Below are 57,671 nucleotides of genomic sequence, written 5' to 3'. Positions count from 1 at the left end.
TAGCTCAAATTTTTACGCCTATGGCACTGACAGTTACCTTTTCGCTTTTAGCCTCTTTATTTGTTGCTCTAACTTTTATCCCAATGCTTTCTTCTAAAGCACTAAAGGTTAGTCAAAATGAATCAGATGAGAGTGTGAAAAATAAACGTTATATAAGATTTTATCAAAATATATTAAATAAATCTCTGCAGCACAGATATAAAATAATTTCTGTCTTTATTATTTTCTTTGTTCTGTTTGGAGTAGGAATAGCAGTTGACATTATTCCTTTAGAAACTGAATATATGCCTTCCTCTGATCAGGGTACAATTAGAGTTTTTGCAAGTATGACAGGTAATTCTACAATTGATTTAAATAATGACCTGGCCCAAAATCTTTATAATAGAGTAGAGGATATTCCGGAAATTGATATTTTAACCTCTCGGGTAAATAGCGGCAGGGTTAATTTAACTGTAGAATTGCTTCCACTTTCAGAAAGAGAAAGGGATGTTTCTCAGGTTGCTGAGGAAATTAGGAACAGGACAAAAAATATTCCTGGAGCTTCAGTAAATGTTTCTGCTATGACATCTATGATGGGCGGTAGAGGTGGTAGTGGAGGTACTGCTGTTGAAGCTCAAATTAAAGGTCCAGATTTAGACACCCTATTAAACTTGGGAGAAAAGGCAGAATCTTTGTTAGAAAAAATCGAAGGAATTAGAAATACTGATCTCAGTCTCGAAAAAGGGAATGAAGAGATTCATGTAAAAATAAATAAAACTCAGGCTCAAAACTATGGTTTTACAGATAGTGATATAATATCATATGTAAATATGGCTCTCAGTGGCAGTACAATAAGTCAGCTAACTGAGTCAGGAGAAGAAATTGATATTGTACTTAAACTTCAAGATTCGGAAAGCACCTCCCTCCGAAATCTTTCTGATATTAAACTATTTAGTACAAACGGAATAGGAGTTCCTTTATCACAACTTGCCTCAATTGATGAGGGTAGTGGCTATTCTTCTATCGCCAGAGAGAATCAGCAGCGCTATATTTCAGTAAGTGCTGATATATTTGAACGGCCTTTAGGTGAGGTTCAGACAGAGGTAGAAAATGTTATGACAGAAAAATTACAGCTTCCATCAGGATATACAATAACATATGGTGGAGAAGCAGAAGATATGGCAAGTTCATTTTCTCAATTATTTACTGCTGCAGTACTTGCTATAATTCTAGTTTATATGGTAATGGCTTCTCAGTTTGAATCATTGATCTATCCATTTGTAATTATGTTTACTGTACCCTTATCTATAGTTGGTGCTGTGCTGGGACTTATAATAACAGGAACACCTCTAAGTGTTAATGGATTAATCGGAGCAATAATGCTGGTAGGAATTGTGGTTAATAATGCAATAGTAATGATTGATTATATCAATAATCGCAAAGCATATATGAACAGAAAAGAAGCTATTTTAGAAGCTGCTCCAATTAGGCTGCGTCCAATTTTAATGACAACATTGACTACAACTCTGGCGCTGGTTCCTCTTGCCCTGGGAATTGGAACAGGTGCCGAAACCCAGCAGCCTATGGCAATAGTTGTAATTAGCGGACTTTTATTTTCCACCATCTTGACCCTGATTATTATTCCAGTTGTTTATGATATTGTTGATGAAATCAGAAAGAGATTTGTTAACTGGTTAAGAAAAATAGTTCATAAAGAAGAGGCAGAAGAGTAAAAGTTAAATAATAAATTCACAAATAAAACAAAAAGGATTTAGCCAATAAATCTTGAATATTAATTAAAGAGGTAAAAAAAGTTATTAAATTGAATTTAATTAATTGGGGGTAAAAAAATGCAGTACAGAAAGATGGGTAAACTTGATGTAGAAGTTTCTGCTCTTGGTTTTGGGGCAATGAGGATGCCGATCATTGGAGATGATTCTTCCAATATTGATGAAGAAGAAGCAATTAAAATGATTCGTTATGCAATTGATAATGGTGTTAATTATGTTGATACAGCCTGGCCCTATCACCAGGGAGAAAGTGAGATTGTTGTCGGAAAAGCTTTAAAAGACGGTTATAGAGAAAAAACTTATCTGGCAACAAAATTGCCAATCTGGGAAGTTGAGGAGAAAGCTGATCTGGATAAATATTTAGATAAGCAGCTGGAAAAACTTCAGGTAGAAAAGATTGATTTCTATCTCTTACATGCCTTAAATGCAGAACGCTGGCAGAAAATTAAAGACCTGGATATTATTGAATGGGGTAAGAGAAAAAAAGAAGAAGGTAAGATTGAATATCTTGGATTTTCTTTCCATGATAACCATGATGTCTTCGATGAAATTATAGAAGGTCATGACTGGGATTTCTGTCAGATTCAATATAATTATCTGGATACAGAATATCAGGCAGGAATGGCTGGACTCAAAAAGGCTTATGACCAGGGCACAGCAGTAGTGATTATGGAACCAATTCGCGGCGGTTGGCTGGCTCAGGAACCACCGGTAGCTGCAAAAGATTTATTTGAATCAGAAAATAAAGAAAGAACTCCTGTGGAATGGGCTCTACACTGGATATGGAGCCAAAAAGAACCGGGAGTTGTTCTGAGTGGAATGAGTAATATGCAGCAGTTAAAAGAAAATCTAGCAACAGCTTCTGAATCAGAAGTAGGTTTATTGAGTGATTCTGAATTTAAAATGATGGAAAAAGCAGCTGAAGAAATGAGAGGACCAATTACCTGTACCCGCTGTGAATACTGTCTTCCCTGTCCGGAAGAAGTTAATATTCCAGAAAACTTCTTTAAATTTAATCAGGCTAAATTAATGGATAAGGGAGAAAAAATGGCTGAAGAATACTTTAAAATGGATGAAACAGCCAGAGCGAGTAATTGTGTTGAATGTGGACAGTGTGAACCCCAGTGTCCTCAGAATCTTGATATAATTGATTTATTAAAAGAAGTTGACAGTTATTTTGCGGAGATTGCTTAAATGAATAAAAAATAAATTAGATATAATCTAAGTTAGCTTTAATCAAATTATAAAGCTAAATTGTTATTAACCCGGTAGAATAATATTCTATCGGGTTTCTTTTATCTAATAAAAGAGTTATAATTAAAGAAAGAGAATTGTGACTAATAAGGAGGGTAAATTATGAGAAATTTTTTACTTTTTTAGTGTTATTTTTAGTTCTCAGTATTATTCTGCAGCCAGCAACATATGCAGAGGATTCAGGGGAATCAAGAGGCTATAGCAATTCTGCTGAAATTGAATAAGAATTTTCTGCTCCGGGGAGATTTTATTTTTCTCGGAATTTTTTTGTCTAAAAAATTACAAAAAATCACTTGACAAATCAATTTAATAAGATTATACTATGAGTGTACCAGTTAACTAGTGCACTATCAAATTCGACTGAAAGGAGGTAAGAGATGGATATTAATTTCGATGCAGCCTATCCGATTTACGAACAGGTTATAGAGGAAATAAAAAAAGAGCTGGTTAGAGGAGAACTAAGACCGGGAGAAAAATTACCCTCACAGCGGAAATTGGCCAAAAAAATTGAAGTTAATCCCAACACTGTCCAGAGAGCATATAGGGAAATGGAACAGCGGGGACTTGTTGAAACTAAAAGGGGAAGAGGTACTTTTATAAAGGATGATGATCAGGTAATGATAGAAATCAAAAAAGATATGGCAGACACAGCTGTTAAAGAATTTATAGATGAGATGATTTCGCTTGGATTTAAAAAAGATGATATTCTGGAAAAAATAAATAGAAATTTAAAGAGGAGGGATCAAGATGAGTGAAAATATAATAGAAATTAGTGGAGTAAAAAAGAAGTTTCCCGGAGTTGAAGCTCTTAAAGGAATTGATTTAAATATTCCAGCTGGAATGATCACTGGAATTGTAGGTCCCAATGGAAGTGGGAAATCAACTCTGCTTAAAATAATCTCTGGTTTAATTGTTAAAGACAGTGGTCAGATAAAAATTAATAGAAAAAATAAATATCAGCATTTGATGCAGGATATTGCTTTTTTACCGGAGATTAATCATCTTTATAAGTGGATGACAATTTCTGAAATGATTAGATTTCACGAAGAACAGTACAGCGATTTTTCTCCTAAGAAGGCTGAAGAACTGCTAAATTTTATGAATTTAAAACTTGATCAGAAGATAAATAATCTTTCTAAAGGGATGGTTGCTAGATTAAAGCTTGTTTTAGTTTTAAGCCGCAGTGCAGCAGTCATTATTTTAGATGAACCTCTGGCCGGAATTGATCCAGCTTCCAGGGAGAGAATTTTAGAAACTTTAATTGGAGAATTTGATAGCGATAATCAGTCAATAATACTTGCCACTCATGAAATAATAGAGGCAGAAAGGTATCTGGATCATGTAATTTTTATTGAAAATGGAAAACTACTGCTGTCAGCTAATGCTGATGATTTAAGAGCAGAAAAAGGTAAATCTATCAGAGAATTAATCGGGGAGGTATTTGAATGAAAAGCCTAATTTCCTTAATTAAAAAAGAGTTTAGACAGTTGAATATATTAATTATTGTTTCTACTTTGATTATAACAGTCTGGGAATGGTTTTTAATTAGTAGAAGTGAAAACTGGCCTCATGGTTTGAGTTTTGGACTTGGCTTTATTCCATTATTTTTCTTACCAATGATAATGCTTTTTTTGGCCTATAACTCTTATCGAAGTGAGTGGGGGAATAATACAATTTATTTATTGAAAATTTTGCCCCGTAAAGGATACGAAATTAATTTTGCCAAGTTTTTCCTGCTTTTAGTTATTATTTAATTTTGAGTGGGGCTCTGATTTTGGTCAATATTTATTTTCATCAGGGATTTTTAGCAGGAGTATTTCGTCAAATTCCGGAAACACTGGGAAGAGAAGTTTTTAAAGAATTTCTTGTTTTAGCTTATATAACCTATCTAATAAGTGGGATTCAGATTTATTTAATAACTCAGTTTTCCTATCTGGTGGCTACATTTTTTAATCGTTTCAGGCTTTTAATTAGTATTCTGGTTTTTATTTTAAGTCATTATCTCATTTTAAGAATTGGGGGATTTTTAAACTATCTCTTTAACTGGTTGCCTGATCTACCTATAACAATTTTTACAGAAAGTCCTGCTGGAGTCAGTGAATCTACAATATATATTGGTTCAGCACCATTTATAGTAATTGTTTTGATGATGGTGGGCCTCTTTTTCTTAAATTCACGTTTGCTTGCTTCTGATGTCGATGTTTAAAAGGAGGAAAAAATGAGCAGAAAAAAATTTGTAACTTATCTTTTAATAATTTTAACGCTGGTGATGATTGCTGATATTAAATATGTAAGATCTGACAATCATTTATTTCAGGGTTTTATTACTGAATCAATAGAAGATTTAATTAAAACGGAAGGGACTTTTTTCCAGAATAGCTTTGATAGTGATAGTATAAAGGCAGAAAAAGATGGCAGTCTGGTTCTTGATTACAACTTTTTGAATGAAAATAAAGAAGTTAGAACTTTTTATTTAAAAAACGATTTTGGTAGTATTGATTTAACGGGAACTCAAAATCAAGAAATAAATATTGATTATACACTCAAGGTTCATGCTGAAGATAAAGAAGCTGCAGAGGAGTTTATCAAAGATTTAGAAGTAATTTATAATCTTCGGGGAGATAAACTGGAGATAGCCCTTAATAAGAGTCAGACTTCTACTCCTGACTTGATTAATGTGGTAGAAATTGATTATAGAATTAGTATTCCAGAAAATTTAATGACAGATTTAAGAAATAAGTATGGGGCCCTAGATGTTTCAAGTTTAGATGCTGCATTAGAAGCCAGTAATCGTTATGGAAGTACAAATATTGATAATATTTCCGGTAGAGTGGAAGTTGATTTAGACTATGGTGAGGCCAGAATTACTAATCTTGCTTCAAGTTTAAATTTAGAATCAGCCTATACAGAAAATACAGTTAGAAATATAGAAGGAGAGTTTAAACTAGAAAGTGCTTATGGTTTTAATAGAATTCAGAATTTAGCTTCTGATCTAATAATAAATAGTCGTTATGGAGGAGCCGAAATAAGTGAAGCTAAAAATATCGACATTAACAGCCGTTATACTGGCTTTAGCTTTGAAAATATCAGTGGTAAAATAACTGCAGATATTGAATATGGAGATTTAAGATTAAAAAATATCTCTGATCTAGATTTTGAATTACAGTATGCTGACTGTACAATTGAAAGGCTTAAAGATTACGAATTATATAATTATGATCTCAAAGTTGAATATGGTAATATAGCAGCTGATCTGGGAGGAGTAAATTATGAAAATAAGAAGGAATTGGTTTACCGAGGAAGCAGAGCGGAACACAATATATCTATTAGTTCCGAATATGGAGATATATTAATTAAATAGCTTTTGTTCTTAGCAGGCAGTTTATGATATAATTAAATTGCCTGATAGGAGTTGATTGAAGTGCTAAATAAAAAAGTGAAATTAATTTATAACCCAGCAGCAGGAGATAGAACTTTTAATTCTTATTTAGATCAGTTTTTAAAGCTGTTTCAGGCTGCTGGATTTAGAGTAGATATTTATAGAAGTATGGAACCAGGAGATTTTAAAAAAGGTCTGGAAAATATTGATCAGAGTTATGAAGCTATAATTGTTGCAGGTGGAGATGGATCTGCCAGCGAAATGGTTGATTTAATGCAGAAAGAGCAGATTGATCTTCCGTTGGGAATTATTCCGGCAGGGACTGCCAATGACTTTGCTTCTTTTCTGGGAATGACCCAGAATATTGAAAACAGTATTAAAAGAATTCTGGACTGGAAAATTAAAGAAATTGATGTTGGTCGGGTTAATAAAAGATATTTTTTAAATGTTTGTGTGGGAGGTATTATTTCTCAGATTGCTCACGGCACAGAAACTGAAATGAAAAATAGACTGGGAAAAGTTGCCTATTATTTGCAGGGGTTAAAAGAGCTTCCTAATATCAAGTCAATGCAGCTTGAAATTGAAACTTCAAGGGAAAAAATTGAGGGAGAATTTCTGGGTTTTTTTATTTTTAACAGCAAAGATGCTGGGGGCTTTAAAAATATAGCCAAACTGGCTTCGATAGATGATGGTTTATTTGATCTCTTAGCAGTCAAAACTGGCAATATTTTAAAATTGAGTACAGCAGCAGCTGATTTATTTAATGGTAAAGAGATTAAAAATAAGAATTTAATTTATCTTCAGGATAATTATTTTAAAATTACACTAAAAAACAGCAGTAGAGATGAGCACTGTGATATTGATGGAGAGAAAGGTCCTGCTTTTCCCTTAGAAATTGAACTGATTCCAGCTGCTCAAAAAGTTTTCACAGCTTAAGCAATTATAATGCAGGAAAAGTGATTTAAATCGCTAATTATATATTAAGCTAATAAATTTGCCCTGCTGCCAGGTAAGAGCCTCTCTCGTTATATAGAGAGGTTTTTGCCATTTAAGCTAATTATGAGCAGCTAAAATATTTAAGTCAAAGGAGATTGAAGATGATAAAAAAGATTTTACTTTCTATATTATTAATAACTTTCTTTTTTTCAGCAGCAACTGCAGCAGCAGAAAAAGAAATCGAATTCTGGACAATTAATCTAAGCCCCAAATTTGATGACTATTTTGTAACCAAAATAAAAGAATTTGAAACCCAAAACCCGGGACTTAAAATTAAATGGGAGGACGTTAATTTTTCCACTATTAATCAGAAATTACGCCACCAACTGGCAGCAGGAGAAGTTCCTGATCTGGTTAATCTCTCACCACAGCTAATGGCTTCTCTGCTTGAGGATAATCTTTTGTTCCCGGTATCAAGTTTAAAGCAAGATTACAGCCAGTATTATTATCCCCGACTCTGGGAAAATGGTTATTATCAGGGAGCTTACTATGCTTTTCCCTGGTATCTTAGTTCAAAATTGATGGTATTTAATCAGGAAATTTTTAAAATTGCAGGTCTTAATCCTAACCAGTTAATTGAAGATCAAAATCAGTTATTTCAACTTGCAGAAACTATAACTAAGAAAACAGGGGTTTATGGTCTGATGCCCCAGATCAAAATTGAGCAGGAATTTATTGAGGCCGGAATTGAGTTGTTTAAGGAAGATAATGGACAGCTTAAGGCTGCTTTTAATAATCAAAAAGCAGAAAAAATAATTTTAAAATATCAACAGCTCAGAAAAAAAGGAGTAATTCCCGCTGATACACTAAGTTCGGGTTTTAATATTGCTCTCGAACGTTATAAGAATAATGAACTGGCAATTTTATTTACAGCACCTCAATTTTTAAAAGAAATAGCAAATGACTCTAAATACCTAAATGATGTAACAAAACCGGCAGTAATTCCCCCGGCTGGTGAGGGGGTAATCAATGCTGCTTTAATGAATCTGGTTATTCCTAAGGCTTCTGAAAATAAAATTGAAGCAGCTAAATTTGCTCAGTTTATTACTTCTCTCAAATCACAGTTAAAATTTTCGACCCAGGCTTCAGTATTACCATCTGCTGTTATTCCAGAAGAAGATCTGGAACTACTTCAGGAAAAAATAAGAGATAAAGCAGGGGATATATCTTTAGAAAATGAAGCTCAAATAATTTTACGAAAGCAGTTATTTAGGAATCAGGATTTAACCCTTATGCATCCTGATGCAGCTGAACTACTTAAAGTAATGAATGAACAATTTGCCCGGGCTTTTGCCGGTAAAATTTCTGCCAGAGAGGCTCTTAATATTATGGAAACTAAATGGAATCAGATTTTAACAGAGGAGAATTTAAATGATTAAAAAATTGAATTTTATTTTTTTGGTATTGATAATTATACTTGTTTATTCTCTTAATTCAGCAGCTTATTTTAAACCAGAAGTTTATCGCAGTTCTCTGTTGAAAATTCGAGCTGCAGAAAGATCTTTAAATAACCTGGATAAAAAAATGAATAGAGCTAAATCTGATTTCAAAATATTTTACCAATCTGAAATTGATGATGAGCTCAAAAAAATCGATGCGTATTATCAGCAGCTGCAGCAGGCATACAAAAATAATAATGATTTTGAAGTCGATAGAATATCTAAAATAATAATTAGATTTTCAAATCAGCTTCTTTTAAAAACTACGGAATCAAAGCCTGTGCAGCTGCGTGGATTCTGGTTGGATAGTGGTACTTTTGCTAAAACCGGCGGCCGATCAGGGGTTCAGAAACTTCTCAATCAGGCTCAGAAGGCTAATTTTAATGTCATTTTTCCGGAAACATTTTATAAGGGAATGTCTGTAATTGCTGATAATGAATTATTTTTTCAGGATCCGCGTTTTAAAAATTGGAAGGAAGATCCACTAAAAGTTTTAATCGAAGAAGCAGCAGCAAGAAATATGGAAGTTCATCCCTGGGTCTGGGTTTTTAATGAAAACACAGCTGGAAAACCAGGACGGATATTAGAAAATAATCCGGATTGGGCTAATAAAAATAAAGAAGGAGAGGTAGTAAGTTATCATAATTCTACCTGGCTTTCACCTGCAAGAGAAGATGTTAGAGAATTTTTGCAAAAGAGATATGCTTATCTGGTAAAAAATTATAATATTGATGGAATTAATCTGGATTATATTCGTTTTCCAGAGGAATATCGAGGTAGTTTTGGTTATGATCAAATTAGTGTTGAAAAATTTAAAGAAAAAACCGGACTTGATCCTTTTACAATTAAAAGTGGTAGTGCAGAATTTTCTATCTGGAATCAGTACAGAGAAGATTTAATTACTCAAATGGTAAAAGAAACCACTAAACAATTAAGATTAATTGATCCAAATTTAAAGATTTCTGCTGATGTAATTCCGGGAAGAGAAGAAGCACGTTATCGAGCTTTACAGAACTGGTCTCTCTGGCTTAAAAATGATTACTTAGATTTTGTTTTACCAATGACCTATACAGAAAATTTATTTTCTGAGCTCAGAAGTTGGATTAAAGAAGATCGCAGTCAGATTAAAAAGCCATTATATGCCGGTGTTTCAGTTTTTAAGTTGAGCTCAGAACAGTTAATTGCTCAAATAGAGGAGATTAATCAGATCAATCCTAACGGTGTTTCTTTATTTGCAGCAGCTCATTTAACAGAAGGAGATTATCAGAGACTGGCTCAGGGAGTTTTTTCTGTTCCAGCATTATTACCCGATAAAAATAAAAGAGAATCTTTGGCTAAAATGCAGGATTTTATCTTGAAAAGGTTAAATATTATAAAAGAAGCAGAAGCAATTGAAACCGATGATTTAATAAAGATAAGGACTTTTCTCAATCAAATTTGCAGTAAAGCTACAAAAGCAGACTTTAATTTTTTAGATTATGTCGAAAAAAATAATCTTAATCTTTCTGAAAAAGTAACAGGAGTGCTGGAAAAGGATTTTAACTATTTAAAAGATATTATAAACTTATATTAAAATCTCAAATTTTTAGGCAGGGGTGATAAAATTGAAAAGTTCTTTTACTGTTGGCCATCTGTTTGGAATACCTGTTAAAATTCACATTAGTTTATTAATAATCCTCCCCTTTTTTGCCTGGGCTTTTGGCAGTAACATAATTTATCTGACTGAAAACACCGATATTGCCAGAAGACAGTTAATTTTAAATCCTTATTTACTAGGTTTTATAATGGCTGTAATGCTTTTTATCAGTATTTTAATTCATGAGCTGGCTCATTCGCTTGTAGCCAGAACTAAAGATGTGGAAACTACTGATATTACTTTAATGCTTTTTGGTGGGCTGGCTAATATTGAGGAGATATCTAAGGATCCAAAAGATGAAATGAAAATTGCAGCCAGTGGACCACTTACCAGTCTGCTGCTTGGTCTAATTTTTATTTTTTCAGGCAGCTATGCTCCAGATTTTATTTTAGAAGATTTAAGGTTAATAGTTTTATATACCGGTCAGTTAAATATATTTTTGGGGATTTTTAATCTGTTACCTGCTTTTCCATCTGATGGTGGAAGAATTCTGCGGGCATTTATTGCTCAAAGAACATCATTTAGAAGAGCAACTGAGATTGCTTCTAAATTTGGCAAAGGATTTGCCCTGATGTTTGGTATTTTAGGTTTTATGAGTGGTAACTTTCTCCTAATATTTATTGCCTTTTTTATTTATATTGGTGCTTCTCAGGAACACCAGTTTAGCAATATTAAAAGTGCTCTTTCTGATCTTAAAGTTAAAGACTTAATGACTGAAGAAGTTAAGACTGTACCGGCAAATATGAGTGTGCATCGTTTAATTGAAAAAATGTTTAATGATAAGCATTCGGGATTTCCTGTTTTGAGAGATGACCAGGTTGTTGGTATTGTTACTATGGAAGATGCTCAAAAAATTCCACAGGATGAATATCATAATACCCCGGTGCAGACTATAATGAATAAGGAATTGCACTGTGTAAGTGAGAATGATGAACTTTATGAAGCTTTCAAACTGCTTTTCCAAAAAGATATTGGCCGACTTCTGGTAATGGACGGAGAAGAACTGAGAGGTATTATTACTCGTTCGGATGTGATGACAGGTCTCAGAGTAAGACAGCTAGAAAATATCGAAAAAAAGGAGTAATTTGATGATTTATTTTAAAAATTATCTAATAACATTTATTATTTTTCTTGTCATTGATTTTATCTGGCTGGGTGCAGTGGCCAGGAATCTTTATCGTAATCAACTTGGATTTTTAATGAAGGAAAACTTTAATATGGTTGCTGCTCTGATTTTTTATCTGCTCTTTACAGCTGGTCTGGTTTTCTTTGTCCTCAACAGAGCACTTGCTATTTCCAGCTGGCAGTATGCTTTATTTGCCGGTATGTTTTTTGGTTTAATAACTTATTCAACTTACGATTTGACTAATTTAGCAACAATTAAAGACTGGCCCTTAATGATAACAATTATAGATTTAATCTGGGGCAGTTTCTTAGGAGGTTTTACTTCTTATTTAAGCTATCTAGTTATTAATTATTTTAAATAATTTTTTTAAATTCATATTTCCTTCATAATTTACTCCTATAATTAAGTCAGAAGTTAAGAAAATCATCTAATAACTATTAAGGAGTGAATGAAATATGAAAAAAATATTTACAGTTTTACTGGTGCTGGTCTTTGTAATGACAGGTTTTACAGGTGCAATTTTTGCCCATGGTGCTCAGTCAAAAATGGGTCCTGGAGGTCAATCTTTTTATAATAGAGATAGAGACGATGTTGGAGTAGGTTATAATAGAATTGACTTAAGTGATGAACAGATTAATCAAATTGCTGATTTAAGAAATGAATTTTATAATGATACTGAAGAATTAAGAGATCAATTAAGAGACTTAAATCGTCAACTTAGGGATCTAGAATTTAGAGGTGCTTCTAATGCTGAGATTGGTAAAACAGAAGATCAGATTGAAAAAGTGTTGACTCAGCTGGATGAAAAAAGAATTAATAATCAGGAAAAAATAGAATCTGTTTTAACAGAAGAACAGCTTAACTTGATTGAAGAAAATCGTTTAAATTATGAAGAGCGTTTCCAGAATCGTTTTAATAATGATTTTGGCCCTGGATTTCGAATGAATTATGGCAGAAATGGCTATTCAGATTTTGATGATTTTCATTATGGTATGATGGGTGGTATGATGGGAGGAGCTTTTATGGGCGGCAGGTATGACAGTTTTGGTACTCCCGGAGCTTATAATGGAAGAGAATTTGGTTATGGAGCTGGCTGGTGTCATTAAGTTAAAAAAATCAAATAATTAATTAAAGAACAAAAAAGGCCGGGGTTATAATCCCGGCCTTTAAATTAGATATTAAATATTTTAAATTAACATTTAGAACATTTAATTTAAAAGATCACTTAAATCAATCTTAATATCGAACTGTATATCAACTCCACTGTCATCATTTTTCTGATCTTCATTATAATCATCATTAAAGTCATCATCTTCTAAATCATGGTATTTTTCTTTTAATTCTTCGTAAACATTATCTCGAGTTGCTCTTTGTCCTCTTCCTTCTTTCTGGATAACTCTGCCAGTATTTAAATTTTTGTAATAATAACTATATTTATTATTAGCATGATGAACTTCAAGCATTTCTATCATATTACGATCTCGATAATAATACTCATATTTTTTATTTTTAATTTCTATTTTTTCTTCGACTCCGGTCCGATTATTATTATATTTATAATCATAATTGTTACCACGTACTTTTAATACTTCTGTTCCCCCATTGAACTTATATTTTTTATCATATTTTTTACTATTAAAAGGAGGGAAATGTCTTTCACGGTATGGATGTCTAAAACGGATAAGATCATCATCAAAAATTATTGCTGGCATACCAAAATAACGGTGAAATTCATTAATTCTTTCTCTATTTCGAATCATTCGGTCCAGCTCATCCCGATCAAGTATTTTACCAGAGTTGCTGTAGTAATAGAGTATCAAGCTGATATCTTTACTATTCAGTCCAAGTCTTGCCATGTATTCAATATCTTCACTATCAACATCTTTAAAAACTCTAATCAATAACTGTTTATCAAAATCATCCAGTCCAGCTGCAGCAGCAGAAATTGAATTAAAAAGAAGTAATATAAATAAAATAAAAATAGTAGCTTTTTTAAACATATTATCTCTCCTCCTGAAATTGATCTTTAAAAGAAGCCTTTATCTATATTATATTCTCAATTAATCTCTTTTACAATGATGAAAGTGTGATATTTGAAAAAGCATTGAATATGTAATAAAATATAATCAGTATTATTATTATTTATATATTTGAAAGAGGAGTGAAAAAATGATCTGGAGAGATGAGTATAAAATTGGAGTAGAACTGGTAGATAAGCAGCATAAGGAACTCTTTAGTCGCCTGGGAGATTTTATTCAGACTGTCAGAAGTGATAAAGAGAAGGCTGAAAAAAAAGAAGAAGTGGAAAAAACTTTGAATTTTATGGGCGAATATGTTGTGACACATTTTGATGCCGAAGAAGCGTTACAGAAAAGGTACAATTATCCTGATTACGAAAAACACCATCAAATTCATGAGGATTTTAAAGCCGAAGTTGCAGATTTTCAGCATCAGTACAGTAAAAATGATTATGATGAAGATTTTCTACTGGAATTTAGTGGTAGGCTCTTAACCTGGTTGATTAATCATGTTGCCTCAACTGATCAGGATATTGGAGAACATATAAATTCTGCTAAAGAGAATGAGGAGGAAAGTAAGTAATGGATGCAAAATACTTAAATCCAATAATTGCAGCAACTGATTCAGTTTTTCAAACTATGCTTTCATTAGAACCTAAAAAGAAAGAAGTTTCAATTCAGGAAGACTTAGTGACTGATAAAGAAGCAAATGTAATTATTGGTATGACAGGAGATATCAAAGGATCTATTGTATATAGTTTTTCCAGTGAGATGGCTTTAAAAGTTGTGGAAGCCATGTCAGGGATGGAGATGCAGAAGCTTGATAAATTTGTAACTTCAGCTATGGGAGAACTGGGGAATATTATTAGCGGTAAAGCTACAACTGGTTTAACAGCACAGGGGTTGAGTTGTGACATTGCACCACCACAGATTGTAACAGGTAAGAATATCAATATCAGTTCTGAAGCAGATAAGGTATTGATGGTTAAATTTAATACTGAACTGGGAGAATTTGATGTTGGATTTTCGATTAATTAGTTTTTAAAGGCTCCTGTGGGGGCTTTTAAACACTTATCGATGGAGGCAGAAATTATGGAAGAAGTTTATGAATATAATAAATATAGATTTTTAGAAAAACTTTATACTCCGATTGGAATTTTTATGGCAGGTATTTTACTGCAGTTTTTTTATCCTGGCATTGGGCTTTATCAGCGAATTTTAATATATCTTATTTATTTATCAGGTGTTTTATTATTTGCATTTGAGGCATTACCTATAATAAAGAGCACCTATCAGGTCTGGAATAAAAAAATTGTTTTAACTAATAGGACTATTGTAGTTAAGGGTGATGATCATTTAAAAACTAAAATTGTAAATAGAAAAGATATTGAGCGGATAATTTTTAGATCTTTACGGGGAGAGGATATAGAAATTCCTCATTTTCAAAAACTGGAAGACATTGATGATAAATTATACGAACTTGCTGGGCGTAAATTGATCATTGAATATAAAGCAGAAACTGCAGATAATGAATTGGTAGTTTACTTAGAATTATTACCAGAGGACTTTTTAGAAGAATTTATCAAATGGTACCAGGCCGATATAGCACTAAAATAAATTATGCCTGAAGATCTTCTATGTTATAGAAAAATGAAAGAATTTCTGCAATAACAGTGTACAGCTCTTCGGGGATTTCATCTCCTATATTGAGTTCAGCCAGAACCTGAACAACATCTTTATCTTCTTTGATAGGGATGTTTTCCTGTCTGGCTTTTTTTATTATTTTTTCAGCAATGCTCCCCTTCCCACTTGCAATAATTCGGGGAGCTTGATCAGTATTCTGATCATATTTAAGTGCTACGGTTTTTTTAGTTTCAGATTTATTTTTATTTACTGTCATCTAAATTACCTCATTTCAGAAAATATAAGATTATTAATTAAAGTATAAATTAGTGAGATTTTGATATTTAAATTTTAATATCTATATGTCTGTAATTGCCATTATCATCAAACTCATTCAATTCATTTAGAATTAAATTATTAAAAAAATCATCTCTTTCTGATTTCAAATTAGAAAAGTTTTTGATGCGAAAACTGTTAATAGTAAAACCTTCATTTTTTAGATTTGACTGCAAACTGTTAAAGTTTGCTTCAATTAGATCTGCCGTTTGAGCACTTTCTGTAAAAATAGTTGTATTAATGTTTTTTTGATCCACATTTATTTTAGTTTGAATAGGACCAATATTTTCGAATTCTAAAATAAAAGATATATTATATCCTTTTTTGGCTTTTTTATTTTCAGATTCACCATTTCGATCTTCTTCAATTTTTAAAAGTAGAGAAGAAAGTTTGTTATTTGGAAGTTGGACTGGAATTTCAAGTGCCAGCATTAGAGGTGTATTTTGGCTCTGCTGTTGTAAATTGATAAGTTTCTGTCCTAAAATATTATCTGCAATTTTTTCTTCGTTTTCCCCTCCAGTTCTATTGAAAAGAGAAAGAATCTGATCCGAAATTTTACTATGAGCAGACAGAGATTCAGCAATATTCTGGGCTGGATTGTCTAAATTTACTGCTGATTCATTTCTATTTAACAGAGGAGAATTCTGCTGATTTAAATTAGTAAAAATCTGGTTTTTATTAGTTAAACTTTCAGTGAATTGACTTATATTCTGCTCAAATTTAGCTGCAGTTTCTTTAATCAGATTTTCAGATAAAGGCAGCTTATTATTTTCTAAAAAAGCAAAAGCTTTTACTAAAGATAGTTTTTCCGAGCTGGATTCGACATTATTATGTGTCAAAAAATTATTTAAAATTTTAAGCGTATTTCGGTCAAAATCTTGGTTGAGTTTGTTAAGATTATTTAAAATGATATTCTTAAATTCCTGGTCCAGCTGACTAAAGTTATTTAAAATTTGAGGATTAAGATTGTTATTCGTCTGGTCTGTAAAGTTATTAACTGTAGTTTCCGAATTCTGGTTTATAAAATTAAGATTTGTTTTAGGACCAGTTTCCTGGTTTACTGTATTTTGATTCTGCTGATCTAAATTATTAATATTATTGAGAGAGTTTTTAAGCTCAGTTATATTTAATTGGGAAAGCAGATTATTAAGCTGATTTGAAGAAAGTTGATTGTCTGAATTTATAAACTGTTCAAGTATAGATCCTAAATTTCCATTATTACTAAAAACAGAACGCAGTGCATTAACAAACTTCTCTGAAAATGGGAGGTTATTACTTTCCAGAAAAGCAAAAGCTTTAATCACAGCCATTTTATCTTCTGCATTTGTAGCCGGATTATCTCCTAAATATTGAATTAAATTTGCCACAGTTTTTTCAGTCAAGGGCATTTCCATTTTAGCCCAGCTATCCAGAAGCATTTTTTGACTATCATCTTCTAGAGAAGCAAGAAGACGAAAAATTTCCGGCAGTAGTTCAGCATTTTCACTTTTGCCCTGGCTTTCATCGGTAGTAATATTATCAGTATTTAAAGCCTGTCTAAGTATTCCTATATCAAGTTTTCTAATCGGTGCCAGACCATTTAAGTCCATAAACTTCACTCCCGGTATTTAATAATCAATTGTTTTATTCTTTTGCTTATTCTTTATTTCTATAAAATTGATTGAAATCCTTTAAAATCTCATATATTATTATAGCAGAGACAACAATTATTTTTAGTAATTGTTATTGGAAAGAAAATTATAACTTAACTGTTATTTATAGATTATTAAAATTTGGATAAGGAGGTTAATTTATGTCTGAGAAATGTGGAAACTGTGGTTGTGGTTCTCAAAGCCCAAATAACTGCGGTGGCAGTCAGTTAACAGAGGAAGAATTAGCTGAAATTTTAAAAGAAAAATCAGAACACAGCAGGAAATACAGTGTTGAATATAGAATTAAACTGCAGGAAATGGAATGTAAGGCTGAGGTGTTAATTGAACGGATTAAAGCTTATACAGGAGTTGTTGATGCGGTAGAATTTACAGAAGAGGAATTAATAATATCCTATGATGACCGTCTAATAACACCGGCTGAAATTTCAGATTTAGTTCACTAAAAGAAAAGAGGAGATTTAGATGAAAAGTCACGAGATTGATTATGAGATTATTGGTGATGATATGCAGGTTGTGGAAGTTGAGCTGGATCCGGAAGAAACAGTTATTGCTGAGGCTGGAGCAATGAACTGGATGGATAATGGCATTTCTTTTGAAGCAAAAATGGGAGATGGAACTGAGGTTAATAATTCTATTCTTGGTAAAATATTTGGAGCAGGTAAGCGAGTAATTACTGGAGAATCAATATTTATGACTCATTTTACCAATAAAGATTACGGGAAGAAAAAAATTGCTTTTGCAGCTCCCTATCCTGGTAAAATTATTGATCTTGATCTGGCAGCATTACCTCAAAACCAGTTTACCTGTCAAAAAGATGCTTTTTTATGTGCTGCTCTGGGAACTAAGGTAGATATCACATTTAACAAGCGCTTCGGTACTGGTTTGTTTGGAGGCGAAGGTTTTATTCTGCAAAAATTAAGTGGAGATGGCAAGGTCTTTGTTCATGCAGGTGGTACAGTAGTCAAAAAAGAATTAAGGAATGAAAAAATTAAAGTTGATACCGGCTGCCTGGTTGGGTTTACAGCTGGTATTGATTATAATATTGAAAGAGCAGGAGAATTGAAGTCTATGCTCTTTGGAGGCGAAGGTTTATTTCTGGCTACTCTTCAGGGTACAGGTACAGTTTATCTGCAGAGTCTGCCTTTTTCCAGACTTGCTGATAGAATTATCAAAAGTGCTCCCCGCCTTTCCGGGAAACAAAAGGGAGAGGGCTCTGTACTGGGACAAATTGGGAATATGCTTGATGGTGACAATTTTTAATTAAGTTGTAGTCCTTTTAACTTGCAAAGCCTTCCTTAATATTAGATAATATATATTAATACCTATAAAATTAATAATATAAGATAAATAAGGGAGGTAATATTATGTTGACTCTAAGAGAAATAAAGGCTAATCCTGATTTTCAGCATATGATTAAAGAAGCCAATCATTATCTTTCAGAAAAAGGTTATACAGAGCATGGTTTTAGGCATGTTAATTATGTCTCTGAAACTACAAGTAGAATTCTTAAAGAACTAGGTTTTGATAAAAAAACAGTAGAACTGGGAGCAATTACAGGCTATCTGCATGATATTGGAAATATGTTCAATCGTAAACATCATGGTATTTCTGGTGCCAATATAGTTTATACAGAATTAAGAAGAATAGGAGTTCCACTTGAAGATATAACTAAGATTACAACAGCTATAGCTAATCATGATGTAGAAATTGGTAAGGCTGTAAGTCCAATTACTGCTGCCTTAATTCTGGCTGATAAAAGTGATGCCCACAGAACAAGAGTTAATAAGAAAGATTCTACTTTTATTCATGACCGAGTTAATCTTGCAATTCGGGACTCTAAAATTTCTGTAGATCCAGAAGAAGAAACAATTACCTTAAGTATCGATTATGATTCCTCGATTAGTCAGGTAATGGATTATTTCGAAATTTATCTCTATAGAATGGAAATGTGTAAAGAAGCAGCTAAATATTTGGGCTGTAGATTCCGACTTTTAATTAATGAGCTCGAGTTATTGGGGCATGTTAATTACCAGGAGAAGTAGTATAAAAATAATCTAGTATAATTTTAATTAAGGAAGGTATTTATGTTTTATAAATTATTAATGATATTTATTCTTGTTCCACTTATTGAACTTTATTTTTTACTGGAAGTTAGTAAATTTATTGGTGTTTTTACAACTGTAATGATAATTATCTTTACAGGTGCAGCCGGAATCAGCATTGCAAAAAGGCAGGGTTACCAGGTTGTTAGTAATATTCGTTCAACTCTTAATCAGGGTAAGATGCCTACAGATGACTTAATCAGTGCTTTACTGATTTTAATTGGTGGTGTAACCCTATTAACTCCGGGTTTTTTAACCGACATTACAGGCTTTTTATTGATTTTGCCCGGTTCTAGGGATTTGATTGCGGCTCTGGTGAAAAAATATTTTCTTAAATATGTTAAAGAAAATAAGGTTGAAGTTCATTATGGAAGTCGATTTAATCAGAAAAAAAATGATCAGCAGACTAGTGATAAATATGCTGATTATCAGGATGATTTTATTGATGTAGAGGCTGAGAAAGTGGAAGAAGATGAAGATTTAAAATAAATAGAAAAGAGGAGCCCGATTTTTAAAGATCGGACTCCTCTTTTTTGAATTAATATTCAAATTATGCATTTTGATAGAGCAGACGATGTCTTAGATTGAAAATATGAGCAAAAGAATAATTTTCTTCTAGTTGCATTTCATAAATCAGCTTATTGGTCATGAGAACAGAAACTCTAAAAGCCGAAGCTATATCATCTTTAAAACTATATTCTCTCTCTAAAAATTCTTTGTGTTCTTTTTCAATAAAAGTCTTCAAATTATTTTTGTAGACAAAATTTTCTTCCAGATCCTTTTTGAAAAAATCAGGGTGTAGATTCTGTGCATGCAGATTTAATTTCCATTCATGAAAGACATGAACTGTTTTTTCTCGAAGTGTTCCTGGATTAAGTTCAGGATCGTTATGAGCTCTACAGAAGTAATCTGCAATATAGTGGAATAATTCTCCTAGTTTAATTGCAAATTTATAGGGGTTTTGGTCGGGATTCATTTCTTTTAATTCATCAAATTGCTTATAAAAAAATTCCATAGTTTCATCTTTAAAGTGGCTTATATCTCCTTTAATAAAATCAGGTTTCATGCTTCCCCAGGCAAGTGCCATTTTGGAAAGCCAGATATCATTTTTAGCAAAATGATCATGAATTTTATAAGCCAGCATTTTGTGTGTTCTAGTATCCAGTTTCAATACCTCCCGGTAATTTTAATCCTTGCCAACAAATTTCGATATTTTAATAATAACATAGACCTTACAAATTAGCAAATGGATTTATTTTCCTTTAATTCTCTGCTGTTAAATATTTAATTATTGAATCTAAATCTTAATTTTGATAAGATTTTACTTAGAATCATATAATTTTAAATTGATTGCTTAATTATTATCTATTATAAAGTTTACTTGAAGCCGGCTTAAATTTCTGTTAAATTGTTTACGGTAAATCATTAAAATATAATTTTAATAAACAAGTTAAATTAAGAAGGAGAGATAATTTATGAAGGCAAAAAAACTTACTGGAGAAAGAGCAGCAGAATATATTAAAGATGGGATGATAATAGGTCTGGGTACTGGTTCAACTGCTTACTATGCAATAAAAAAAGTAGGAGAAATGGTTAAAAATGGACTGAAAATCAAGGCTGTACCAACATCAAAAGAAACTGCAAAACTGGCAGCAGCAGAAGGAATTGAACTTGTAGAATTATCCGATGTTAAATCACTTGATCTTACAATTGATGGTGCTGATGAAGTTGATCCAGACTTTAACCTGATTAAAGGTGGAGGTGGCGCTCTCTTAAGAGAGAAGATAGTTGCTTCAGCTACTGATCAGTTGATTATAGTTGTAGATGAGTCTAAACTTGTTGAGCATCTGGGAGCATTTCCACTTCCGGTAGAGGTAACCCCTTTTAGCTGGCAGTATACACAGCAAATGATTGAAAAATTCAGCTGTAGTTCAAAGATTAGAAAAGAAAATGGGGAGATTTTTGTTACAGATAATGGGAACTATATTCTGGATTGTGATTTTGGCAAAATTGAAGATCCTGTAAAAATAGCCGTGGAATTAAACAAGCTGCCTGGAGTTGTAGAGAATGGGATTTTTGCAGAAATGGCAGAAATTATTGTGGTAGGTTATAATGATGGTCATATAGAGGTTTTAGAAAAATAATTAAATTGAAACTGATGAGGAGCCAGCAGCAGCTGGGCTCCTTTTTTCAGTTTAAATCACATCTAAGTAATAATAAAACCGCTCCTCCAGGAGCGGTTTGGCTAAATATTTAATCTTCAACGAGATTACTTTTTAGCCAGTTTATAATATCATCAGATTCATATAAAGGCTCACCATCAATAAATAAACAGGGAACCTGTCTCTTGCCTCCAACTTCTATTAATTCGGATTCTGCTTTTTGATCCTGATTAATATTTTTTAATTCCACTTCATTTAAATCATTTTTGTCAATAAATTTAGTTACTTTTCTGCAATAAGGACAGGTAGGGTAGTAATATAATTTCAAATTATACATTTTATCATCCTTTCGTATTTAAGATGTCATACCTTAGATAATAATTTCTATTTAAACTCCAGAATTCCTTTATTATTTTCTAATTGAATAATATTACAAATATTTGTAAAAATATGTTATAATTAAGATGAGTTTAAAGAATTGGCTTAAATTTAACTGTTTGTTTATTGCGAAAGGAGCCAGCATGTATAATAATTACAATGAGATATCTGCAGAAACAGAACTGAATAGTTTTAATTTAAGGAATTATTTTCTCCAGGAAGCTGAACTTAATTCAAATATTGAAAGTATATTCCAGTTATTTGAAAAAACTCAAGAAGCTGAGACAGAAATTGATTTTTTTTATTTAATTTTAACTGAAGCATTTAAATTGATTCCGGAAGCTGAGTATGGACAAATTGTAATTAATTATCAGGATCCAGCATATTTTCTAAAAAAAGTATATAGACAGGAACTGCTATCTTTTGATATAGCTAGCTTTCAGAAAAATTACTCCAGTTTTTATTTTGGAGATATTATTTTTAAATCACAGCGTTTAAATAAAAAACTAATTATAAATTTTAAGCTGGATAATCAATTTTTAGGAGCAGCGATTTTATACATTCCAGCAAAAAAATATAAAGGATTTAGTAATCAGTCGGTAAAGATTGGTGCTTTTTTGGAAAAAATAGCATCATCATATCTGATTTCAAAAAGGTATCAAAGATTACAGGAAAAATTAAAGCAGGAGATTATACTATCTTTAAGTAATCTACTTGCCATTCATGATCAGTACACAAAAGGGCATAATCAGAAAGTTGCTGAGTTGAGTAGAGAACTGGCAGAGTTGACAGGTTTAAATAAAAACCAAATTCAGCAGGCTTACTGGACTGGTATTTTACATGATATAGGTAAAACATTAATTCCTGCTTCTATATTAAACAAAAAAGCTCCTCTCACTAAAAAGGAATTCTCTGAGATAAAAAAGCATCCAGAGTGGGCCTATCAAACCTTAAAAGATTCAGCAGAATTAAAAGATATTGCCAGCTATGTACTTTATCATCATGAAAAATGGGATGGTAGTGGTTATCCTGATCAGCTGGCGGGAAATGAAATCCCGATAATTTCTCAGATTGTTTCAATAGCAGATGCCTGGGATGCTATGACTTCTAACCGTTCATACAGAAAAGCTCTCAGTCACAAAGAAGCTATTAAACGTCTCAAAAACAATCGCGGTAAACAATTTTCACCATTACTTTTAGATGTATTTCTGGATAATATTAGTTAAAGCAGATATTTAATTTCATTTTTAGAATTAAAGCCTTTAAATAGCCGTTTGTTTCTGTTATAATAGTAAAGTAGACAACAATTTTATTTTATACAGATTTTTTTCAAAAGAAACCAAAAGGGTGGAGAAAAAATTGAGAAGAAGAGAGCGCTTGACCGGTTTTTTTATCATATTTATTTTACTTACTTTTTCTGCTTACAGTAGTTCAATGAATGTAGGTGGTCGCAGTGGATTAGCAGATAGACAGATTGGAAGAACCAGTCAGATAAATGCTGGCCAGAACAGCATGAGAGTTCTAAATAATGGTAAGCAGAAATTTAATACTGCTGTTTCTGGAACTAAAGAACAATTGGATAAAGAGTCTGATATAAATAGCAGTCAGTCTTTAAATACTAATTCAGGCAGGTCGGATAAATCTATAAGTTTAGATCAGGCCGCTGATAATGTCAGTCAAAATTTTAAAAATGAGAGAAAAGAAACTAAAATAGTTACTGAGCAGAGAGAAAAAAATACTGTTCAAAATAAAAAACAGGATCAGCAGAAAACTGCTTTTGAAAAAAGATATGAACCTCAGTTAATTGATCAGGTAAAAGTACATAAAGTTAAAAGTGGAGAAACCCTCTGGGATATAGCTCATGAACATGGTTTAAATATTGATTCTTTAATCGGAGCCAATAATATCAGCAATATGAATAGCATAAAACCGGGTCAGGAATTTAAAATCTTACCTGTCAAAGGAATTATTTATCGAGTTTCACCTGGAGAAAGTGTAGCCAGTATTGCAGGTAAATTTAATATTAAAACTGAAACAATTATGAGAGATAATAATCTTGAAGATCCTTCTGGTTTGAAAATTGATCAAAAATTAATTTTAAGAGGTGCAAAACCAGAGTTCAGCTATCAGGATCGTCTGGATCAGAAATTTATGTATCCAATTAATACACGTATTACCTCTTATTATGGACCGCGCTGGGGTAGAGTACACGAAGGTTTAGATTTTGCTGCTCCAATGGGTAGTCCAATTAGAGCTGTTAGTTCAGGTCGAGTTGTTTATAGTGGCTGGGCAACCGGTTATGGATATGTTGTAATCATTGAGCATCAAAAAGGTTTAAGAACACTTTATGCTCATAATTCTAAACTTTTAGTAAGAAGTGGAGAATCAGTTGGTAAGGGAGAAGTTATTTCTCGATCTGGTAATACTGGTAACTCAACTGGTCCTCATCTTCATTTTGAAGTACAGGTAAATGGTCGCCCCGAAAATCCGTTAGATTATATCAATAGATAGAATTTAATATTAATGTAATTTTGACTCCTCATTATTTATTTAATGGGGAGTTTTATTATTTTTAGATAACAATTCGATTTGGAGATTTATATTTATTAAGATCTACCTTGACACTAATTAAAAAATAATTTATAATTAATTTATGAAACATTTGAATAATTGTTCATATATAATAACTAAAGGTGAGGTGTAACTATGCAGAAGACAGCTGAAAAGAAAAAAAGAGAAGAAAAAGAATTTGAACTGGAAGGTTTAAATTGCTCTAACTGTGCAATGAAAATTGAAAACCAGGTAAAAGAACTGGAAGGAATGGAGAATGTCGAACTGAATTTTGCAACTTCAACTCTTAAAGTTGCTGCTGAGGAATCAAGACTTAAAAAAATAAAATCAGAACTGCAGCAAATTTCTGATCGAATTGAACCAGGAGTTAAGGTTTTAAATAAAGGTGAAGAAAACGAAAATAATGACAGGGCTAATTCACTTAGAGCATATCTCTGGCAAAAGAAAAATATTTTTATTGGTGTCATGTTTTTTCTATTTGCTCTTGCTTTTTCTAATTTAAGTGTTTTTAAGGGAAATATTTTTTACAGCCTGTCTCTACCGGCTTACATAACAGCATATTTATTAATTGGTTATCCTGTTTTAAAGGCTGCTGTTTTAAATATTGGCCAGGGGCAGATATTCGATGAAAATTTTTTAATGGTTATTGCCACTATTGGAGCATTTGGGATCAGAGAATATCCAGAAGCAGTAGCAGTAATGCTCTTTTATATGGTAGGAGAATTATTCCAGGAGAGAGCAGTAAATAATTCCCGGCGTTCAATTAAGGATTTAATGGATATTCAGCCTGATTACGCAAATTTAATAAAAGATGATGAGATTATCAAAGTAGACCCCGAAAAATTAAAAGTTGATGATCTGATTGCTGTAAAAGCGGGCGAAAAGATTCCGGTTGATGGAAGAATAGTAAGTGGTGAAACAGCACTTGAAACATCAGCTTTAACTGGAGAATCTCTGCCGAAAGATGTAGCAGAAGGAGATTCTGTTTTGAGTGGTATGATTAACTTAAATAAACTAATAACAATTCAAGTTACAAAAGAATATAAAGATTCAACTGTTAAAAAGATACTTGAGCTGGTCGAAAATGCGAGTTCAAAAAAAGCGTCAACAGAAAAATTCATCAGCAAATTTGCCAGTTATTATACTCCACTGGTAGTTCTAGCAGCAGCATTAGTCGCTATTCTGCCCCCTCTACTAACCGGTGCTGCATTTGATCAGTGGTTTTACAGAGCTTTAATATTTTTGGTGGTCTCCTGTCCCTGTGCTCTGGTTGTATCAATTCCCCTTGGTTTTTTCGGTGGGATAGGACTGGCTTCAAAAAATGGGATACTGGTCAAAGGAGGGAATTATCTGGAAGCACTTAATAAACTGGATACAATTGTCTTTGATAAAACCGGTACTCTAACAGAGGGTAATTTTAAAGTAACTGAAGTTAATATCTGCAGTGACTACAGCCGAGAAGAGATTCTGGAAATTGCAGCGGAGGTGGAACAGTTTTCCAATCATCCAATTGCTCTATCAATTATTGAAGCGGCAAAAAATTATAAAAAACATTCAGCAGCGAACAATTATCAGGAAATTTCTGGTGCCGGTATTAAAGCGGAATTGGATAATAATCTAATTTTAGCAGGAAACGAAAGACTTATGCAGAAAAATAATATAGAGTATGAAAAAACAGATAGCACGGGAACAGCAGTTTATCTTGCTAAAAATGGAGAGTTTTTAGCATCAATCATAATTTCTGATCAGTTAAAAGATGATGCTAAAGCAGCTGTTTCTGAGCTAAAAGAACTCGGTATTAATAATTTAGCAATGTTAACCGGAGATAATCAACTGACAGCGGCTAAAGTAGCTTCCAGTTTGAAACTTGATAATTTTTATGCTGAGCTTTTACCTGATCAAAAGGTAGAAAAGGTGGAAGAGTTGCTGCATAGTTCAAATAAGCTGGCTTTTGTTGGAGATGGAATCAATGATGCACCAGTACTTGCTCGCTCAGATTTAGGAATCGCTATGGGTGGACTGGGTTCAGATGCTGCAATTGAAGCTGCAGATGTGGTATTGATGACTGATGAGCCATCTAAAATTGTTTCAGCACTAAATATTGCTGCAAAAACTAAGGAACTGGTCTGGCAGAATATAATTATGGCTCTGTCAATTAAAGCTGCAGTTATGATTTTAAGTGTTTTAGGTATGGCTTCAATGTGGGCAGCAGTATTTGCTGATGTTGGAGTTGCTTTAATGGCAGTATTTAATGTAATGCGAATTTTAAAGACGGAAGAGATTTAAACACAGACTTGAGTTAACATGAATTTAAGGTAATTAAATTTAAACCATACTATTATTTTTAAACAGCTAAGAAATGGAGTGAAAAAAATGGCAGCTGAACTAAAAGAAAAAGCAATGTGTGATATTTGTGAGGTTTTTAATCCAGATAATAAAGTAGTCGAAATTATGAAAGAAAAAAATCTGGCTGATGAAGTAGTTTATGATCTGGCTGAATTATTTAAGACAATGGGTGATCCAACTAGAATAAAAATTCTTTATGCTTTAAAAGAAAGAGAACTTTGTGTCTGTGATCTTTCGGAACTGCTTGATATGAGTTCTTCTGCCATTTCTCATCAGCTTAGAGTTTTGAGGAATAATAAACTGGTTAAATATCGCAAACAGGGGCGATCAGTTTATTATTCACTTGATGATGACCATGTAATGTGTCTTTTTGGTCAGGGACTTGAACATGTACTTGAAGATTAGTCTAGAAATAAATTCTATTAGTTAATGTTATTTAAAAATTGTTAAAGGAAGATTTAATGCCAAAAATAAATGCAGTGCTGCTGGCAGGGGGAGAAAGTAGTCGTTTCGGAAGTGATAAAGCTCTTTTACCCTTTGCTGGAAAGACATTAATTGAATATATTTATGATAATTTAAAAACCAGTTTTAACAGGGTTATTATTGTAGGATCTCCTGTTAAATATTCTTTTCTTAAAGAAGCTGAAATTAGAGAAGATATTTATCAGAATCGTGGTCCGCTGGCCGGCATTTATACCGGTCTTTATTTTTCTAAAAGCAGTTATAACTTTGTCTGTGGCTGTGACATGCCATTTTTAAACAGTAAATACTTTGATTTTATCCATAAACAGGCAGCCGAAAGTCCGGAAGCAGAAATCATTGTATCCTGCTTTAATGGATATCTGGAGCCTCTGGCTGCTATATATCAGCGGTCGCTGCTCTCAAATATTAAAAGTGAAATACTTAAAAACAATCTTAAAATTAAGTCTTTTTATCAAAAGAGCAGGAAAAAAATAATTAAAGAAGAAATATTAAAAAGAAATTTTAAACTGGAAAAGTTATTTTTTAATCTTAATTATCCCGAAGATCAAAGCAAGGCAATTAATTATTTAAAAGAGGAGGCAGAAAGTTTTGATTAAAACAAAAGTTCGAAAATTATATCAAAAATATTTTTTATCAATCTATTTTTTGTGTATTTTATCACTAATATTAATATTTTCTTTTACAGCCGGGGCAGAAGATATTGTATTGGATCCACCAGAATATCAGAGTTTTGAACTTGATAATGGATTGCAGTTTATGATTTTTCCTGATCATTCAATTCCTCTGCTCAGATATTCAATTTATTATAATGTTGGTTCAATTGACGAAAAAAATGGACAGACTGGCATTTCTCATTTTTTAGAACATCTGATGTTTTTAGGAACTGAAAATCTTCCCGAAGGAGAAATAGACGATTTGATTTCTTCTGTTGGGGGACAGTTAAATGCTGCCACAAATTTTGATTATACTTACTATTATCATGAGGTTCCATCTTCTATGCTGGAACTTGTGATGGCTCTAGAATCAGATCGAATGCATAATTTAAGATTTAAGGAAAAGGAAATTAATAGAGAACGAGAAGTTATTAAGCAGGAGAGAAGAATGCGTACTGAGAATAACATATTTGCAAGAGGCTTTGAAGAAATTAAAGCCCACGCATTTAAAGATAGTTATTTAGAGCATAATGTTATTGGGTGGATGGAAGATATTAACGATATTTCTATCCAGGAACTGCAAAATTATTATCAGCGTTATTACTCACCAAACAATGCGTTAGTTGTTGTCAGTGGTGATGTAGAGGCTGAAAAAGTAAAAAGTTTTGCTAAAAAATATTATGCTGATTATACTGCCTCAAATATCGAGAGAAAGGAATTTAAGCTGCCAGAACAATCTAAGGAGAAGACAAAAACTGTTGAATTAAATACCAATATTCCTTATGCTCTTCAGCTTTACAAAATTCCGCCAGCAGATAATCTGGATATAACTGCTTTAGAGATTTTTCTTGATATTCTTGCTAATAATCAGAGTTCCCGCCTGAAGGAAAAGTTGCAGAAGGAAGCCGGTATAATTTTAGATAGTGGAGCGTTTCTTTATCCTCTTAGAACAGATTCTTTTGCTTTAATATATTTTATCCCTTCCAACACAAATTTAGTTGAACAGGCACAGCAGGCATTTGATAGGGAGCTGAGGAAGATCTTTGCTGAAGGAATAACTACTCAGGAGTTCAAAATGGTCAAAAAGCAGTATCAGAAGTCTCTGATTTTTTCTCAAAAAAATCTTAACTCAGCTGCTTCCACTTATGCACTTAATAAACTTAGATTTAATAAAGCAGAACTTATAGAAGAAAAAATTGACTTTATCAATAGTTTAAGTAGAGATCAATTAATTCAAATTGCCAGGAAATACTTTAGTTTTGATCGAAGAACAAAAGGTTATATTTTACCTGAAAATAAAGGTGGTGCTCAATAGTGAGAAGAAATTATAAAATTCTAATCTTCAGCCTTATTATATTATTATTTTTTAGTTTTAATGTGACTGCAGGCACCGAAAATTTCAGTCCGGATTTTTTTAGAGAACTTGCAGATGCAGTAAACAAGAAACCGAAGCTTGAAATTCCCGATTATGAGCTTTTAGAACTGGATAATGGGATGAAATTTTATCTTGCTCAGGACAGAAGTTTGCCAATCTTTGAGCTCAGAGGATATATTGACAGCGGTAAAATTAATGAAACTGAGGCTAATACAGGAATAACTACCTTAATGACTGAATTGATGCTTAAGGCTACCGAAAATTACCCAGAGAGTGAACTTGCTCTTTTTAAAGAAGTTAATGCACTTTCTTTAAATCTGGGGGCAGGATCTGATCGAATTTCTATTAGTGGTAATTCATTAAGTACTGAAAGTAAAGAGTTAATAACATTACTGGCTGAAGTTTTAATTAGACCTCAATTTAATGGTCGACATTTTACAAGAACTGTTAAAGAATATCAACAGCTATACAGACAGCAGTTCTATAATGATTCTGCCTTATTAAACATGTATTTCTTTAAAAATCTATATGGAAACCATCCTTATGGTTATAATTATAACTATAATTTGATTTTAGATTTTTTAAATAAAGTTGATTCCAGAGAGCTAAGAAAATTTTACGCTAAGACTATTCAGCCCGATAAAATTTCAATTGCTATAAGTGGAGATTTCGATTTAGAAGAATTAAAAAAAGAAATCAAAAGTAATTTTGCTGATTGGAAAAATAATGCTGAAAAATTATCTAAAAAACAGGTTATAGTTAATCCTAAAATTCATCAAAAAATAATTGTAGTTAACAAAGAGGATGCTACTCAGGCCAGTATGAAAATGGGATATAATTTTTACAGCAGTAAATATCCAAAAAGAATTCCGTTTTTAATGGGGAATAAAATTTTTGGAAGTGGAAGATTCAACAGCCGGTTGATGGAAAATCTTCGCAGTGACAAAGGATATGTTTATGGTATCAACTCTCAGGTGAGTTATAATGATTACGGAGGGGCATATTTTATCAATTTAAGTCTGGATCCCCAAAAAGCTCTGGCCGGTATGAAAGCAGTTAGAGAAGAAATGAAAAAAATTAAAGCTGGCAAAGAACCCCTGCAAAAGCAGGAACTCTTTGAAAATATTAATTTATATAATGCAATCTTTCCCAAAGCCTATCAGCATCAAATAGATGTTTTAGATGAATTAGTCTATCAAAAAGAATTTTATAACAATTCTGATCAATATTTAAATAATTTTATTAATCAGTATAATGGGCTTGAGGTCCAGGAGGTTCAGCAAATTTTTGCTGAAGATCTTTATCCGGAGATTCTTTTTACAGTTATTGTTGGTCCAAAAGAAAAAATACTGCCTCAATTTAAAGAAGCTGGTCTAAAAGTAGAAGTAATTGATAATCAGCCTGTATCCTGATTCACTGGATTTTAGTTCTTGACAGCAGACTGGATTATAAGGTATTATAATAACGATAGTTAAATATTTAAAAACTATGATGAGAAGTAGTAATTTTTCCTTAAACTGAAAGAGAACGGAATCCAGTGGCTGTAAGATTTCGGCAGTTAAAGAAAATGAAGTCGTCTCTGAGTTTTGCTGACCAGTCAGATCATCAGGTAGTTAATTTTGATAATCTGGATTAATCAGTAACGGCACAGCAGTCGTTAATCAATGAGTGCTTTCTGTATTTTAGGAAGAACTAAGGTGGTACCGCGAATTAATTGCTCTTTCGTCCTTAACTGGATGGGAGAGCTTTTTGTTTTTTTTATTATTACTAATTTTATATAAAATTACAACATATAATTAATGGAGGGGAATAAAAGTGGAAAATCTAGAAAAAACTTATGATCCGGCCAGAACGGAAGATAAATGGTATGAATACTGGCTGGAAAACAATTATTTTGCACCAAGAGAAAAGAGAGAAGATGAGAGGGGAACCTTTAGTATTGTAATGCCGCCCCCTAATATTACCGGTCAGCTGCATATGGGTCATGCTCTTGATAATACACTGCAGGATATATTAACCCGCTGGAAGCGAATGCAGGGTTACCGATCTTTATGGCTTCCTGGAACTGATCACGCCAGTATTGCAACAGAGGTTAAGGTTGTAGATAAGATGAGGGAAGAGGGAATAGAAAAAGAAGATATGACCAGGAATGAATTTTTGGAAAAGGCCTGGGAATGGAAAGAAGAGTATGGAACCAGAATTACAAATCAGCTGAAAAAAATGGGATCTTCCTGTGATTGGTCCAGGGAACGATTTACTCTGGATGAAGGCTGCTCAGATGCGGTAGAAGAAGTATTTATCAAATTGTACGAAGAGGGTCTAATCTATCAGGGAGATTATATTGTTAACTGGTGTCCCAGCTGTCACACAACTTTAAGTGATATTGAAGTTGAACATAAAGAAACTGAAGGAAAGTTTTATCATTATAAATATCCCTATAAAAATAGAGAGGGGTATATTACCATTGCCACCACAAGACCAGAAACAATGCTTGGAGATACTGCTATTGCAGTTCATCCTTCTGATGAACGCTACAAAGATCTGGTAGGAGAAAAGGTTATTGTACCGCTTATAAATAGAGAAATAGAAATTATTGCTGATGAATATGTAGATAGTGAGTTTGGAACCGGTATGGTTAAGGTTACCCCGGCCCATGATCCCAATGATTTTGAAATTGGCCGCCGCAATGATTTGGAAATTGTAACAGTAATTGATGAAGATGCTAAAATGACCGAAGCTGCCGGGGAAGCTTATGCAGGTCTGGACCGATATGAAGCTCGTAAAAAGGTGATTGAAGATCTAAAAAAAGAAGGTTTACTTGTTAAAATTGAAGATCATGTGCATAATGTTGGCGAATGTTATCGCTGTGATACAGTAATTGAACCGTTAATTTCCAAACAGTGGTTTGTTAAAATGCAGCCGCTGGCAGAGCCTGCGATTGAGGCGGTAGAAGATAGTGATATCAAATTTGTTCCCGACCGTTTTTCCAAAGTGTATATGAACTGGATGAACAATATCCGGGACTGGTGTATTTCCAGACAGCTCTGGTGGGGCCATAGAATTCCTGTTTATTACTGCAATGACTGTGATGAAGTAATTGTAAGTAAAGAAAAGCCGGAAAGTTGTCCCAACTGCGGCAGCAGCAATTTGCGTCAGGATGAAGATGTATTAGATACCTGGTTTTCATCTGCTCTCTGGCCATTTTCAACCTTAGGCTGGCCTGAAGATACAGAGGATCTGGAGAGTTTTTATCCAACAGATGTTTTGGTAACTGGTAGAGATATTATTTTCTTCTGGGTGGCCCGGATGATCTTTATGGGACTTAAATTCCAGGATCAAAAACCTTTTTCAGATATCTATATCCATGGTTTGATTCGTGATGCACAGGGAAGAAAAATGAGTAAATCCCTGGGTAATGGAATTGATCCTTTAGATATCATAGACCAGTTTGGAGCAGATGCACTGCGTTTTACTTTAATTACAGGTAATACACCCGGTAATGATATGCGCTTTAGAGAAGAAAGACTTGAAGCGAGCCGCAACTTTGCCAATAAAATCTGGAATGCCTCTCGCTTTGTATTAATGAATCTGGAGGATTTTGATCTGAAGAAAGTTGAAGAAGCTGATTTAAAACCAACACTGGCTGATGACTGGATGCAGAGTCGTCTAAATACAGTAGCAGGGGAAATTGATGATGCTCTAGAACGCTATAACTTTGGAGAAATGTCGAGTTCTTTATATGATTTTATCTGGAATGAATTTTGTGACTGGTATATTGAGCTTTTGAAGGCCAGATTATATCAGGATGAAGATCCCAAAGCCAAATTAACAGCTCAGTATTATGCTCTTAACACTTTAGAAAGTTTGCTCAGACTTCTGCACCCGGTAATGCCATTTATTACAGAGGAGATCTGGCAGAAATTACCTGGAACAGAAGGAACAATTATGCGGGCCCAGTATCCTGAAAAACAAGTAAGTGGCTTAAACCCAGCGGCTGAGAAAAAAATGGAACTGGTAATGAGTGTTATTAAATCAGTTAGAAATATTAGAAATGAAATGAAGGTTAATCCAGGCCGTAGAATCAAAGCTCTGCTTGTTGCTCCGGAGGCTAAAATTGAAATTCTTAATGAGGGTAAAGATTATATAGAAAATTTAGCCCGCATTAAGGAGCTAATAATTGGGGGAGATGAGCTTGAGCGACCCGATAAAGTTTCAACTTCAATTGTTAAAGAAGTAGAAGTAATTTTGCCGCTGGAGGGTATGATTGATATTGATAAAGAAATTGAGAGAATGGAAAAAGAAATAGAAGAAATGGAATTTGAAATAAAAAGAGCAGAAGGTAAATTAAACAATGAGGGTTTTGTTAATAATGCTCCTCAGGAATTAGTAGCTGGAGAAAGAGATAAACTCAAAGAATATAAAGAAAAAAAGAAAAAATTAATTGAACGAAAAAAAGAATTAGCTGAGTAAGTTCTAATGATATTGGCTGTCTGGATATTTACCATATTAATTTTAAGCTGCAAAAGGTAAATATATCCAGATTGCCGGTATCATTTTATTTTTTAAAAAAGGGTTTCCAACTTTTAACTAGAATAAATTTTATAGAGTAGTTAAATTTTTTGAATATTTCAATATCAGTTGGGAAGGATGAAAAAAATTATGAGAGAATTTTTAGAATTAAATCCACCAGAAAAATTCTGGGAAGAGATAAAATCTTTTTTAAAGACTAAAATAATTAAGACAGAAAAAATAAATTTAGATAATGCTCTGAGTAGAGTTTTGGCAGATGATATTTATTCACCTATTGATCTACCTCCTTTTAGTCGATCAACAGTTGATGGCTATGCAGTTAAAGCTGCTGATACTGCAGGCGCTTCTGCTTCTATGCCTAGCTATTTTAAATTAATCGGTAGTATAAAGATGGGAGAAAAAACTGAACTTAAGCTTAAAAGTGGCGAAGCAGCAGCTATTCCAACGGGGGGGATGCTGCCAGAAGAAGCAGATGCTGTTTTGATGATAGAGGATACAGAAAAAATTAATCAAAATACAATTGAGAGTTTTAAATCACTGGCAGTCGGTGAGAACCTAGTTCAAAAAGCGGAAGATATTGCTGCTGATGAACTTCTTTTTAAAAAAGGTCATAAACTAATGGCTCGTGATATTGGTGCGCTGGCCGGTCTTGGGGTTACTGAGTTTGAAGGTTTTAAACGGGCAGAAGTATCAGTTATTTCTACCGGTGATGAACTAATTTCTGCTGAAGCAGATGCTAGAGCTGGACAGATTAGAGATATTAATAGTTATTCTATAAGCGCTTATTTAAGTAAAATGGGTGCAGAAACCAAAAAAGTTGGTATTATTGAAGATGATTTTGAAAGTTTAAAGACTGCTCTCAAAAATGAACTGGATAAAGATTTAGTTTTAATTTCTGGGGGAAGCTCAGTTGGAATTAAGGATATGACGATTGATCTGCTCAATTCTTTAGGTAAGCCGGGAGTCCTTCTTCATGGCCTGGCAATTAAACCAGGTAAGCCAACAATTTTAGCAGTTATTGACGGTACAATTGTTATCGGGCTGCCGGGTCATCCTGCTTCTGCCTGGACAGTTAACAGCGTTTTAGTAGCAGAAATTGTAAGAGTTTTAAATGGAGAAAAAGAGGCAGCAGAAATCGGGATTCCAAATAATAAATATTTGATTAAAGCCGAATTAACAAGGGGATTTGTTTCTGATAAAGGTAGAGAAGAATATATACCGGTTAAAGTGCAGCGAGATAATGATAAATTGCTGGCAGATCCCCTTCTGGGTAAATCAAGTCTGATAACAAATCTTGCTTATGGTGATGCAGTGCTTAAAGTTCCCAGAACTCAAGAGGGTAAAGAAAAAGGAGAGATTGTTGAACTGATGCTGATTGAATGATTGTTCTCTTTTATCTGAAAAATATTAATATTTATTACTTAAATATAAAAAAGGAAGGAACCAGACTATGGTAAAAAAATATTTAGATAAGATATCACTGGCTGATGCCATAAACAAATTAAAAAATAATTTTAAAAGCTCAAGAACAGATATTGAAAAAATAAAAACTGCTGAGGCTGAAGGAAGAATTACTGCTAGAGGGATTAAGGCTCTGCGTTCTGCTCCCGATTATTATGCGGCTGCAATGGATGGAATAGCGGTTAAGGCCAGAATGACCGAAGGAGCCAGTGAAAGGAATCCTGTTCAACTGAAGTCAGGTCTGGATGCAGTAGAGGTAGATACCGGTGATCCGATTCCGGAACAATTTAACTCAGTCATAAAAATTGAAGAGGTTAATCAAATTGATAGAAATACTTACTCTATTGAAAAAGGGGTTCCTCCCTGGCATAATATTCGTTCAATCGGTGAAAGTGCAGTTAAAGGTAATTTGTTGGTTCCGGCAGCTCAGAGGCTAAAGGATTATGATATTGGAGCTCTGCTGGAGGCAGGAGTGGTGGAAGTTGAAGTCTACCAGAAACCGCAAATTACAATTATACCAACAGGAGATGAGCTTATTGAGGCAGCTGGAACGCCTGAAAAGGGAGAACTGGTAGAATTTAATTCTCAGATGGTGCGAGCAGCTCTTAGAAAATGGGGCGCAAAAGTTAAAATATCGGAAATAATTCCTGATCAAAAGCAATTAATTGAAAAAGCCCTGATTGAAGCAGCAGTTACAAGCGATATAATTATTATTCTTTCTGGTTCTTCAGCAGGTAGAGGAGATTATACGATTGATATTTTGAGGGAAAAAGGAGAAATTTTATTTCATGGTGTAAATATTATGCCGGGGAAACCTTTGATTGCGGCAGAAGTGGAAACAAAACCTGTTTTTGGATTACCGGGATACCCTCTTTCTGCCTGGCTTGACAACCATTTATTTATTCGAGAATTAATTTATCAGTTGCAGGGAGTTGAAGCCCCCTCATTCAATCAAATTGAAGCTAAAGTTAATAGAAAAGTAACTTCGGATATCGGTTTAGAAGAATTTTTACGAGTTAATTTAATTTTTGATACAAATGATCAGTATACAGCCATACCTTTAAAAAGAGGTTCATCAGCTATGGAATCAATTTTAAAAGCAGATGGAATAATGAGAATTGCAGAAAACAAAGAAGGAATGCATTCTGGAGATAAAGCACCTGTTATTTTATTAAAAGAAAGAAATAAAATAAAAAATGACCTGCTCTTAATCGGCAGTCATGATTTGAGTCTGGACTTAATCAGAAATCAGCTGCGTAAAAGGGGATATAATTTTGATTTGAAGCTGCAAACAGTGGGATCAATGGCTGGATTGACAGCCCTTAGACGCAATGAATCTCAACTTGCTGGAGCACATTTGCTTGATCCTGAGACTGGGGAATATAATATTAAACATTTAAAAGATCTTTTTAAGGGTAGTAAAATGGTTATTTTAAATTTAGTCCATCGCAAACAGGGACTGTATCTCAAAAAAGGCAATCCAAAAGGTATAAGCAATATTAATGATTTAATTGACAAAGATGTCAATTATGTAAATCGTCAGCGTGGAGCGGGAACAAGAGTTTTATTTGACTATTTACTTGAGCAGAATGATATTGCCCCAGTTCAGATTAATGGCTATACAAAAGAAGAATTTACTCATATAGCTGCAGCAGCGGCTGTGGGAAGAGGTTCGGCGGATGCCGCTCTGGGTATTAGAGCTGCTGCAGAGGTAATGGATGTAGATTTTTTACCACTGGCTGAGGAAAAATATGATCTTATTTTCCGAGAAGAAATTTTAGATTATCCTCAGATTCAGGATTTGATAAACTTAATAAAGCAGGAAGAAATAAAAAATAAAATTGAAAATCTGGGAGGATATCAGTGTCGTAAGACAGGTGAAATTAGAATTCTGGATTTATAAATGGAGGCACTAAAATGCAGAAATTGAAGGATCATCTGGGAAGAGAAATTGATTATTTGAGAATTTCAATTACTGACCGCTGCAATCTCCGCTGCCGTTATTGTATGCCTGCGGATGGTGTTGAAAGCAAAGATCATCAGGAAATCTTAAGTTATGAAGATATTTTGCGGATAGTGAAAATAGGGATTAAACTGGGTATAAAAAAAGTGCGAATTACGGGTGGTGAGCCTCTGGTCAGGCTGGGAGTAGAAGACTTTATTTCAGCATTAAATAAGCTTGATTTAGAGGATATTTCTATGACGTCGAATGCAGTTTTACTTGCTGAAAAAGCTAGAGAATTAAAAAAAGCAGGTCTAAAAAGGATTAATATTTCTCTTGATACTCTCAATCCAGCAAAGTTTAAAAAAATTTCCAGAAGAGATAACCTATCAGAGGTTTTAAATGGAATAAAAGCTGCTTTGAAAGTAAAATTAAATCCGGTTAAACTTAATGTTGTTGTTATGCGTGGAATCAACGATGATGAATTATTTGATTTTATCGAATTGACTCGTAAAGAAAATTTGAGTGTCAGGTTTATAGAATATATGCCTCTGGGTGGTGAGGCAAAAGCAGAAAAATTTATTAGCAGTAGAGAAATAATGGAATTAATTAAGAACAGATATAAGCTACTGCCGTCTGACATTAAGGGAAGTGGGCCAGCAAGGTATTTTAAAATAGAAGGAGCAGCAGGAACAATTGGATTTATTTCAGCTTTAAGTGAACATTTTTGCAGCAGCTGTAATCGGCTGCGTTTAACTGCAGATGGCAGATTTAAACCATGTTTGGCTGGTAATCAGGAAATAAAAATTAAAGCTATGACTGATGCTGAAATAAAAATTGCTTATAGACAGGCACTGCAAGTTAAACCAGTTCGACATTCTCTTAGTTTTGAGCGGCAGAATTATAATAGAAATATGTCCCAAATTGGAGGCTAAATAAAATGAATCAAGAAATTTCAAAAAAAGAATTTTCTCATCTTGATCAAAATGGAAAAGTGAAGATGGTGGATGTTTCCGAAAAAAAAATAACTCAGAGAACTGCCAGAGCTGCAGGTGAAATTAAGATGAAAGCTGAAACTTTAAAAATGATAAAAACCGGCACTGTAAAAAAAGGTTCTGTTTTAGAAACAGCCAGAATAGCAGGAATAACCGGCGCCAAAAAGACTTCGGACTTAATACCGATGTGTCATCCGCTTTTATTGAGCAGCATTAAAGTTGATTTTGATCTAAATTTTGATGATAAAATTAAAATCACAGCAGAAGTTAAAAACAGCGGCCAGACTGGTGTTGAAATGGAGGCTTTAACAGCTGTCAATCTGGCAGCTCTTACAATATATGATATGACAAAGGCAGTTGATAAATCAATGGAAATCAATAATGTTCGTTTAATTTATAAAGCTGGAGGGAAGAGTGGAATTTATGAGCGAGAAGAGTAATTTTCATATAAGAACAGCGGTTTTAACAATTAGTGATAAAGGTTCTAAAGGAGAAAGAAAAGATCTCAGTGGTCCTGTAATTAAGAAGATGATGGAAAATATCGGTGCTGATATTGTTTATGAAGAAATAATTGCTGATGAAAAAGAAGAAATAAAAGAAACTTTAATTAAAATTGCCGATCAAAAAGTGGCAGATTTAATTTTAACTACTGGTGGGACAGGTTTTGCTAAACGCGATATCACCCCTGAGGCTACATTAGAGGTTATTGAAAAAGAGGTACCAGGGATTCCAGAGAAAATAAGAGCTGAAACAATTTCTATTACTCCTCAAGCTGCACTGTCACGAGCCAGGGCGGGAATTAGAAAACAGACTCTAATTATAAATTTTCCAGGCAGTCCTAAAGCAGTCCGGGAATGTCTGGAGGCAGCAATTGAGATTATTCCCCATGGAGTTAAAATTTTAAAGGGGAAAATAACTGAACACCAGAAAAGTTAAAAACTAAAATTATTTTAAGAGGTGGAGTAAATGGAAGCAAAGGTAAAAGCAGTCTGTTTAAGTAAAGAAAAAGGGACAACAAAAAGAGAAATTGATAAGGGGGAACTTATAGCAAACTATGGTCTTAAAGGTGATGCTCATGCAGGAAAATGGCATCGTCAGCTGAGTCTTTTAGATAACAGCAGTATTGATAAAATGCGTGGACAGGGATTTGAACTGAAATTTGGAGATTTTGCTGAGAATATAACAACAGAAGGAATAGAAAATTTATTTAAGCTACCTGTAGGCCAGAAAATAAGAATTAATGACGAAATTTTGTTGGAGATTACTCAGATAGGCAAAAAGTGTCATCATGACTGTGAGATAATGCAGACCATTGGTGATTGTGTCATGCCCCGAGAAGGAGTATTTGCCAGGGTAATTAAGGGAGGAATAATTAAGCCCGGAGATAAAATTGAACTGTTAAATAATTAGAAGTTAAACTTTAAGAAAATATATAAAATTGTTGATTTTAAGATTTAGAATTTGATTTTTTTCGGATAATCCTTTACTATTTTAATGTAGCCATCTAATTATGGTGAAAATTAACACAAACTATGATGAGTTATAAATTGAATTCTATGAGGAGGAATAATTATGGAAATGATAGGAGTCAGTGCTTCTGCCAGTAAAGCTGGTAAGACGACTTTAATTTCCTTAATGTTAGAAGATAGCTGTGCTAAAACTGCAGTTATTAAAACATCGGTCAACAATGAGCTTGATCAATACAAGGTAATTAATGATCCTAAGGTAATTAATCAGACAGGTACTGATACAGCAAGGGTTGTTGAGCATGGGGCAGATAAAGTAATACTTTTAGAAAGTCCAGCGGCAGAACTTCCCAGTGCTTATCAGTTGGCTCGGAACTTACTGGATGATGATATCGAAAGACTTTTTATTGAAGGTAATACTATTATCAATTTTTTAAATCCTGATTTGCTTTTTTATCTCGAAAATAACGATCAGCCCGAAAAAGATTCGGCAAAAATGGTAAAAAATAGAGCAAATGTTAAAATAAATACTAACACACTTCTTTCGGCGGGAAAACTTATGGATTTACCATTTATTATCCAACCAGAAAAAATGACCTGTTATCAGGCTCATCTTCTGGCAGATTTACTTAAAATGTCTGTTCCCCAGGTCGGGAAAATTGTTAAAGAACAGGATATAAAAATAGTAAAATGCCAGCTTGGATTATTTTAGTTTAAACTTCCGGACCGGTCACCTGAGAAATTTTAGTAATTAAAGTTCCCATTATTATTCCAAAATTTCCCGGGTTCCCGGCACCTTATTATTTTTTTTGCTAAACTTGACTAAGAGTCGAAAAAATGATAAATTACATATAGACAATCTAAGGAAGGTGAATATTTTGCGTAGAGCAACTATAACAGGTCTGGGGAAATATCTCCCGGAAAAAGTAATGACAAATCATGATTTAGAAGACATAGTAGATACAAGTGATGAATGGATTAAAACCAGAACAGGAATTGAAAAAAGAAGAATAGCTGCTGATGATCAGGCGGCATCAGATTTAGGAGCTGAAGCTGCTAGAGAAGCATTAAAAGATGCTGATTTGAAGCCAGAAGATCTGGATTTGATTGTTGTAGCAACAATCACGCCGGATATGATGTTTCCTGCTACTGCCTGTATTATTCAGGATAAGATTGGAGCCACAAATGCGGCAGCTTTTGATCTGGAAGCTGGCTGCTCTGGCTTTGTATATGGAGTTAGTGTCGCAGCTAATTTTATTGAATCAGGAATGTATGAGCATGTAATGGTTATCGGAACTGAAGTTCTTTCTAAAATAATGAACTGGGAAGACAGAGGAACCTGTGTCTTATTTGGTGATGGGGCAGGAGCTGCTGTGCTTTCGGCAACAGAAAAGGGTGGAATTCTGGCTACAGACTTAGGTTCAGATGGTTCGGGAGCAGATGCTCTCTATCAACCAGCTGGTGGTTCAAGACAACCTGCATCTCATGAAACAGTTGATAATAACGGCCATTATCTTTATATGGAAGGTAACCCAGTATTTAAATTTGCTGTTAAGACAATGGGCAAAGCTTCTCTGAAGGTGCTCAAAAAGGCTGGAATGAAAAAAGAGGAAGTTGATTTATTAGTTCCCCATCAGGCCAATACCAGAATTATTGGTGCAGCAGCAAAGAGATTAAAATTATCTGATGATCAAGTTTATGTTAATTTGCCTGAATACGGTAATACTTCTGCTGCTTCAGTTCCGATTGCTCTGGCAGAAGCAAAAGAAAAAGGTCTTGTCCAAAATGGTGATCGGGTTGTTTTAGTTGCTTTTGGTGCTGGTTTAACCTGGGCATCCGCGGTTATGGAGTGGAATGATCTTAAATAATTAATTTACTATTATATAAAAAATCATTTGTTTTAAAGAAATTTAAAAAAATAGCTAATTCAAATAAATTTAAAAACTGAGTTAAAAAATATTTAACTGGAGGCTTTTCAAATGAGTGATAATTTAGTGTTTATGTTCTCAGGACAGGGTTCACAGTATGTTGGTATGGGGAAAGAATTATATGAAAATTATGATGAAGCGAAAAAAGTTCTGGATGAGGCCAATCAGATTCTTGATTTTGATTTAAAAGATATGATTTTCAATGGCCCGGAAGAAAACTTAAATAATACTAAAAATACACAGCCTGCGATTTATACTGTAAGTGCAATGGTAAATTCTGTTCTAGCTGCAAATGGGCTTAAACCAGCTGCAGCCGCCGGACACAGTCTGGGAGAATATTCAGCACTTCATGCAGCCGGGGTGCTTAGTTTTGAAGATGGTTTAAAGTTAGTACGCCGTCGTGGTGTGCTGATGGATCAGGCTGATCCAGATGGTAAGGGTACTATGGCTGCAGTAATAGGACTTGCGGATGAAGAAGTAGAACAGGTTTTAAAAGAGGTTGATGGTATTGTTACAGTAGCCAATTATAATTCTCCCGGACAGGTAGTTATTTCTGGTGAGGTAGAAGCTGTAGGTAAAGCTGAAAAAATGCTGTCTGAAAAGGGAGCCAAAAGAGTTATTCCACTGTCAGTTAGTGGAGCTTTTCATTCACCTTTAATGGAACCTGCAAAAGAAGAATTAAAAAATACTATTGAAGCAGTAGATTTTAATGATGCTCAGATTCCTTTAATCGCCAATGTTACAGCTGATTATGTAAAGACAAACAGTGAAATTAAATCTGCATTGATTAAACAGCTGGATAACAGTGTGCGCTGGGTAGAGACAATTGAACGTTTTAAAGCCGATGGTTATGAAGACTATATTGAAGTTGGTCCTGGGAGAGTTTTAAAGGGCTTGATGAGAAGAATTGACCGTTCTCTAAATGCTTATAATGTTGAAGATGAAAAAAGTCTGAAAAAGACATTAAAGAAATTAAAATAAATAATCAATGAACTTTAAGATTATATATATTTAAGTGGTTAAATGTGAAAATTAAAATTTATAGTGTTTTACTGAATGAAATAAGATAAATTATTTTAATCAGATTGATTTAGGAGGAGATTAATTAAATGAGTAAAAGAGTTGTAATTACAGGTGCCGGTGTTGTCCATGCTTTAGGAACCGAGCTAGAAGAATTCTGGGAAAATATTAAATCTGGAAAATCAGGTGTTTCCAGGATTGAAAATTTTGATGCTTCAGATTTTCCAAGTCAGATTGGAGCTGAGATTAAAGATTTTGATCCAGGAGAATACATAGAGCGTAAAGAAGCAAAGCGTCTGGCACTTTACAGTCAGTATGCCATTGTTTCTGCAATGAAAGCTCTGGAAAATGCAGATTTAGAAATTACTGATGAAATTGCTGACAGAGCAGGTGTTATAGTTGGATCTGGTATTGGTGGAATTGAAGTTTTTGAAGAACAGGTGGCAAAATTGAATAAAAGGGGCCCCAGAAGAGTTAGTCCTTTCTTTATTCCAATGATGATTTCCAACATGGCTGCTGGTAATGTTGCGATATATTCAGGTGCAAAAGGTCCAAACATGAACACAGTAACAGCCTGTGCATCTGCTACAACAGCAATTGGAGAAGCTTTTGAGACTATTAAAAGAGGTGCTGCTGATATTATGATTGCTGGTGGTACAGAAGCTTCAATTACTCCATCTGCAGTTGCAGGTTTTGGTAATATGAAAGCTCTCTCAACCAGAAATGATGAGCCAGAAAAGGCCAGTCGCCCTTTTGATAAAGATAGAGATGGATTTGTGATTGGCGAAGGTTCTGGTATTGTAATTTTAGAAACTTTAGAGAATGCTAAAAAGCGAGGAGCAAATATTATAGCTGAAGTGGTTGGTTATGGTGCATCAGGTGATGCTTATCATATTACTTCACCAGCACCAGAAGGAGAGGGTGCTGTTAGAGCAATGAAGGCTGCAATTGATAGAGCCGGTCTAGCACCAGAAGAAATTAATTATATTAATGCTCATGGAACTTCCACACCGCTAAATGATAAGTATGAATCAACAGCAATTAAAAATCTTTTTGGAGATCATGCTTATAAGCTGAAGGTTTCTTCTACAAAATCAATGACCGGTCATTTATTGGGGGCTGCTGGTGGAGTAGAGGCTATTATTTCTGCAATGGCAGTTAATGAAAATATTGTACCTCCTACTATCAACTTTGAAGAAGCAGGTGAAGGCTGTGATCTTAATTATCAGCCCAATCAGGCTGGTGAAGCCGAATTGAATGCTGCTCTTAGCAATTCTTTTGGTTTTGGAGGGCAGAATGCCTGTGTTGTTATTAAAAAATATAAGTAAATAGATTATCATTTCTGTACCTGGTACATAGTTCTGGTTTTGTACCAGGTACATATTATTTAATTTACAAATTACCGGTTGTCAGATCTGTCCTAATTGTGAGGGCAGCTTTTTTATTTTCATTATTGAGCATTATTCCGCAAAAATATGTTGTAATTTTCAGAAATATATTATATTATTGTTATATAGTTAAATTATATTTAATTTTTTAATTTAAAATTAATATTTATCTGGAGGTTATAGGATGAGACTGACAATCGCTTTAGGTGGAAATGCAATTTTAAAACCAGGACAGGAAGGAACCGCAGCAGAACAGATGAATAATGTATATCAGAGCTGTCTGCAGATAGGAGAACTGGCTGCTCTGGGTCATGAAATTGTGATTACTCACGGTAATGGACCACAGGTGGGAAATATTTTATTACAGCAGGCTGCTGCCAATAATATTCCGGCTTTACCACTTGATTTTTGTGGAGCTCAAACCCAGGGGTTTATTGGATATATGATTCAAAATAGTTTGTTAAATGTTTTTAAGGATAAAAAAATTAATATACATAGTACTTCGGTTGTAACTCAGGTTTTAGTTGATCAGAATGATTCGGCTTTTGATAAACCTTCAAAACCAGTTGGACCATTTTTTGATAAAAAGCATGCGCAAAAACAGGAAAGAGAAAAAGGCGAAAAATGGATAGAAGATAGCGGGCGCGGCTGGAGAAGAGTTGTTCCCTCCCCCAGACCACTTAAAATTATGGAAAAAGATTTAATTAATGATTTAATTGAAAATAACAGGATTGTCATAGCTGCTGGTGGTGGAGGGATCCCGGTAGTAGAAAAAGAAAATGAATTAAAGGGAGTCGAAGCAGTTATTGATAAAGATAGAGCGGGATGTATTTTAGCTCAAAATACTGCTTCAGATTTCTTTTTAATTCTGACAGATGTAGATAATGTAATGATTAATTATGGTACTGCTGAGGAAGAAGCTCTGGGGCAAATCTCTATCAAAGAGATTGAAAAGCATCTGGCAGAGGGGCAGTTTGGGAAAGGAAGTATGGCACCTAAAGTAGAGTCAGCAGTTAAATTTGTGCGAGATGGTGGTGAAAAAGCTGTTATTACTTCCCTGAATAAAGTTATAGATGCTGTAAAAGGTGAGGCGGGTACAATAATATATAAAGATTAACTTCAAATAAGAACAGTTAATATGTAAAGAAGAAAATAATTAATATACTTATACAATCAAAGTAGAGGCTGGAATAATTTAGCCGTAGCAATTTTAATTATTTTCTTCTTTTTTTAAAATTTTCTTTACAACAGAATAAAATAATGGTATTATTAATTTGCAACATAATATTTAAAAAATTCGAATAAATATATATTATTTCTTAAATTTTTAAAAATTATAATATATATTTTTTTGGGTTATTGCAACCGGTTGTATTTAATACATAATATTTTGACAAATTAACATAGGAGAGTGCTAATGGATTATAATGTTATTAAAAACGATGATATATTTTTAATTACTGATCGGAGTGCTGATATAGTTAAAGCAGAATTTGATCAGAATGGTCTTTATCGTAATGATACTCGTTATTTAAGTAAATATAATTTATTACTCAATGGAGAAAAATTACTGGTATTAAAATCTGAAACTAAAGATAATCTTTTTAATGAAATTTTACTTACAAATGCTCAAACCAATCAGCTTGCTGAAGGCAAAATACTTGTTAAACGAAAAGAAACTTTAGTTGATAATGTATTTTATGACAATTTTAAAATTAAAAATTATGCTCACAACCAGAAAAAAATCTGTTTAGAAATTGAAATTGATGCTGACTTTTTAGATATTTTTGAAGTCAGAAAATATTTTAAAGAAGATTTGGAAAGGAAAAGAGTAAAAAAAACCACAACAAATAATTATTTAAAATTAATTTATCATGGTTTAGATAAAGTTGAGCGATCAGTTATCATTGCAAGTGAATCCGATTTATGTTTATATAAACAAAATAAAGTTAAATTTGAATTTGAGCTGGATGCAGGGGAAGAAAAAGAAATTACTCTCTCAATTAAAACTGAAGATTCATCTGAATCCAATCCTGACGCAAAAGCAGAATTATATAATAATTTTAGTCAAATAAAAACTAAAGTAGAAGCCGGATATGTAAATTGGACTAACAATTCTCTTCAGGTTGAAACTGATAATCAGATTTTTAATCAGTTTCTCCAGAGAAGCAGTCTTGATTTAAAAACTTTGACTTCTGATGTTGGTTATGGTCAACTGCCAATTGCTGGAATACCATGGTATGCAGTTCCTTTCGGTAGAGATAGTATAATAACAGCTCTGCAGACCTTGATTTTTAAGCCTGATTTAAGCAGAGCAACTCTAAAAACTCTTGCAGCCTATCAGGGTAAAAAAATTGATCCTTTAAGAGAAGAAGAGCCTGGCAAAATATTTCATGAACTTAGATTTGGTGAATTAGCAAATCTAAAAAAAATACCCCATACACCTTATTATGGTACCATAGATGCTACTCCTTTATTTATAGTTTTAGCAGGGGAATATTATCGCTGGACCGGTGATCTTGAATTTATTAAAGAGTTAATGCCCAACTTGGAATTGGCATTAAGCTGGATCGATAAATATGGAGATAAAGATAATGATTTATTTGTAGAATTTTCCAGTCAAACAGAAGATTTCACTGTCAATCAGGGGTGGAAGGATTCAGTAGATTCCAGTATAAATAGTAAGGGAGAAATCGCTGTTCCACCAATAGCTTTAGCAGAGGTACAGGCCTATGTCTATCAGGCAAAACTTGAGATGGCAGAAATTTATCAGGAACTTAAATTAAAAGAAAAAGCTGAGAAGTTAAAAAATGAGGCTCTAAAACTTAAAGAAAGATTTAATCAAAAGTTCTGGAATCCAGAAAAAGAAATCTTTGTACTTGGCCTGGATAAAAATAAAAATCAAATTGATTCTCTAACAACTAATCCTGCTCATGGCTATTATTCTGGTATTATAGAAGAAAAAAAAGGGGAACTTTTTATAAAGAGATTATTAAAAAGTGATTTAAATAGCGGCAGGGGTTTAAGAACAATGGCCAATAGTGATCTTGGCTATAATCCAATTAGCTATCACAATGGGAGCATCTGGCCTCATGATAACTCTTTAATTATTGAAGGGTTAAAAAAATATGGCTATCAAAAAGAAAGCATTCAGCTGATTACAGATATTTTCAAGGCGGCAGCTGACTTTGAATTTTTACGTTTGCCCGAATTATATTGTGGCTTTGATGTTAATGAAGAGAGTAAAACTGTAGAATATCCAACTAGCTGTAGTCCTCAAGCCTGGGCAGCTGGTAGTGCATTTTTATTTTTGCAAACAATTTTGGGTTTGAAAATCGATGGACGCAGAGATAAAGTAATTATAAATCCAAGTTTACCGGAATGGCTGAATAAGATTAAAGTTAAAAATCTTAGTATGGGTGATAAGAGTCTGACTTTTGAAATTTATAAAAAAAATAAAGAAATTAAAATTAATGAAATCAAGATTCCAGATGAAATAAAAATTGAAAAAATAATTATGGATTAATTAGATAGCAGCTTATATTTAAATATTGATTTAAAAATTATTGCAACCGGTTGCACAAAGGAGAATAATAATGGCTGAGATTAAAAATATTTTTTATTTACATACTCATGATACTGGTAGATATATAGAACCCTATGGCTATAAAGTTGAAACTCCAAATTTAATGAGTCTCGCTCAAGAAGGTACTCTTTTTAGACAGGCTTTTAGTGCAGCACCAACCTGTTCTCCCAGTCGAGCTGGAATGCTGACAGGAAGAACACCTCATGCAGCTGGAATGCTGGGTTTAGCACATCGAGGTTTTGCTGAACTCGATTACAGCCAGCACTTAGTCCAATTTTTGAGCAGAAATGGTTTTGAAACAGTTCTCTGCGGGATGCAGCATGAAGCAGCAGATAAGGAAGTAATTGGCTATGATTTGATACTTGACAGGGAAGAAGAAAGGGTAAAAGACTGGATAAATGTTGAAAAAACAGAAAGATATCTTAATAATAGAGAAAGTGATAAACCGCTATTTTTTTCTTTCGGAATGGAATATACTCATCGAGAATTTGATGAAATTGAAACTGGGATTAACCCGGATTATGTAAAAACACCAGAAAAAATCCCAGATAATACTGCAACTAGAGAAGATATGGCAGCTTTTCTAACTTCAGCCAAAAGAGCGGATAAATGTTTGGGAAGAGTTCTTAAAGCAATCAAAGAGGCAGGAATGGCAGAAAATTCTCTAATTATTTATACAACAGACCATGGAATTGCTTTTCCAATGATGAAATCAACACTCTTTGACAGTGGAATTGGTGTTTCACTAATTTTTAAGTTTCCTGATAATCCCAAAAGAGGCAAATCCATTGATGCTTTAATTTCACAGTTGGATATTTTTCCAACAATTTGCGAGATATTTAATTTAGAAAGCCCGGGTTATTTAGAAGGAAATTCAATTTTACCTTTATTAAGAGATGAAAAAGAAGAAATTAGAGAAGAAATTTTTGCTGAAGTAAGTTATCATGCTGCATATGAGCCTATGAGGGCTGTGAGAACTAAAAGATATAAATATATTAAATTTTTTGGTGACTACGAGCATTCTGTGGCAGCCAATATTGATGATGGTTTAAGCAAAGAATTTTTAATAGAGAATGGTTATTTGGATCAAAAAAGGGATAAGGAAATGCTCTTTGATCTATATCTGGATCCTCTGGAGAAGAATAATTTAATTAATAATCAAAATTATGATGAGATTTGTCAGAAATTAAAAATAAAATTAAAAGAATGGATGGAAGATACCGATGATCCTTTATTAGAGGGAAAAATTAAAAAACCAGCAGGAGCTGTTGTTAATAAATTATCTGCTTACAGTGCAGAAGATAATGACTTTGAATAAAATTTGATTTTAAATTCATAATAAATAACTTTCAATTCATAATGAATAACTTAGTACTTAAGGAATAAGTTTATAAGTCTATAATCTCCTTAAAAATAAATAAGGCAGCTAATTAAAGCTGCAAAATAAAAAAGGGAGGAATTTTTAATGAAAAAAGCTTTATTATTAATCTTAAGTATTGTTTTGATGGCAGGGATGTTTTCTTCAGCAGCATTAGCGCAGGATTCAGTTTCTGTAATGGCTGTCTGGGGTGGTCAGGAACTGGATGCTTTTATGAAAATGGTTGAACCTTTCGAAAAGGCTACAGGTATTGAAGTTCAGTATGAAGGAACTAGAGATTTACCTACTCTGGTTACCACCCGTTTAGAAGCTGGAAACCCACCAGATATTGTTGCTTTAACTGGTGTGGGAATGATGAAGCAGCTGGCAGAAGAAGGAGATCTTGTTAATTTAAGTAATGTACTTGATATGGACAGAATGAATAAAGAATACAGTCAGACCTGGATTGATCTTGGTACTTATAATGAAGATCTTTATGGAATGTATATTTCTGCTGACGTAAAGAGTTTAGTCTGGTATAACCCAAAAGAATTTGCAGCTAAGGGATATGAAGTTCCAGAAACATGGGATGAATTAAAAGCGCTGCAGGAAGAAATGATTGCTAATGGAGATACACCCTGGTCAATTGGTTTAGAATCAGGTGCTGCAAGTGGCTGGCCTGGAACTGATTGGATTGAAGATATCATGCTTAGAACAACAGATCCAGAAGTATATGATCAATGGGTAAATCATGAAATTCCCTGGACAGATGCGAGAGTAAAAAGAGCTTTTGAAATCTTTGGTGAAATTGCAAAAGATCCAGAATATACTTATGGAGCACCTACTGCTGTTTTAGCAACTAACTTTGGTGATGCTCCTAATGCATTATTTACAGATCCTCCTCAGGCTATGATGCACCGTCAGGCAAGTTTTATAACCAGTTTTATTAGAGATAATAATCCTGGATTAGTTGCTGGTGAGGATTATGATTTCTTCCCCTTCCCAGAAATCGATGAAGAATACGGAACACCAGTTCTTGGTGCAGCTAGTATGTTTGGAATGATGAATGATACTTCAGCAGCTCGTGCCTTTATGAGATATGTATCAACAGCAGGTGCCCAGTCAATTTTTGTTTCTGAATTAGGTAAATTAGGTGTAAATAAAAATATTAATCCTAATGTTTATCCTGATGATCTAACAAGACAGATGGCTGCAATGTTAAGAGAAGCACCAACATTTAGATTTGATGGTTCAGATTCAATGCCTGGTGCAGTTGGTTCAGGAGCATTCTGGCAGGGTATCTTAGACTATGTAAGTGGTCAGGATTTAGATGGTGTGCTTGAGTATATAGAATCGATTTCTCAGGATACTTATAATCAATAAAAGATTGGAAACAGCAATTTATTCAGAATATTTGAGATTGCTGAGGGAGGAATGTTATGTATAACAAAAATATAAAGAAATGGGTGGCCCTATTTATAGGGCCTGCTCTTTTCTTTCTGACATTATTTTTAATTTATCCATCAATACAGACTTTCATTTTTAGTTTTATGGGGAGAAGATCGGAAGAATTTGTAGGACTTGACAACTTTATCTATGCATTTACATCTAGAGCTATGCTGACATCCTTTAGAAATAATTTAATGTGGATTGTTTTCTTTACTTTTGGGACAGTAAGTTTAGGTCTTTTAATGGCTATTTTAGTGGATAAAGTAAAGTATGAAAAGATTGCTAAATCTATAATCTTTATGCCGATGGCTGTTTCCTTTGTTGGTGCAGGTGTTATCTGGAAATTTATCTATGATTATAAACCTATGGGAGCAAATCAAATTGGTCTTTTAAATCAGATTTTAACATCATTAGGTTTTCAGCCAAAGGGATGGTTGATTCAGGGCCCATTAATGAATAATTTTGCCTTAATTTTTGTAGGGCTCTGGATCTGGACAGGATTTTCCATGGTGATTTTATCCGCTGCTTATAAAGGTATTCCTAAAGATCTCTTAGAGGCTGGAAGAGTAGATGGAGCAAATGAATGGCAGGTTTTTAGACATATTATTTTACCATATATGAAACCTACAATTGCAGTAGTTGCTACTACTATGGCAGTTAATGTACTTAAGATTTTTGATATTGTATACGTAATGACAAATGGTAATTACGGAACAGAGGTTATTGCCAACAGAATGTATAAAGAAATGTTTCAATATAGAAATTATGGCAGGGCAAGTGCTATAGCAGTAGTATTATTTGTACTTGTAATTCCTGTAATATTTATGAATGTTAAGCGGATGAGAGGTGAAGACCAATAATGTTTAAGAAAATGAATTTTACAAAGATTATAATCAATGTTTTCATAATTGCTTTTATGTTTATCTGGATTTTACCAACGATTGGATTATTAGTCACCTCTTTTAGACCTGCATCAGAAGTTAGTAGTACTGGTTGGTGGACAGTTCTAAATAGTCCTCTAAAGTTTACTCAATTTACTATCGAAAATTATCAACAAGTTTTAAATCAGGGTGGAATGGCTTATGCCTTTCGTAATAGTTTTATAATTGCTATTTTTGGAACTGCCTTACCTGTTTTAGTTGCAGCTTTTGCGGCTTTTGGTCTGGCTAAATTACAGTTTAGAGGAAGAGCGGTAGTCTATACAATTATTGTTGGTCTGCTTGTAGTTCCACTACAATTAACATTTATTCCGGTTCTAAAAATTTATAATGCCCTTAATTTATCTGGAACTTTTGTTGGGGTCTGGCTTGCTCATACTGGTTATGGACTTCCTTTTGCAGTTTTTATGCTGCATAATTTCTTTTCATCTCTACCAGACGACCTATTTGAGGCTGCCTATATTGATGGAGCTTCAATCTGGACTTCATTTTATAAACTGGCTTTACCACTTTCTGTTCCGGCTATAGCATCATTAGTTATTTTTCAATTTTTATGGGTCTGGAATGATCTTTTAGTTGCATTAATATATTTAGGTGGTTTTCAGGAGGTTGCACCTCTAACAGTAAAACTTTCCAGTCTGGTAGGATCCTACGGACAGAACTGGCACTTATTAACCTCAGCTGCATTTATTTCAATGGTTGTACCCTTAATTATTTTCTTTGCCCTACAGCGTTATTTTGTAAGGGGAATACTTGCAGGTTCAGTCAAAGGATAGCTGCTTGAATTATAAGCTATTAAAATATACAATAAAAGAGTATCAGTTAAAATAAAAAAAGTGGCTGAGAAATCAGCCTCTTTTTATTTAAAAAGTGGTGAAAAAGATGGAAGAAATTACAATGTCAGATATAGCAAAACTTGCTGGTGTCTCTAAATCTACAGTTTCTAGAGCTTTAAATGATGATCCCAGAGTAAATGAATTTACAAAAAATGAAATAAAAAAAATTGCTAAAAAACTTGATTATAGACCGCACAAAGTAGCTCAGGCCCTGGCAAAAAAAAATACAAATATTATTGCTGTGGTTTTACCAGCTTTTCCAAGATCTGTTTCTGATCCGTTTTTTCTGGAATTTTTAAAAGGAATTAGTGAAGTAGCATTTGAACATGGTTATAGTTTAACTCTACCTCCGGTAAATAAAAATGATATTGAATTATTTAAAAAGATTTTTAAAAATATAAAAGCAGATGGTGTCATTTTAACAGAACCTAATTTTAATGATCCGAGAGTAAAATTTCTAAAAAATACTAATACCCCTTTTGTTTTTAATGGTAATCCGATGATTAATGAAGATATTTACTGGATTGATACTGATAATCGACTGGCAGCTTATCAGGCTGTGGAATATTTGATTAAAAAGGGGCACAGGAAAATAGCTACAATAACAGGATCTTTAGAATTGGTTGCAGGGAAATATAGACTTATGGGATACCTAGATGCTTTAAATGATTATGATCTTGAAGTTGAAGATCAATTAATTATTAATTCTGATTTTACAGAAGAAGGAGCTTATTTTTCGGCCAGAGAATTAATAAAAATTAAAGATGAAGTTTCGGCTGTCTTTGTTGCCAATGATTTAATGGCCCTTGGAGTTATTAAGGCTTTAAAGGAAGCTGAAATATCTATTCCCGAAGAAATTGCTGTTATTGGTTATGATGGCATAAAATTGGGAGAGTTTATTGAACCTGCACTAACAACAATAAAAAATCCCAGTATTGAAAAAGGAAAAAAAGCAATGGAATTATTAATTAGTCAGATAAATAAAACAGATTTGAATTCACGGCATATATTATTACCGGCTGATTTAATTATTAGAGAATCGGCTTAATAAATTGAAATTAACTCTAAAAAAATATATAATCAATCTGAGGTCAACTATTTATATTTTTAAGGAAAGAAGGTAATTTTAAAAAAGATGAAAGTATATGCTCTTGTTGGACCCAGTGGAACAGGTAAAAGTCATCGTGCAGTTTTACTGGCAAATCAGTATCAGATTCCTTTGATTGTTGATGATGGGCTTTTAATATATGCTGGTAAAATTATGGCGGGGAGTTCTGCGAAAAGGGAAGAAAGTAAAATGGGGGCCATCAGACGGGCTCTATTTTTTGATGAGAAACAGACAAAAGACGTTAAAGAATGTTTAAAAAAACTTAATGAAAATAAAATATTAATTTTGGGCACCTCAATTGGAATGGTTGAGAGAATTGAAGAGAGACTGGAACTGGGCGGAATTGATCAATACATAGATATCAAAGAGATTTCTTCAGCTGAAGAAATAGAAACAGCTCTTTCAGTGCGAAATAATGAAGGGAAACATGTAATACCAGTCCCCACTATTGAGGTTGAAAAAGATTTTTCTGGTTATTTACTTCATTCTTTAGAACTTTTTTTTAAAAAAGATAATCAGACTGTCAGACACGAAAAAAGTATTGTAAGACCAAAGTTTAGTTTTTATGGGAATTTAAGTATAAGCAACCGAGTTCTGGTTGATTTGATTGAATATTGGATTAAAAAATATCAAGAAATAACGGATTTCAAAAAAATTAAAGTTGAAGAAACAAATAACCAATTATTTATTAATTTATCTCTGGAAATTAATTATGGGCTAAAAATTAAAAAATTTGCCCTTAAATTTAAATCTGCTTTAAAAGAACATCTAGAAAATAATACAGGTATTAATGTTCGGGAAATTAATATTGACATATATTCTCTCAAAGTTAGGGAATAAAATAATTTAAGAATAATATAATAGGAGGGGACATAATTGAGAACATATCATGCCAGAAAGATGGATAAAGAAGCAATTTATCCATCTCAGGACTGGAAGATTACCGAGGAAGAATTTTTAACAGAACATAATCATCATAATGAAGCAATTTTTACTCTGGGTAATGGTTATATGGGATTGCGTGGAACTATTGAAGAAGATTATCCAGGTAGTGAAGATACTACAACTCCCGGTTTTTATATTAATGGAGTTTATGCCTCAGAAGAGATAATTTATGGTGAGGAAGCTCCAAATTTACCTAAAAAAGGACAGACAATGGTAAATTTAGCCGACTGGAGTGAAATGAATTTATACATTAATGAAGAAAAATTGAATCTTTTAAAAGGTCAAATTTTAGATTATAAGCGCGAGCTTGACTTAAAGCAGGGAGTTTTGAGGCGGAAAGTGCTCTGGGAAGATCGTCAGGGAAGAAAAATAGAAATCAAAATTACTCGTTTAATTTCTTTAAGTAGAGAGCATATTGGTGCAATAAGATATCAGTTCAAGGCAGTTAATTTTTCCGGTAAGATTAGTGTTAACTCTGCTATTAATGGTGATGTCAGTAATCACCATCATTTGCGAGATAAAAAGGCTCTAGAAGTTATGGAAACTGAGGTTGATACTAATACCGGTTATCTTTTACACAGGGTTAAAAGTACAGATTTTAAGGTTGCCTATGTTGCTGAACATTTACTTGATGATTTTTCTAAAGAGAATTCTGAAGTAAAAAAACGTTCTTCGGACAATCGAGTTGACTGGATATTTGATATTAGTGCAGTTGAGGGAGAAGAATACACAATTGATAAAATTGTTGGTGTAAATCACAGTCAGGAAGAAGGAGAGAATCCGCTTAGTAATGCCAGAGCTTCTATTACAGGATTTGAAAATCTGGTTGAAGAACAGGCAGAATTTATGTCAGGATACTGGCAGGATGTAGATGTGAAAATTGATGGAGATGATTCACTCCAGCAGGCATTTAGATTTAATGCTTTTCATATTTTGCAGGCAGCCGGAAAAGATGGTCAGACCAGTGTAGCAGCTAAAGGAATTAGTGGAGAATATTATGAAGGCCATTATTTCTGGGATACAGAAAGTTATATACTTCCTTTTTATGCTTTTCAGCGTCCGGAAGTAGCCAGAAATTTACTTTTGTTTAGATATAATACTCTCGAGAAGGCGAGAAAAAACGCCAGGAGAATGAAACTTAAAGGGGCATTATTTCCCTGGAGAACAATAAATGGAGAAGAGGCTTCCGGTTTTTTTATGGGCTCAACAGTTCAATATCATATTAATGCGGATATTGCCTATGCAGTTAACCTTTATTATCAGGTAAGTAGAGATCGGGAATTTATCGAAAATTATGGACTGGAAATTTTAATTGAAACAGCACGCATGTGGCTCAGTCTGGGTAGTTATATTCCAATGAAAGACAATAAATTCTGTTTTAATGTAGTCTGTGGACCTGATGAATACAAGCCAGGGGTAAATAATAATGCCTACACTAATTATATGGCTAAATTCAATCTGGATACAGCTGTTAAAATGATAGAAATAATTAAAAATAAATCTCCAGAAAAATATAACCGACTTGCAGAAAGAATTGAGTTAACGGAAAAAGAAATTGAGAATATGAAAGAGATAAAAGAAGATATTTATCTTCCTTATAATGAAAAATTAGAGATAACTCCACAGGATGACTCATTTCTTTATAAAAATCCAATTGAGGTTGATAATATTCCTGAGTCTGAATTGCCTCTTGTTAAAAACTGGCATCCACTTATTATTTGGCGTTATCAGGTTATCAAACAGGCAGATGTAACACTTTTAATGCTGCAGTTAGGAAATAAGTTTAGTAAAGAATTAAAAATTAGAAACTATGATTATTATGAACCTAAAACAACTCATGATTCTTCTCTTTCACCTGCAATTTATAGTATACTTGCTTCGGAGATTGGTTATAAAAATCAGGCCTATAATTATTTCATGCAAACTGCAAGACTCGACCTGGATGATTATAATGAAAATGCTTATCAGGGAGTTCATACAGCATGTATGGGAGGGACCTGGCTTGCTCTGGTGCAGGGCTTTGGTGGTATGAGAATGTTTAATGGAAAATTATATTTTCATCCTCATTTACCGGATAACTGGGATAAATACCAGTTCAGACTCAGGTTTAAGGGCAGTCAGATCGAAGTAACTGTTAAAGAAAACCAGGTTAAATATTTGCTGATTTCAGGAGACAAGGTGGAATTTAAACATTATGACCAGATTATTGTTTTGGAAGAGAGCAATTTAAGTCAGGAAGTAGAAATTTAAAAAATGGGTGTGATAAAATGGATTTTAAAAAAAAGATATATATACTGCTTACAGTAGGAATTTTCTTTTTATCACTCTCTGGAATACTTATTAAACTTGTGTCAGCACCACCATTGATAACTGCCTTTTATAGAATGTTGTTTACTGTTCTGCTTTTAACTCCATATTTCTTTATTAAACATAAAAGCAAGGCACGTTACTTTCTGGATTACCGACCTCTACTGGTCGGTTTTCTCTTAGCGGTTCATTTTATCCTCTGGATCAGTTCTATTCAATATACTGATATTTCAAATTCAGTTATTTTTGTAGCACTGCAGCCGCTGTTCACAATAATTTTAGAGTATTTTTTTGCCAGAGAAGACTTAAAAGAAGGAGCAGTTATTGGCATTATTATGGCAGTTATTGGTAGCACAGTAATTAGTGTTGGGGATTTATATCAGCTGGGCGATAAACTTTTTGGTAATTTTTTAGCTCTTTCGGCGGCATTATTTGCTTCTTCCTATCTTTTTATAGGTAGAGGAGTGCGAAAAAAATTGGATTATTTTCCTTACCTCTATATTCTCTATACATATGCGGCTCTTTTTTTAGGAATTGGTGTTTATTTATTCAAGATTCCCTTTACCGGTCATGGTTTAAATAATTATCTGCTTTTTTTAGCTCTGGCCATTGGCCCAACACTGATTGGACATTCAATTCTTAATTTTGCAGTTCGCTATCTGTCTACTTCCATTGTTTCTTTATCTATACTGGGAGAGCCAATAATCACCACGTTTTTGGCCTGGTTATTATTAGATGAGGCTGTTAGATTGACCACTTTAATTGGAGGAGCATTTATTCTGGGTGGAATATATTTAGCTTCGGTTTATAATAACCATCAAAAACGAAGGCAGAGCGAGGTAAAGCAAGCTCAGAGTTAATTTATGCTTTAAATTAACTTTATTTAGTTCTTATTAAATTATTATATGTAAATCTTAAATTATTTATTTGTCTGACTGGACATTTATTAACTTAACATATAAAATAATAATTGAGAAAACTTTATTTAATTCTGGGAGGGATAAATCTTGTTAAAAGAAGTAGCGAACACAGTTAGAGGATTATCTGCAGACATTGTAGAAAAGGCAAATTCCGGACATCCAGGAATGCCAATTGGCTGTGCTGATATTGGTGCTCT

The 57,671-nt window shown here is 33.5% G+C and carries 55 protein-coding genes and 1 other annotated feature (1 of these 56 running past the window's edge); of the genes, 50 read left to right on the top strand and 5 right to left on the bottom strand.

Annotated features, from left to right (window positions below; genetic code table 11):
- The 13 genes from BW929_RS10075 to BW929_RS10015 all read left to right on the top strand — a co-directional run.
- Window positions 1-1,712, top strand: partial view of an efflux RND transporter permease subunit gene (locus BW929_RS10075; protein ID WP_076545361.1) — the 3' portion only. 1,354 nt of this gene lie to the left of the window's left edge; the window shows 1,712 of its 3,066 coding nt (coding positions 1,355-3,066); its start codon lies beyond the left edge, outside the window; its stop codon occupies window positions 1,710-1,712.
- A gap of 117 nt (window positions 1,713-1,829) precedes the next feature.
- Window positions 1,830-2,963 carry an aldo/keto reductase gene (locus tag BW929_RS10070; protein WP_076545360.1) on the top strand — a complete coding sequence of 378 codons (1,134 nt, stop codon included), beginning with the start codon at window positions 1,830-1,832 and terminating at the stop codon, window positions 2,961-2,963.
- A gap of 437 nt (window positions 2,964-3,400) precedes the next feature.
- Window positions 3,401-3,778 carry a GntR family transcriptional regulator gene (locus BW929_RS10065; protein ID WP_076545359.1) on the top strand — a complete coding sequence of 126 codons (378 nt, stop codon included), beginning with the start codon at window positions 3,401-3,403 and terminating at the stop codon, window positions 3,776-3,778.
- Entirely contained in the window at window positions 3,771-4,472 is a 702-nt protein-coding gene (locus BW929_RS10060) for an ABC transporter ATP-binding protein (protein WP_076545358.1), read from the top strand. Before BW929_RS10065 ends, BW929_RS10060 begins: the two co-directional genes overlap by 8 nt.
- Window positions 4,469-4,777 carry an ABC transporter permease gene (locus tag BW929_RS10055; protein WP_076545357.1) on the top strand — a complete coding sequence of 103 codons (309 nt, stop codon included), beginning with the start codon at window positions 4,469-4,471 and terminating at the stop codon, window positions 4,775-4,777. The genes BW929_RS10060 and BW929_RS10055 overlap by 4 nt, the downstream gene beginning before the upstream one ends.
- A gap of 20 nt (window positions 4,778-4,797) precedes the next feature.
- A complete protein-coding gene (locus BW929_RS10050) occupies window positions 4,798-5,229 on the top strand; it encodes a hypothetical protein (RefSeq protein WP_076545356.1) in 432 nt (143 codons plus the stop codon).
- Between the two features lie 12 nt (window positions 5,230-5,241).
- Window positions 5,242-6,384, top strand: a complete 1,143-nt coding sequence (locus BW929_RS10045; protein ID WP_076545355.1) for a DUF4097 family beta strand repeat-containing protein — start codon at window positions 5,242-5,244, stop codon at window positions 6,382-6,384.
- 60 nt (window positions 6,385-6,444) lie between these two features.
- Window positions 6,445-7,338 carry a YegS/Rv2252/BmrU family lipid kinase gene (locus tag BW929_RS10040; RefSeq protein ID WP_076545354.1) on the top strand — a complete coding sequence of 298 codons (894 nt, stop codon included), beginning with the start codon at window positions 6,445-6,447 and terminating at the stop codon, window positions 7,336-7,338.
- A gap of 161 nt (window positions 7,339-7,499) precedes the next feature.
- Window positions 7,500-8,777, top strand: coding sequence for an ABC transporter substrate-binding protein (locus tag BW929_RS10035; RefSeq protein WP_076545353.1), 1,278 nt, complete (start codon window positions 7,500-7,502; stop codon window positions 8,775-8,777).
- Window positions 8,770-10,410, top strand: coding sequence for a glycoside hydrolase family 10-like protein (locus tag BW929_RS10030; RefSeq protein ID WP_076545352.1), 1,641 nt, complete (start codon window positions 8,770-8,772; stop codon window positions 10,408-10,410). The genes BW929_RS10035 and BW929_RS10030 overlap by 8 nt, the downstream gene beginning before the upstream one ends.
- Before the next feature lie 22 nt (window positions 10,411-10,432).
- Complete coding sequence (locus BW929_RS10025) at window positions 10,433-11,557, top strand: CBS domain-containing protein (RefSeq protein ID WP_233493861.1); 1,125 nt, start codon at window positions 10,433-10,435, stop codon at window positions 11,555-11,557.
- 4 nt (window positions 11,558-11,561) lie between these two features.
- Complete coding sequence (locus BW929_RS10020; RefSeq protein WP_076545350.1) at window positions 11,562-11,960, top strand: DUF2177 family protein; 399 nt, start codon at window positions 11,562-11,564, stop codon at window positions 11,958-11,960.
- A 94-nt stretch (window positions 11,961-12,054) separates the two neighbouring features.
- The gene (locus BW929_RS10015; RefSeq protein WP_076545349.1) at window positions 12,055-12,705 is read left to right on the top strand and encodes a Spy/CpxP family protein refolding chaperone; all 651 of its coding nucleotides are present in this window, start codon (window positions 12,055-12,057) and stop codon (window positions 12,703-12,705) included.
- A 102-nt stretch (window positions 12,706-12,807) separates the two neighbouring features.
- Here the strand turns inward: BW929_RS10015 and BW929_RS10010 are convergent, their stop codons facing one another.
- Window positions 12,808-13,599, bottom strand: coding sequence for a hypothetical protein (locus tag BW929_RS10010; protein WP_076545348.1), 792 nt, complete (start codon window positions 13,597-13,599; stop codon window positions 12,808-12,810).
- 169 nt (window positions 13,600-13,768) lie between these two features.
- On the opposite strand from BW929_RS10010, the gene BW929_RS10005 reads away from it, so the two are divergent.
- The 3 genes from BW929_RS10005 to BW929_RS09995 are packed head-to-tail and all read left to right on the top strand — an operon-like array spanning window position 13,769 to window position 15,234.
- Window positions 13,769-14,200 (top strand): bacteriohemerythrin, encoded by a 432-nt coding sequence (locus tag BW929_RS10005; RefSeq protein ID WP_076545347.1) that lies wholly within the window; start codon window positions 13,769-13,771, stop codon window positions 14,198-14,200.
- Entirely contained in the window at window positions 14,200-14,655 is a 456-nt protein-coding gene (locus tag BW929_RS10000) for a chemotaxis protein CheX (RefSeq protein WP_076545346.1), read from the top strand. The genes BW929_RS10005 and BW929_RS10000 overlap by 1 nt, the downstream gene beginning before the upstream one ends.
- A gap of 54 nt (window positions 14,656-14,709) precedes the next feature.
- Window positions 14,710-15,234, top strand: coding sequence for a hypothetical protein (locus BW929_RS09995; protein ID WP_076545345.1), 525 nt, complete (start codon window positions 14,710-14,712; stop codon window positions 15,232-15,234).
- A gap of 1 nt (window position 15,235) precedes the next feature.
- Here the strand turns inward: BW929_RS09995 and BW929_RS09990 are convergent, their stop codons facing one another.
- Both BW929_RS09990 and fliK read right to left on the bottom strand, forming a co-directional pair.
- Window positions 15,236-15,517 (bottom strand): EscU/YscU/HrcU family type III secretion system export apparatus switch protein, encoded by a 282-nt coding sequence (locus BW929_RS09990; RefSeq protein ID WP_076545344.1) that lies wholly within the window; start codon window positions 15,515-15,517, stop codon window positions 15,236-15,238.
- A gap of 67 nt (window positions 15,518-15,584) precedes the next feature.
- Complete coding sequence (gene fliK / locus BW929_RS09985; RefSeq protein WP_076545343.1) at window positions 15,585-17,165, bottom strand: flagellar hook-length control protein FliK; 1,581 nt, start codon at window positions 17,163-17,165, stop codon at window positions 15,585-15,587.
- Window positions 17,166-17,368: 203 nt separating this feature from the next.
- Here fliK and BW929_RS09980 point away from each other — a divergent pair, with 203 nt between their 5' ends.
- The 4 genes from BW929_RS09980 (at window position 17,369) to BW929_RS09965 (ending at window position 19,819) form a co-directional block, all read left to right on the top strand.
- Window positions 17,369-17,671: a hypothetical protein gene (locus BW929_RS09980; protein ID WP_076545342.1), complete on the top strand. Its 303-nt coding sequence runs from the start codon at window positions 17,369-17,371 to the stop codon at window positions 17,669-17,671.
- 19 nt (window positions 17,672-17,690) lie between these two features.
- The gene (locus BW929_RS09975) at window positions 17,691-18,488 is read left to right on the top strand and encodes a TIGR00266 family protein (protein ID WP_076545341.1); all 798 of its coding nucleotides are present in this window, start codon (window positions 17,691-17,693) and stop codon (window positions 18,486-18,488) included.
- 104 nt (window positions 18,489-18,592) lie between these two features.
- Complete coding sequence (locus BW929_RS09970) at window positions 18,593-19,270, top strand: HDIG domain-containing metalloprotein (protein ID WP_084566163.1); 678 nt, start codon at window positions 18,593-18,595, stop codon at window positions 19,268-19,270.
- 42 nt (window positions 19,271-19,312) lie between these two features.
- On the top strand, window positions 19,313-19,819 hold the full coding sequence (locus BW929_RS09965) for an FxsA family protein (protein WP_076545339.1): 507 nt from the start codon (window positions 19,313-19,315) through the stop codon (window positions 19,817-19,819).
- 61 nt (window positions 19,820-19,880) lie between these two features.
- On the opposite strand, the gene BW929_RS09960 is transcribed toward BW929_RS09965, so the two are convergent.
- Window positions 19,881-20,501: a zinc dependent phospholipase C family protein gene (locus BW929_RS09960; protein WP_234978092.1), complete on the bottom strand. Its 621-nt coding sequence runs from the start codon at window positions 20,499-20,501 to the stop codon at window positions 19,881-19,883.
- A gap of 304 nt (window positions 20,502-20,805) precedes the next feature.
- Between BW929_RS09960 and rpiA the strand changes: the two genes are divergently transcribed.
- Window positions 20,806-21,474 carry a ribose-5-phosphate isomerase RpiA gene (gene rpiA, locus BW929_RS09955; protein WP_076545337.1) on the top strand — a complete coding sequence of 223 codons (669 nt, stop codon included), beginning with the start codon at window positions 20,806-20,808 and terminating at the stop codon, window positions 21,472-21,474.
- A 109-nt stretch (window positions 21,475-21,583) separates the two neighbouring features.
- Here the strand turns inward: rpiA and BW929_RS09950 are convergent, their stop codons facing one another.
- On the bottom strand, window positions 21,584-21,829 hold the full coding sequence (locus BW929_RS09950) for a glutaredoxin family protein (protein ID WP_076545336.1): 246 nt from the start codon (window positions 21,827-21,829) through the stop codon (window positions 21,584-21,586).
- 184 nt (window positions 21,830-22,013) lie between these two features.
- Here BW929_RS09950 and BW929_RS15080 point away from each other — a divergent pair, with 184 nt between their 5' ends.
- The 29 genes from BW929_RS15080 to BW929_RS15535 all read left to right on the top strand — a co-directional run.
- Entirely contained in the window at window positions 22,014-23,096 is a 1,083-nt protein-coding gene (locus BW929_RS15080; protein ID WP_158537736.1) for an HD-GYP domain-containing protein, read from the top strand.
- 133 nt (window positions 23,097-23,229) lie between these two features.
- Window positions 23,230-24,381 carry a M23 family metallopeptidase gene (locus BW929_RS09940; RefSeq protein WP_076545335.1) on the top strand — a complete coding sequence of 384 codons (1,152 nt, stop codon included), beginning with the start codon at window positions 23,230-23,232 and terminating at the stop codon, window positions 24,379-24,381.
- 195 nt (window positions 24,382-24,576) lie between these two features.
- Window positions 24,577-26,727, top strand: coding sequence for a heavy metal translocating P-type ATPase (locus BW929_RS09935; protein WP_076545334.1), 2,151 nt, complete (start codon window positions 24,577-24,579; stop codon window positions 26,725-26,727).
- Between the two features lie 87 nt (window positions 26,728-26,814).
- Window positions 26,815-27,192: an ArsR/SmtB family transcription factor gene (locus BW929_RS09930; protein WP_076545333.1), complete on the top strand. Its 378-nt coding sequence runs from the start codon at window positions 26,815-26,817 to the stop codon at window positions 27,190-27,192.
- 56 nt (window positions 27,193-27,248) lie between these two features.
- Window positions 27,249-27,866 carry a molybdenum cofactor guanylyltransferase gene (locus tag BW929_RS09925; RefSeq protein ID WP_076545332.1) on the top strand — a complete coding sequence of 206 codons (618 nt, stop codon included), beginning with the start codon at window positions 27,249-27,251 and terminating at the stop codon, window positions 27,864-27,866.
- Window positions 27,859-29,238: a M16 family metallopeptidase gene (locus tag BW929_RS09920; RefSeq protein ID WP_233493932.1), complete on the top strand. Its 1,380-nt coding sequence runs from the start codon at window positions 27,859-27,861 to the stop codon at window positions 29,236-29,238. Before BW929_RS09925 ends, BW929_RS09920 begins: the two co-directional genes overlap by 8 nt.
- A complete protein-coding gene (locus tag BW929_RS09915) occupies window positions 29,238-30,710 on the top strand; it encodes a M16 family metallopeptidase (protein WP_076545331.1) in 1,473 nt (490 codons plus the stop codon). Before BW929_RS09920 ends, BW929_RS09915 begins: the two co-directional genes overlap by 1 nt.
- Window positions 30,711-30,777: 67 nt before the next feature.
- Window positions 30,778-31,031: a binding site (T-box leader), on the top strand.
- A gap of 82 nt (window positions 31,032-31,113) precedes the next feature.
- The gene (locus tag BW929_RS09910) at window positions 31,114-33,768 is read left to right on the top strand and encodes a valine--tRNA ligase (RefSeq protein WP_076545330.1); all 2,655 of its coding nucleotides are present in this window, start codon (window positions 31,114-31,116) and stop codon (window positions 33,766-33,768) included.
- Between the two features lie 177 nt (window positions 33,769-33,945).
- Window positions 33,946-35,211 (top strand): molybdopterin-binding protein, encoded by a 1,266-nt coding sequence (locus BW929_RS09905; RefSeq protein ID WP_234978091.1) that lies wholly within the window; start codon window positions 33,946-33,948, stop codon window positions 35,209-35,211.
- 67 nt (window positions 35,212-35,278) lie between these two features.
- Entirely contained in the window at window positions 35,279-37,192 is a 1,914-nt protein-coding gene (locus tag BW929_RS09900; protein ID WP_076545328.1) for a molybdopterin biosynthesis protein, read from the top strand.
- A 14-nt stretch (window positions 37,193-37,206) separates the two neighbouring features.
- A complete protein-coding gene (gene moaA, locus BW929_RS09895; RefSeq protein ID WP_076545327.1) occupies window positions 37,207-38,166 on the top strand; it encodes a GTP 3',8-cyclase MoaA in 960 nt (319 codons plus the stop codon).
- Between the two features lie 5 nt (window positions 38,167-38,171).
- A complete protein-coding gene (gene moaC / locus BW929_RS09890; RefSeq protein ID WP_076545326.1) occupies window positions 38,172-38,666 on the top strand; it encodes a cyclic pyranopterin monophosphate synthase MoaC in 495 nt (164 codons plus the stop codon).
- The gene (locus BW929_RS09885; protein ID WP_076545376.1) at window positions 38,650-39,162 is read left to right on the top strand and encodes a MogA/MoaB family molybdenum cofactor biosynthesis protein; all 513 of its coding nucleotides are present in this window, start codon (window positions 38,650-38,652) and stop codon (window positions 39,160-39,162) included. Before moaC ends, BW929_RS09885 begins: the two co-directional genes overlap by 17 nt.
- Window positions 39,163-39,192: 30 nt before the next feature.
- A complete protein-coding gene (locus BW929_RS09880) occupies window positions 39,193-39,636 on the top strand; it encodes an MOSC domain-containing protein (protein ID WP_076545325.1) in 444 nt (147 codons plus the stop codon).
- A gap of 162 nt (window positions 39,637-39,798) precedes the next feature.
- Window positions 39,799-40,404, top strand: a complete 606-nt coding sequence (locus BW929_RS09875; RefSeq protein WP_076545324.1) for a P-loop NTPase family protein — start codon at window positions 39,799-39,801, stop codon at window positions 40,402-40,404.
- Between the two features lie 166 nt (window positions 40,405-40,570).
- Window positions 40,571-41,560 carry a beta-ketoacyl-ACP synthase III gene (locus tag BW929_RS09870; RefSeq protein WP_076545323.1) on the top strand — a complete coding sequence of 330 codons (990 nt, stop codon included), beginning with the start codon at window positions 40,571-40,573 and terminating at the stop codon, window positions 41,558-41,560.
- 111 nt (window positions 41,561-41,671) lie between these two features.
- Window positions 41,672-42,601, top strand: coding sequence for an ACP S-malonyltransferase (fabD, locus tag BW929_RS09865; RefSeq protein WP_076545322.1), 930 nt, complete (start codon window positions 41,672-41,674; stop codon window positions 42,599-42,601).
- A gap of 128 nt (window positions 42,602-42,729) precedes the next feature.
- Window positions 42,730-43,968, top strand: coding sequence for a beta-ketoacyl-ACP synthase II (gene fabF / locus BW929_RS09860; RefSeq protein WP_076545321.1), 1,239 nt, complete (start codon window positions 42,730-42,732; stop codon window positions 43,966-43,968).
- Between the two features lie 244 nt (window positions 43,969-44,212).
- Window positions 44,213-45,145, top strand: coding sequence for a carbamate kinase (gene arcC, locus BW929_RS09855; protein ID WP_076545320.1), 933 nt, complete (start codon window positions 44,213-44,215; stop codon window positions 45,143-45,145).
- A 300-nt stretch (window positions 45,146-45,445) separates the two neighbouring features.
- The gene (locus tag BW929_RS09850; protein ID WP_076545319.1) at window positions 45,446-47,554 is read left to right on the top strand and encodes an amylo-alpha-1,6-glucosidase; all 2,109 of its coding nucleotides are present in this window, start codon (window positions 45,446-45,448) and stop codon (window positions 47,552-47,554) included.
- A gap of 70 nt (window positions 47,555-47,624) precedes the next feature.
- Complete coding sequence (locus BW929_RS09845; RefSeq protein WP_076545318.1) at window positions 47,625-48,932, top strand: sulfatase family protein; 1,308 nt, start codon at window positions 47,625-47,627, stop codon at window positions 48,930-48,932.
- Window positions 48,933-49,079: 147 nt separating this feature from the next.
- Complete coding sequence (locus tag BW929_RS09840; protein WP_076545317.1) at window positions 49,080-50,354, top strand: ABC transporter substrate-binding protein; 1,275 nt, start codon at window positions 49,080-49,082, stop codon at window positions 50,352-50,354.
- A 56-nt stretch (window positions 50,355-50,410) separates the two neighbouring features.
- A complete protein-coding gene (locus BW929_RS09835) occupies window positions 50,411-51,280 on the top strand; it encodes a carbohydrate ABC transporter permease (protein ID WP_076545316.1) in 870 nt (289 codons plus the stop codon).
- Window positions 51,280-52,134: a carbohydrate ABC transporter permease gene (locus tag BW929_RS09830; RefSeq protein ID WP_076545315.1), complete on the top strand. Its 855-nt coding sequence runs from the start codon at window positions 51,280-51,282 to the stop codon at window positions 52,132-52,134. The genes BW929_RS09835 and BW929_RS09830 overlap by 1 nt, the downstream gene beginning before the upstream one ends.
- Before the next feature lie 106 nt (window positions 52,135-52,240).
- Entirely contained in the window at window positions 52,241-53,242 is a 1,002-nt protein-coding gene (locus tag BW929_RS09825) for a LacI family DNA-binding transcriptional regulator (RefSeq protein WP_076545314.1), read from the top strand.
- A gap of 87 nt (window positions 53,243-53,329) precedes the next feature.
- Window positions 53,330-54,142, top strand: a complete 813-nt coding sequence (locus tag BW929_RS09820; RefSeq protein ID WP_076545313.1) for an Asp23/Gls24 family envelope stress response protein — start codon at window positions 53,330-53,332, stop codon at window positions 54,140-54,142.
- Window positions 54,143-54,178: 36 nt separating this feature from the next.
- Complete coding sequence (locus BW929_RS09815; RefSeq protein ID WP_084566161.1) at window positions 54,179-56,497, top strand: glycoside hydrolase family 65 protein; 2,319 nt, start codon at window positions 54,179-54,181, stop codon at window positions 56,495-56,497.
- A 17-nt stretch (window positions 56,498-56,514) separates the two neighbouring features.
- Window positions 56,515-57,414, top strand: coding sequence for a DMT family transporter (locus BW929_RS09810; protein ID WP_076545312.1), 900 nt, complete (start codon window positions 56,515-56,517; stop codon window positions 57,412-57,414).
- A gap of 147 nt (window positions 57,415-57,561) precedes the next feature.
- On the top strand, window positions 57,562-57,671 hold a 110-nt coding region (locus BW929_RS15535; RefSeq protein ID WP_143414029.1), incomplete at its 3' end, for a hypothetical protein.

This window comes from Halanaerobium kushneri (assembly GCF_900156285.1).
In the GTDB taxonomy this organism is placed as follows: domain Bacteria; phylum Bacillota; class Halanaerobiia; order Halanaerobiales; family Halanaerobiaceae; genus Halanaerobium; species Halanaerobium kushneri.
Note: the sequence above shows the minus strand (reverse complement) of the source record. Positions and strands in the feature narration are given on the sequence as shown.

Excerpts from the sequence above, each read along its gene's own strand:
- BW929_RS10070 (WP_076545360.1), top strand. The coding sequence starts at position 1,830 with ATGCAGTACAGAAAGATGGGTAAACTTGATGTAGAAGTTTCTGCTCTT.
- BW929_RS10065 (WP_076545359.1), top strand. The coding sequence starts at position 3,401 with ATGGATATTAATTTCGATGCAGCCTATCCGATTTACGAACAGGTTATA.
- BW929_RS10060 (WP_076545358.1), top strand. The coding sequence starts at position 3,771 with ATGAGTGAAAATATAATAGAAATTAGTGGAGTAAAAAAGAAGTTTCCC.
- BW929_RS10055 (WP_076545357.1), top strand. The coding sequence starts at position 4,469 with ATGAAAAGCCTAATTTCCTTAATTAAAAAAGAGTTTAGACAGTTGAAT.
- BW929_RS10045 (WP_076545355.1), top strand. The coding sequence starts at position 5,242 with ATGAGCAGAAAAAAATTTGTAACTTATCTTTTAATAATTTTAACGCTG.
- BW929_RS10035 (WP_076545353.1), top strand. The coding sequence starts at position 7,500 with ATGATAAAAAAGATTTTACTTTCTATATTATTAATAACTTTCTTTTTT.
- BW929_RS10030 (WP_076545352.1), top strand. The coding sequence starts at position 8,770 with ATGATTAAAAAATTGAATTTTATTTTTTTGGTATTGATAATTATACTT.
- BW929_RS10020 (WP_076545350.1), top strand. The coding sequence starts at position 11,562 with ATGATTTATTTTAAAAATTATCTAATAACATTTATTATTTTTCTTGTC.
- BW929_RS10015 (WP_076545349.1), top strand. The coding sequence starts at position 12,055 with ATGAAAAAAATATTTACAGTTTTACTGGTGCTGGTCTTTGTAATGACA.
- BW929_RS10010 (WP_076545348.1), bottom strand. The coding sequence starts at position 13,599 with ATGTTTAAAAAAGCTACTATTTTTATTTTATTTATATTACTTCTTTTT.
- BW929_RS10005 (WP_076545347.1), top strand. The coding sequence starts at position 13,769 with ATGATCTGGAGAGATGAGTATAAAATTGGAGTAGAACTGGTAGATAAG.
- BW929_RS10000 (WP_076545346.1), top strand. The coding sequence starts at position 14,200 with ATGGATGCAAAATACTTAAATCCAATAATTGCAGCAACTGATTCAGTT.
- BW929_RS09995 (WP_076545345.1), top strand. The coding sequence starts at position 14,710 with ATGGAAGAAGTTTATGAATATAATAAATATAGATTTTTAGAAAAACTT.
- BW929_RS09990 (WP_076545344.1), bottom strand. The coding sequence starts at position 15,517 with ATGACAGTAAATAAAAATAAATCTGAAACTAAAAAAACCGTAGCACTT.
- fliK (WP_076545343.1), bottom strand. The coding sequence starts at position 17,165 with ATGGACTTAAATGGTCTGGCACCGATTAGAAAACTTGATATAGGAATA.
- BW929_RS09980 (WP_076545342.1), top strand. The coding sequence starts at position 17,369 with ATGTCTGAGAAATGTGGAAACTGTGGTTGTGGTTCTCAAAGCCCAAAT.
- BW929_RS09975 (WP_076545341.1), top strand. The coding sequence starts at position 17,691 with ATGAAAAGTCACGAGATTGATTATGAGATTATTGGTGATGATATGCAG.
- BW929_RS09970 (WP_084566163.1), top strand. The coding sequence starts at position 18,593 with ATGTTGACTCTAAGAGAAATAAAGGCTAATCCTGATTTTCAGCATATG.
- BW929_RS09965 (WP_076545339.1), top strand. The coding sequence starts at position 19,313 with ATGTTTTATAAATTATTAATGATATTTATTCTTGTTCCACTTATTGAA.
- rpiA (WP_076545337.1), top strand. The coding sequence starts at position 20,806 with ATGAAGGCAAAAAAACTTACTGGAGAAAGAGCAGCAGAATATATTAAA.
- BW929_RS09950 (WP_076545336.1), bottom strand. The coding sequence starts at position 21,829 with ATGTATAATTTGAAATTATATTACTACCCTACCTGTCCTTATTGCAGA.
- BW929_RS15080 (WP_158537736.1), top strand. The coding sequence starts at position 22,014 with ATGTATAATAATTACAATGAGATATCTGCAGAAACAGAACTGAATAGT.
- BW929_RS09935 (WP_076545334.1), top strand. The coding sequence starts at position 24,577 with ATGCAGAAGACAGCTGAAAAGAAAAAAAGAGAAGAAAAAGAATTTGAA.
- BW929_RS09930 (WP_076545333.1), top strand. The coding sequence starts at position 26,815 with ATGGCAGCTGAACTAAAAGAAAAAGCAATGTGTGATATTTGTGAGGTT.
- BW929_RS09925 (WP_076545332.1), top strand. The coding sequence starts at position 27,249 with ATGCCAAAAATAAATGCAGTGCTGCTGGCAGGGGGAGAAAGTAGTCGT.
- BW929_RS09905 (WP_234978091.1), top strand. The coding sequence starts at position 33,946 with ATGAAAAAAATTATGAGAGAATTTTTAGAATTAAATCCACCAGAAAAA.
- BW929_RS09900 (WP_076545328.1), top strand. The coding sequence starts at position 35,279 with ATGGTAAAAAAATATTTAGATAAGATATCACTGGCTGATGCCATAAAC.
- moaA (WP_076545327.1), top strand. The coding sequence starts at position 37,207 with ATGCAGAAATTGAAGGATCATCTGGGAAGAGAAATTGATTATTTGAGA.
- moaC (WP_076545326.1), top strand. The coding sequence starts at position 38,172 with ATGAATCAAGAAATTTCAAAAAAAGAATTTTCTCATCTTGATCAAAAT.
- BW929_RS09885 (WP_076545376.1), top strand. The coding sequence starts at position 38,650 with ATGAGCGAGAAGAGTAATTTTCATATAAGAACAGCGGTTTTAACAATT.
- BW929_RS09880 (WP_076545325.1), top strand. The coding sequence starts at position 39,193 with ATGGAAGCAAAGGTAAAAGCAGTCTGTTTAAGTAAAGAAAAAGGGACA.
- BW929_RS09875 (WP_076545324.1), top strand. The coding sequence starts at position 39,799 with ATGGAAATGATAGGAGTCAGTGCTTCTGCCAGTAAAGCTGGTAAGACG.
- fabD (WP_076545322.1), top strand. The coding sequence starts at position 41,672 with ATGAGTGATAATTTAGTGTTTATGTTCTCAGGACAGGGTTCACAGTAT.
- fabF (WP_076545321.1), top strand. The coding sequence starts at position 42,730 with ATGAGTAAAAGAGTTGTAATTACAGGTGCCGGTGTTGTCCATGCTTTA.
- arcC (WP_076545320.1), top strand. The coding sequence starts at position 44,213 with ATGAGACTGACAATCGCTTTAGGTGGAAATGCAATTTTAAAACCAGGA.
- BW929_RS09850 (WP_076545319.1), top strand. The coding sequence starts at position 45,446 with ATGGATTATAATGTTATTAAAAACGATGATATATTTTTAATTACTGAT.
- BW929_RS09845 (WP_076545318.1), top strand. The coding sequence starts at position 47,625 with ATGGCTGAGATTAAAAATATTTTTTATTTACATACTCATGATACTGGT.
- BW929_RS09840 (WP_076545317.1), top strand. The coding sequence starts at position 49,080 with ATGAAAAAAGCTTTATTATTAATCTTAAGTATTGTTTTGATGGCAGGG.
- BW929_RS09835 (WP_076545316.1), top strand. The coding sequence starts at position 50,411 with ATGTATAACAAAAATATAAAGAAATGGGTGGCCCTATTTATAGGGCCT.
- BW929_RS09830 (WP_076545315.1), top strand. The coding sequence starts at position 51,280 with ATGTTTAAGAAAATGAATTTTACAAAGATTATAATCAATGTTTTCATA.
- BW929_RS09825 (WP_076545314.1), top strand. The coding sequence starts at position 52,241 with ATGGAAGAAATTACAATGTCAGATATAGCAAAACTTGCTGGTGTCTCT.
- BW929_RS09820 (WP_076545313.1), top strand. The coding sequence starts at position 53,330 with ATGAAAGTATATGCTCTTGTTGGACCCAGTGGAACAGGTAAAAGTCAT.
- BW929_RS09810 (WP_076545312.1), top strand. The coding sequence starts at position 56,515 with ATGGATTTTAAAAAAAAGATATATATACTGCTTACAGTAGGAATTTTC.